Source organism: Cryobacterium sp. Sr3 (assembly GCF_004402835.1).
GTDB lineage: Bacteria > Actinomycetota > Actinomycetes > Actinomycetales > Microbacteriaceae > Cryobacterium > Cryobacterium sandaracinum.
In genome coordinates, this window is record NZ_SOFA01000027.1 from 55,296 (window position 1) to 110,477 (window position 55,182).

Annotated in this window: 60 protein-coding genes, 4 tRNA genes and 1 pseudogene (2 of these 65 running past the window's edge); 39 read left to right on the top strand and 26 right to left on the bottom strand. The window is 67.1% G+C overall.

What is annotated here, in order from left to right:
- From E3N94_RS07760 to E3N94_RS07780, 5 genes are all read left to right on the top strand, one after another.
- Window positions 1-659: the 3' portion of an ABC transporter permease subunit gene (locus tag E3N94_RS07760; RefSeq protein WP_134372042.1), read on the top strand. It extends 979 nt beyond the left edge of the window; the window shows 659 of its 1,638 coding nt (coding positions 980-1,638); its start codon lies off the left edge, out of view; it ends in the stop codon at window positions 657-659.
- 1 nt (window position 660) lies between these two features.
- Window positions 661-1,569, top strand: coding sequence for a sugar ABC transporter permease (locus tag E3N94_RS07765; RefSeq protein WP_104100721.1), 909 nt, complete (start codon window positions 661-663; stop codon window positions 1,567-1,569).
- A 7-nt stretch (window positions 1,570-1,576) separates the two neighbouring features.
- Window positions 1,577-3,442, top strand: a complete 1,866-nt coding sequence (locus E3N94_RS07770; RefSeq protein ID WP_134570034.1) for a glycoside hydrolase family 13 protein — start codon at window positions 1,577-1,579, stop codon at window positions 3,440-3,442.
- A gap of 54 nt (window positions 3,443-3,496) precedes the next feature.
- Window positions 3,497-3,568 (top strand) — tRNA-Thr (locus tag E3N94_RS07775).
- Between the two features lie 33 nt (window positions 3,569-3,601).
- Window positions 3,602-3,675: transfer RNA gene (locus tag E3N94_RS07780), tRNA-Met, on the top strand.
- A gap of 282 nt (window positions 3,676-3,957) precedes the next feature.
- On the opposite strand, the gene E3N94_RS07785 is transcribed toward E3N94_RS07780, so the two are convergent.
- Window positions 3,958-4,302: a hypothetical protein gene (locus E3N94_RS07785; RefSeq protein WP_134570035.1), complete on the bottom strand. Its 345-nt coding sequence runs from the start codon at window positions 4,300-4,302 to the stop codon at window positions 3,958-3,960.
- 179 nt (window positions 4,303-4,481) lie between these two features.
- On the bottom strand, window positions 4,482-4,718 hold the full coding sequence (locus E3N94_RS07790; protein WP_104100724.1) for a hypothetical protein: 237 nt from the start codon (window positions 4,716-4,718) through the stop codon (window positions 4,482-4,484).
- Window positions 4,719-5,265: 547 nt separating this feature from the next.
- On the opposite strand from E3N94_RS07790, the gene E3N94_RS07795 reads away from it, so the two are divergent.
- Together E3N94_RS07795 and murQ are read left to right on the top strand one after the other, a co-directional pair.
- A complete protein-coding gene (locus E3N94_RS07795) occupies window positions 5,266-6,219 on the top strand; it encodes a MurR/RpiR family transcriptional regulator (protein WP_134342506.1) in 954 nt (317 codons plus the stop codon).
- Entirely contained in the window at window positions 6,216-7,151 is a 936-nt protein-coding gene (murQ, locus tag E3N94_RS07800; RefSeq protein ID WP_198411428.1) for an N-acetylmuramic acid 6-phosphate etherase, read from the top strand. Before E3N94_RS07795 ends, murQ begins: the two co-directional genes overlap by 4 nt.
- A gap of 976 nt (window positions 7,152-8,127) precedes the next feature.
- Here murQ and E3N94_RS16870 read toward each other — a convergent pair.
- The 4 genes from E3N94_RS16870 to E3N94_RS07830 form a co-directional block, all read right to left on the bottom strand.
- Entirely contained in the window at window positions 8,128-8,346 is a 219-nt protein-coding gene (locus tag E3N94_RS16870; protein WP_198416267.1) for a hypothetical protein, read from the bottom strand.
- Window positions 8,347-8,541: 195 nt separating this feature from the next.
- Entirely contained in the window at window positions 8,542-8,871 is a 330-nt protein-coding gene (locus tag E3N94_RS07820) for a hypothetical protein (RefSeq protein WP_134570038.1), read from the bottom strand.
- The gene (locus E3N94_RS07825; protein ID WP_241987080.1) at window positions 8,868-9,392 is read right to left on the bottom strand and encodes a hypothetical protein; all 525 of its coding nucleotides are present in this window, start codon (window positions 9,390-9,392) and stop codon (window positions 8,868-8,870) included. The genes E3N94_RS07820 and E3N94_RS07825 overlap by 4 nt, the downstream gene beginning before the upstream one ends.
- 138 nt (window positions 9,393-9,530) lie before the next feature.
- The gene (locus tag E3N94_RS07830) at window positions 9,531-9,926 is read right to left on the bottom strand and encodes a sigma-70 family RNA polymerase sigma factor (protein ID WP_233191380.1); all 396 of its coding nucleotides are present in this window, start codon (window positions 9,924-9,926) and stop codon (window positions 9,531-9,533) included.
- 264 nt (window positions 9,927-10,190) lie between these two features.
- Between E3N94_RS07830 and E3N94_RS07835 the strand changes: the two genes are divergently transcribed.
- The 7 genes from E3N94_RS07835 to E3N94_RS07865 all read left to right on the top strand — a co-directional run bounded on the left by E3N94_RS07835 (window position 10,191) and on the right by E3N94_RS07865 (window position 15,546).
- Entirely contained in the window at window positions 10,191-10,628 is a 438-nt protein-coding gene (locus E3N94_RS07835) for an Asp23/Gls24 family envelope stress response protein (protein ID WP_134570040.1), read from the top strand.
- A gap of 23 nt (window positions 10,629-10,651) precedes the next feature.
- Entirely contained in the window at window positions 10,652-10,819 is a 168-nt protein-coding gene (locus tag E3N94_RS07840; protein ID WP_347232577.1) for a DUF2273 domain-containing protein, read from the top strand.
- Window positions 10,820-10,905: 86 nt separating this feature from the next.
- Window positions 10,906-11,217 carry a hypothetical protein gene (locus E3N94_RS07845; protein ID WP_241987081.1) on the top strand — a complete coding sequence of 104 codons (312 nt, stop codon included), beginning with the start codon at window positions 10,906-10,908 and terminating at the stop codon, window positions 11,215-11,217.
- Window positions 11,214-11,795: a DUF6286 domain-containing protein gene (locus E3N94_RS07850; protein WP_134570041.1), complete on the top strand. Its 582-nt coding sequence runs from the start codon at window positions 11,214-11,216 to the stop codon at window positions 11,793-11,795. The genes E3N94_RS07845 and E3N94_RS07850 overlap by 4 nt, the downstream gene beginning before the upstream one ends.
- Window positions 11,792-12,412: a hypothetical protein gene (locus E3N94_RS07855; protein WP_134570042.1), complete on the top strand. Its 621-nt coding sequence runs from the start codon at window positions 11,792-11,794 to the stop codon at window positions 12,410-12,412. The genes E3N94_RS07850 and E3N94_RS07855 overlap by 4 nt, the downstream gene beginning before the upstream one ends.
- A gap of 91 nt (window positions 12,413-12,503) precedes the next feature.
- A complete protein-coding gene (locus tag E3N94_RS07860) occupies window positions 12,504-13,385 on the top strand; it encodes an SDR family oxidoreductase (protein ID WP_241987082.1) in 882 nt (293 codons plus the stop codon).
- Window positions 13,386-14,013: 628 nt separating this feature from the next.
- On the top strand, window positions 14,014-15,546 hold the full coding sequence (locus E3N94_RS07865) for a PTS transporter subunit EIIC (RefSeq protein ID WP_104100734.1): 1,533 nt from the start codon (window positions 14,014-14,016) through the stop codon (window positions 15,544-15,546).
- A gap of 536 nt (window positions 15,547-16,082) precedes the next feature.
- On the opposite strand, the gene E3N94_RS07870 is transcribed toward E3N94_RS07865, so the two are convergent.
- A complete protein-coding gene (locus E3N94_RS07870; RefSeq protein WP_104100736.1) occupies window positions 16,083-16,538 on the bottom strand; it encodes a hypothetical protein in 456 nt (151 codons plus the stop codon).
- A 95-nt stretch (window positions 16,539-16,633) separates the two neighbouring features.
- Here E3N94_RS07870 and E3N94_RS07875 point away from each other — a divergent pair, with 95 nt between their 5' ends.
- From E3N94_RS07875 to E3N94_RS07890, 5 genes and pseudogenes are all read left to right on the top strand, one after another.
- Window positions 16,634-17,209, top strand: a complete 576-nt coding sequence (locus tag E3N94_RS07875) for a TetR family transcriptional regulator (RefSeq protein ID WP_134342501.1) — start codon at window positions 16,634-16,636, stop codon at window positions 17,207-17,209.
- Window positions 17,210-17,710: 501 nt separating this feature from the next.
- Window positions 17,711-17,920 (top strand): hypothetical protein, encoded by a 210-nt coding sequence (locus tag E3N94_RS07880; RefSeq protein ID WP_134401017.1) that lies wholly within the window; start codon window positions 17,711-17,713, stop codon window positions 17,918-17,920.
- A 312-nt stretch (window positions 17,921-18,232) separates the two neighbouring features.
- Window positions 18,233-18,322: pseudogene (locus E3N94_RS17150) on the top strand (IS5/IS1182 family transposase); the annotation flags it as partial.
- 34 nt (window positions 18,323-18,356) lie between these two features.
- Window positions 18,357-18,551: a hypothetical protein gene (locus tag E3N94_RS16535; RefSeq protein ID WP_166784756.1), complete on the top strand. Its 195-nt coding sequence runs from the start codon at window positions 18,357-18,359 to the stop codon at window positions 18,549-18,551.
- A tRNA-Thr gene (locus tag E3N94_RS07890) sits at window positions 18,533-18,605 on the top strand. The genes E3N94_RS16535 and E3N94_RS07890 overlap by 19 nt, the downstream gene beginning before the upstream one ends.
- Window positions 18,606-18,702: 97 nt before the next feature.
- On the opposite strand, the gene E3N94_RS07895 is transcribed toward E3N94_RS07890, so the two are convergent.
- Complete coding sequence (locus E3N94_RS07895) at window positions 18,703-20,421, bottom strand: AarF/UbiB family protein (protein ID WP_134342498.1); 1,719 nt, start codon at window positions 20,419-20,421, stop codon at window positions 18,703-18,705.
- 183 nt (window positions 20,422-20,604) lie between these two features.
- Between E3N94_RS07895 and E3N94_RS07900 the strand changes: the two genes are divergently transcribed.
- Together E3N94_RS07900 and E3N94_RS07905 are read left to right on the top strand one after the other, a co-directional pair.
- Window positions 20,605-21,303: an NAD(P)H-hydrate epimerase gene (locus tag E3N94_RS07900; RefSeq protein ID WP_241987083.1), complete on the top strand. Its 699-nt coding sequence runs from the start codon at window positions 20,605-20,607 to the stop codon at window positions 21,301-21,303.
- 110 nt (window positions 21,304-21,413) lie between these two features.
- On the top strand, window positions 21,414-21,593 hold the full coding sequence (locus E3N94_RS07905) for a hypothetical protein (protein ID WP_134570043.1): 180 nt from the start codon (window positions 21,414-21,416) through the stop codon (window positions 21,591-21,593).
- A 108-nt stretch (window positions 21,594-21,701) separates the two neighbouring features.
- Here the strand turns inward: E3N94_RS07905 and E3N94_RS07910 are convergent, their stop codons facing one another.
- Window positions 21,702-22,613, bottom strand: coding sequence for a LysR family transcriptional regulator (locus E3N94_RS07910; protein WP_134570044.1), 912 nt, complete (start codon window positions 22,611-22,613; stop codon window positions 21,702-21,704).
- 72 nt (window positions 22,614-22,685) lie between these two features.
- Here E3N94_RS07910 and E3N94_RS07915 point away from each other — a divergent pair, with 72 nt between their 5' ends.
- On the top strand, window positions 22,686-23,654 hold the full coding sequence (locus E3N94_RS07915) for a DMT family transporter (RefSeq protein WP_134570045.1): 969 nt from the start codon (window positions 22,686-22,688) through the stop codon (window positions 23,652-23,654).
- A gap of 194 nt (window positions 23,655-23,848) precedes the next feature.
- Here the strand turns inward: E3N94_RS07915 and E3N94_RS07920 are convergent, their stop codons facing one another.
- Window positions 23,849-24,775: an ornithine cyclodeaminase family protein gene (locus tag E3N94_RS07920; protein ID WP_104100744.1), complete on the bottom strand. Its 927-nt coding sequence runs from the start codon at window positions 24,773-24,775 to the stop codon at window positions 23,849-23,851.
- Window positions 24,776-25,195: 420 nt separating this feature from the next.
- On the opposite strand from E3N94_RS07920, the gene E3N94_RS07930 reads away from it, so the two are divergent.
- The gene (locus E3N94_RS07930; protein WP_241987084.1) at window positions 25,196-26,227 is read left to right on the top strand and encodes a PfkB family carbohydrate kinase; all 1,032 of its coding nucleotides are present in this window, start codon (window positions 25,196-25,198) and stop codon (window positions 26,225-26,227) included.
- Window positions 26,228-26,242: 15 nt separating this feature from the next.
- On the opposite strand, the gene arsM is transcribed toward E3N94_RS07930, so the two are convergent.
- From arsM to E3N94_RS07950, 4 genes are all read right to left on the bottom strand, one after another.
- A complete protein-coding gene (gene arsM, locus E3N94_RS07935) occupies window positions 26,243-27,031 on the bottom strand; it encodes an arsenite methyltransferase (protein WP_134570048.1) in 789 nt (262 codons plus the stop codon).
- 174 nt (window positions 27,032-27,205) lie between these two features.
- Window positions 27,206-27,958, bottom strand: coding sequence for an SGNH/GDSL hydrolase family protein (locus E3N94_RS07940; protein ID WP_134342995.1), 753 nt, complete (start codon window positions 27,956-27,958; stop codon window positions 27,206-27,208).
- A 49-nt stretch (window positions 27,959-28,007) separates the two neighbouring features.
- The gene (locus tag E3N94_RS07945) at window positions 28,008-28,616 is read right to left on the bottom strand and encodes a HEAT repeat domain-containing protein (protein WP_134342996.1); all 609 of its coding nucleotides are present in this window, start codon (window positions 28,614-28,616) and stop codon (window positions 28,008-28,010) included.
- 49 nt (window positions 28,617-28,665) lie between these two features.
- Window positions 28,666-29,130 (bottom strand): GNAT family N-acetyltransferase, encoded by a 465-nt coding sequence (locus tag E3N94_RS07950; RefSeq protein WP_158250258.1) that lies wholly within the window; start codon window positions 29,128-29,130, stop codon window positions 28,666-28,668.
- Between the two features lie 55 nt (window positions 29,131-29,185).
- Here E3N94_RS07950 and E3N94_RS07955 point away from each other — a divergent pair, with 55 nt between their 5' ends.
- The 3 genes from E3N94_RS07955 to E3N94_RS07965 are packed head-to-tail and all read left to right on the top strand — an operon-like array spanning window position 29,186 to window position 31,255.
- The gene (locus E3N94_RS07955; protein ID WP_104100749.1) at window positions 29,186-29,632 is read left to right on the top strand and encodes a MaoC family dehydratase N-terminal domain-containing protein; all 447 of its coding nucleotides are present in this window, start codon (window positions 29,186-29,188) and stop codon (window positions 29,630-29,632) included.
- On the top strand, window positions 29,629-30,063 hold the full coding sequence (locus E3N94_RS07960; RefSeq protein ID WP_104100750.1) for a MaoC/PaaZ C-terminal domain-containing protein: 435 nt from the start codon (window positions 29,629-29,631) through the stop codon (window positions 30,061-30,063). The genes E3N94_RS07955 and E3N94_RS07960 overlap by 4 nt, the downstream gene beginning before the upstream one ends.
- A 13-nt stretch (window positions 30,064-30,076) precedes the next feature.
- Window positions 30,077-31,255 carry a UDP-N-acetylmuramate dehydrogenase gene (locus E3N94_RS07965; protein WP_104100751.1) on the top strand — a complete coding sequence of 393 codons (1,179 nt, stop codon included), beginning with the start codon at window positions 30,077-30,079 and terminating at the stop codon, window positions 31,253-31,255.
- Window positions 31,256-31,320: 65 nt separating this feature from the next.
- Here E3N94_RS07965 and E3N94_RS07970 read toward each other — a convergent pair whose 3' ends face one another.
- The 4 genes from E3N94_RS07970 to E3N94_RS07985 all read right to left on the bottom strand — a co-directional run bounded on the left by E3N94_RS07970 (window position 31,321) and on the right by E3N94_RS07985 (window position 35,343).
- Window positions 31,321-31,896, bottom strand: coding sequence for a hypothetical protein (locus E3N94_RS07970; RefSeq protein ID WP_134570050.1), 576 nt, complete (start codon window positions 31,894-31,896; stop codon window positions 31,321-31,323).
- Window positions 31,896-33,245: a PspC domain-containing protein gene (locus tag E3N94_RS07975; RefSeq protein ID WP_134570051.1), complete on the bottom strand. Its 1,350-nt coding sequence runs from the start codon at window positions 33,243-33,245 to the stop codon at window positions 31,896-31,898. The genes E3N94_RS07970 and E3N94_RS07975 overlap by 1 nt, the downstream gene beginning before the upstream one ends.
- A 395-nt stretch (window positions 33,246-33,640) precedes the next feature.
- Complete coding sequence (locus E3N94_RS07980) at window positions 33,641-33,913, bottom strand: hypothetical protein (protein ID WP_134570052.1); 273 nt, start codon at window positions 33,911-33,913, stop codon at window positions 33,641-33,643.
- A gap of 227 nt (window positions 33,914-34,140) precedes the next feature.
- A complete protein-coding gene (locus E3N94_RS07985) occupies window positions 34,141-35,343 on the bottom strand; it encodes a pyridoxal phosphate-dependent aminotransferase (RefSeq protein WP_134570053.1) in 1,203 nt (400 codons plus the stop codon).
- Window positions 35,344-35,514: 171 nt separating this feature from the next.
- On the opposite strand from E3N94_RS07985, the gene E3N94_RS07990 reads away from it, so the two are divergent.
- The 5 genes from E3N94_RS07990 (at window position 35,515) to rplA (ending at window position 38,341) form a co-directional block, all read left to right on the top strand.
- Window positions 35,515-35,587: transfer RNA gene (locus tag E3N94_RS07990), tRNA-Trp, on the top strand.
- Between the two features lie 42 nt (window positions 35,588-35,629).
- A complete protein-coding gene (secE, locus tag E3N94_RS07995; RefSeq protein WP_104100756.1) occupies window positions 35,630-35,905 on the top strand; it encodes a preprotein translocase subunit SecE in 276 nt (91 codons plus the stop codon).
- A gap of 134 nt (window positions 35,906-36,039) precedes the next feature.
- The gene (gene nusG, locus E3N94_RS08000; protein ID WP_134570054.1) at window positions 36,040-37,023 is read left to right on the top strand and encodes a transcription termination/antitermination protein NusG; all 984 of its coding nucleotides are present in this window, start codon (window positions 36,040-36,042) and stop codon (window positions 37,021-37,023) included.
- A gap of 103 nt (window positions 37,024-37,126) precedes the next feature.
- A complete protein-coding gene (gene rplK / locus E3N94_RS08005; RefSeq protein ID WP_104100758.1) occupies window positions 37,127-37,558 on the top strand; it encodes a 50S ribosomal protein L11 in 432 nt (143 codons plus the stop codon).
- Between the two features lie 93 nt (window positions 37,559-37,651).
- Entirely contained in the window at window positions 37,652-38,341 is a 690-nt protein-coding gene (rplA, locus tag E3N94_RS08010; RefSeq protein ID WP_104100759.1) for a 50S ribosomal protein L1, read from the top strand.
- 74 nt (window positions 38,342-38,415) lie between these two features.
- Here the strand turns inward: rplA and E3N94_RS08015 are convergent, their stop codons facing one another.
- A complete protein-coding gene (locus E3N94_RS08015; protein ID WP_134570055.1) occupies window positions 38,416-39,975 on the bottom strand; it encodes an amino acid permease in 1,560 nt (519 codons plus the stop codon).
- Window positions 39,976-40,184: 209 nt separating this feature from the next.
- Here E3N94_RS08015 and E3N94_RS08020 point away from each other — a divergent pair, with 209 nt between their 5' ends.
- From E3N94_RS08020 to E3N94_RS08030, 3 genes are all read left to right on the top strand, one after another.
- A complete protein-coding gene (locus E3N94_RS08020; RefSeq protein WP_174776126.1) occupies window positions 40,185-41,426 on the top strand; it encodes a CoA transferase in 1,242 nt (413 codons plus the stop codon).
- A complete protein-coding gene (locus tag E3N94_RS08025; RefSeq protein WP_241977397.1) occupies window positions 41,423-42,619 on the top strand; it encodes an acyl-CoA dehydrogenase family protein in 1,197 nt (398 codons plus the stop codon). Before E3N94_RS08020 ends, E3N94_RS08025 begins: the two co-directional genes overlap by 4 nt.
- Window positions 42,620-42,689: 70 nt before the next feature.
- Entirely contained in the window at window positions 42,690-43,349 is a 660-nt protein-coding gene (locus E3N94_RS08030; RefSeq protein WP_134419471.1) for a GntR family transcriptional regulator, read from the top strand.
- 10 nt (window positions 43,350-43,359) lie between these two features.
- Here the strand turns inward: E3N94_RS08030 and E3N94_RS08035 are convergent, their stop codons facing one another.
- Together E3N94_RS08035 and E3N94_RS08040 are read right to left on the bottom strand one after the other, a co-directional pair.
- Window positions 43,360-44,133, bottom strand: coding sequence for an ATP-binding cassette domain-containing protein (locus tag E3N94_RS08035; protein ID WP_134419472.1), 774 nt, complete (start codon window positions 44,131-44,133; stop codon window positions 43,360-43,362).
- Window positions 44,134-44,217: 84 nt separating this feature from the next.
- On the bottom strand, window positions 44,218-44,403 hold the full coding sequence (locus tag E3N94_RS08040) for a hypothetical protein (protein WP_134401025.1): 186 nt from the start codon (window positions 44,401-44,403) through the stop codon (window positions 44,218-44,220).
- A gap of 135 nt (window positions 44,404-44,538) precedes the next feature.
- Here E3N94_RS08040 and E3N94_RS16540 point away from each other — a divergent pair, with 135 nt between their 5' ends.
- Window positions 44,539-44,694 carry a hypothetical protein gene (locus tag E3N94_RS16540; RefSeq protein ID WP_166784755.1) on the top strand — a complete coding sequence of 52 codons (156 nt, stop codon included), beginning with the start codon at window positions 44,539-44,541 and terminating at the stop codon, window positions 44,692-44,694.
- Between the two features lie 223 nt (window positions 44,695-44,917).
- On the opposite strand, the gene E3N94_RS08045 is transcribed toward E3N94_RS16540, so the two are convergent.
- Window positions 44,918-46,348 carry an FAD-dependent oxidoreductase gene (locus tag E3N94_RS08045; RefSeq protein WP_134419473.1) on the bottom strand — a complete coding sequence of 477 codons (1,431 nt, stop codon included), beginning with the start codon at window positions 46,346-46,348 and terminating at the stop codon, window positions 44,918-44,920.
- An 83-nt stretch (window positions 46,349-46,431) separates the two neighbouring features.
- Complete coding sequence (locus tag E3N94_RS08050) at window positions 46,432-47,922, bottom strand: helix-turn-helix transcriptional regulator (protein ID WP_104170391.1); 1,491 nt, start codon at window positions 47,920-47,922, stop codon at window positions 46,432-46,434.
- Between the two features lie 186 nt (window positions 47,923-48,108).
- On the opposite strand from E3N94_RS08050, the gene aceB reads away from it, so the two are divergent.
- The gene (gene aceB / locus E3N94_RS08055) at window positions 48,109-49,791 is read left to right on the top strand and encodes a malate synthase A (RefSeq protein ID WP_104100766.1); all 1,683 of its coding nucleotides are present in this window, start codon (window positions 48,109-48,111) and stop codon (window positions 49,789-49,791) included.
- 109 nt (window positions 49,792-49,900) lie between these two features.
- On the top strand, window positions 49,901-50,446 hold the full coding sequence (locus tag E3N94_RS08060; protein ID WP_134394866.1) for a GNAT family N-acetyltransferase: 546 nt from the start codon (window positions 49,901-49,903) through the stop codon (window positions 50,444-50,446).
- Here the strand turns inward: E3N94_RS08060 and E3N94_RS08065 are convergent.
- The 3 genes from E3N94_RS08065 to E3N94_RS08075 form a co-directional block, all read right to left on the bottom strand.
- Entirely contained in the window at window positions 50,443-51,870 is a 1,428-nt protein-coding gene (locus E3N94_RS08065; RefSeq protein WP_134570056.1) for a deoxyribodipyrimidine photo-lyase, read from the bottom strand. The genes E3N94_RS08060 and E3N94_RS08065 overlap by 4 nt on opposite strands.
- Window positions 51,867-52,904, bottom strand: a complete 1,038-nt coding sequence (locus tag E3N94_RS08070) for an NADP-dependent oxidoreductase (RefSeq protein WP_241976743.1) — start codon at window positions 52,902-52,904, stop codon at window positions 51,867-51,869. The genes E3N94_RS08065 and E3N94_RS08070 overlap by 4 nt, the downstream gene beginning before the upstream one ends.
- Window positions 52,905-53,321: 417 nt before the next feature.
- Entirely contained in the window at window positions 53,322-53,939 is a 618-nt protein-coding gene (locus tag E3N94_RS08075) for a YqaJ viral recombinase family protein (RefSeq protein ID WP_233191382.1), read from the bottom strand.
- Window positions 53,940-54,174: 235 nt separating this feature from the next.
- Here E3N94_RS08075 and E3N94_RS08080 point away from each other — a divergent pair, with 235 nt between their 5' ends.
- Both E3N94_RS08080 and E3N94_RS08085 read left to right on the top strand, forming a co-directional pair.
- A complete protein-coding gene (locus E3N94_RS08080) occupies window positions 54,175-54,924 on the top strand; it encodes a response regulator transcription factor (RefSeq protein ID WP_134570057.1) in 750 nt (249 codons plus the stop codon).
- A protein-coding gene (locus tag E3N94_RS08085) for a HAMP domain-containing sensor histidine kinase (RefSeq protein ID WP_241987085.1) crosses the window boundary here: on the top strand, window positions 54,921-55,182 show its beginning. 1,247 nt of this gene lie beyond the right edge of the window; only the first 262 of its 1,509 coding nucleotides appear in the window; the start codon lies at window positions 54,921-54,923; its stop codon lies off the right edge, out of view. Before E3N94_RS08080 ends, E3N94_RS08085 begins: the two co-directional genes overlap by 4 nt.

Sequence of the window (55,182 nt, forward strand, 5' to 3'; positions counted from 1 at the left end):
CGTTCGCGCTCGGGCTCTTTCTGGCGCTGGTCTTCAATGACCTGCGGATGCGCGGACGCAACGTCTACCGCGTCGTCTTGATTCTTCCCTACGCGTTCCCGGCATTCCTGTCCGCGCTGGTCTGGGCTGGGCTGCTCAACCCGCAGTTCGGCTTCGTCAACCAGGTGCTGTTCGGCGGAGCGGAAATACCCTGGCTCACAAACGAGTGGCTGGCCAAATTCAGCATCATCTTCGTGAACCTGTGGCTCGGCTTTCCCTACATGTTCCTGGTCTGCACGGGTGCTCTTCAGTCGATTCCCGGCGAGTTGCAGGAGGCAGCAACGGTCGACGGGGCGCGGCCCTGGCAGGTGTTCCGGCTGATCAAGCTTCCGCTGCTGCTCGTGTCGGTGGCCCCGCTGCTCATCTCGTCGTTCGCGTTCAACTTCAACAACTTCAACCTCATCTACATGCTCACCAATGGCGGGCCGAGAGACGTTACCGCGGGAGTGAATGTCGGTGCGACCGACATCCTCATCTCGATGGTCTACAAGGTCGCCTTCGTCGGTGCGAACCGCGACTACGGATTGGCGAGTGCGTTCTCCATCATCATTTTCCTGCTGGTCGCGATCGTGTCGATCATCAGCTTTAGGCAGACCAAGGCACTAGAGGAGCTGAACTGACATGCAGGTCAACAATCGGGAGACTAGCGACCGCATCGTCGTGAGAAATTCGTCATTCCAGTTCAAGCGCTGGTTCAAAGCAACGGGATGGCGCCACCTGATCGGCGTGTTCATGGCCGTGTTCTCGGCGTTCCCCCTTGTCTACGTGCTCTCGGCAGCGCTGCAACCCGGTGGCACCCTGATCACCGCAAATGGGCTATTCAGCGAGGTGAGCCTCGGCAGCTTTGTGACGCTCTTCAACCTGCCCCAACAGCCATACGCCGCCTGGTACGGCAATACCCTGATCATCGGAGTAATCACCTCGATCGGCACGGTTTTTTTGGGGGCCCTTGCGGCATATTCCTTCTCCCGGATGCGTTTTTTCGGTCGCCGGGGGGGACTGCTCACGCTCGTACTGTTGCAGATGTTTCCCCAACTGTTGGCTGTCGTCGCGATATTCCTCCTGCTCAACGGCATCTCTGATATCTTCCCGGCGATCGGACTGGACTCGCAGGTCGGCCTGATCATGGTCTACCTCGGCGGGGCTCTTGGGGTGAACACCTACCTGATGTACGGATTTTTCAACACGATTCCCGCTTCGATCGACGAGGCCGCCAAGTTGGACGGTGCTGGTCACGCTCGCATCTTCTTCACGATCATCCTGCGACTGGTCGCACCCATTTTGGCGGTCGTCGGCCTCCTCTCTTTCATCGGCACGACGAACGAGTTCGTCATCGCGAGCATCGTGCTGATCAGCCCCGAGAATCAGACCCTCGCGGTGGGCCTCTACCAGTTCGTGTCTCAGAAATTCTCCACCAACTACTCGGTCTTCGCGGCCGGCGCCGTGCTCGCGGCCTTGCCCGTGATGGCCCTGTTCCTCTGGCTGCAGAAGTACATCGTCGGTGGCCTGACCGCCGGATCGGTGAAGTAGGGCGCGCATGCTCCCGCACCACGACGGGTCGGCCCTGTACGTCTCGGACCAGGCGCCGCGGCCGGGCGACACGGTCGGCGTGCGGGTGCGGGTGCCGGAGGCGTGGGGCGCCGTCGCATCCGTGCACGTGCGTTCGACGCCCGACCGGGAACCGCGCTTCCACGACGCCCGCCTACTCGGCGCGGCGGAGGGCTGGCGGTGGTGGGAGGCCGAGGTCGAGATCCTGAACCCGGTCAACGGCTACCGGTTCCTGATCAACCGGGCCGACGGCGGGCACTGGTGGCTGAACGCCGCCGGGGTGCATTCCTTCGAGACCGTCGACGCGGAGGACTTCAAGCTGCTCAGCCATCCGGCACCGCCGGACTGGGTCGCGTCGACCGTGATGTACCAGATCTTCCCGGATCGTTTCGGGCGTTCCACGGCCGCCGCGCTGCGCGAGAAGCCGACCTGGGCCGTGCCCGCGGCGTGGGGTGACCCGGTAGCGGCGGAGCAACCGGCCCGTTCGCACCAGTTCTACGGTGGGGACCTCGACGGCATCGTCCTGCACCTGGACCACCTCGAACGGCTCGGCGTCACCCTGCTCTACCTGACACCCGTGTTCCCGGCCGGCTCGAGCCACCGCTACGACGCGCGGAGCTTCGACGTGGTCGACCCGGCACTGGGCGGCGACGCTGCCCTCGTGCGGCTGGTCGAGGCTGCCCACGAGCGGGGCTTCAAGGTGATCGGCGACCTCACCTCGAACCACTCCGGCAACCGGCACGAGTGGTTCCGGGCGGCGCACCGTGCCCCGGATGCCGTCGAGAGCGCCTTCTACTACTGGCTCGACGACCGGCACGAGGACTACGCGTCCTGGCTCGGCGTACCCAGCCTGCCGAAGTTCAACTGGACCTCGATCGAGCTGCGCCGCCGGTTCATCGAGGGCCCGCAGTCGGTGGTGGCGAAGTGGCTGCGGGCCCCCTACCACCTCGACGGCTGGCGCATCGATGTGGCGAACATGACCGGCCGCCTGCAGGGGGAGGACCTGAACGCCCTGGTGCGGCAGACCATCCGCCGCACCATGATCGCGGAGAACCCCGACACCATCCTGCTCGGCGAATCGACCAATGATGCCTCGGACGACTTCCAGGGCGACGGCTGGCACGGCGCGATGACCTATACGACCTTCACCCGACCGGTGTGGAGCTGGCTCTCGAAGCCGCACAGCCCATCGACATTCTTCGGGCTGCCCTACGGCACCATCCCGCTGACCGACGGGCGGGCGTTCGTGGACGCCCACCTACGGTTCACGGCCGGCTACCCCTGGCGCACTCGCCTGGCTACAATGAACGCCCTCGACACGCACGACACTCCAAGGTTCCGCACCCATGCGATCGACGGGGGAGTGGCCGTCGCCTTCGGGCTGAGCGCGACCCTGCCGGGCATCCCGGTGGTCTTCGCCGGCGACGAATTCGGCCTGGCCGGCGACGACGGCGAGGGCTCGCGCACGCCCATACCGTGGGATACGGCGGGTGACTCCGAGGTGGCGGCCACAATCGACCTGTACGCGGCGCTGATCCGCTTGCGCACCGCCCACCCGGCCCTGAACGGCGGCGGGATGCGCTGGGTGCACGTGGGCGCGGATGTGCTCGTCTACGTGCGCGAGTGTGCGGAGGAGTCGGTGCTGTTGGTCGCGGCCCGCGCCGCGTGCGCGGTGACACTGCCGCTCGGGTCCGTGGCAGGGGAGCCGACCCGGCTCCTGGGCGACGCCGCCGTCAGCGTGGCGGGCGGGCGCATCCGTCTGGAAACGGACGGGCCGAGCTTCACCGCGTGGGCGCTGCCGGGGGTTTCGGTGCCCGATTCCACCCCACGGTCATCGAGCCGGCCGACTTGGTGATAATATTTACCGGTTGCCGAAATTTGGCTTGGTTTTCGTTCACACGGATGCTTCGCCCCCTTAGCTCATTGGTAGAGCACTTCCTTGGTAAGGAAGAGGTAGTGGGTCCGATTCCCACAGGGGGCTCTGGCTTGGAAGCTCTTGCAGCCGACAGGTCGTGGCGGGGTAGCTCAGTTGGTTAGAGCACACGGCTCATAATCGTGGTGTCGCGGGTTCAATTCCCGCTCCCGCTACACATAAAGGCCCTTTGACCAGGAATCCTGTCGGTCACTGGGCCTTTCTTTTTGATCCGATGCCACCCAGCTCTGCTCTAGACTGAGTTTCGGGCAATGCTTCGTTGCGCGTCCAATCGGTCCCGCTTCTCGCAACATTTCGGTGAGGGACGGCCAGGAACTTGCCGAGCGACCACTGAAACGCATGTGAGCGGGATTTCCTTACGGATGGGCCAAATGCGACTCCTGCCAGAGTAGGCCGCGCAGTCCGGTTCCGAGGGGGAGGTGCCGTCGGAGTTTCCCCTAGGACGCTCCCGCCGGGGTGCCGGCACCCCAACATATTGACCCCTGAAATCTACATCGCCAGGGGCCGGTGAGAGGGCGGTCGAGAGCAGGGTGTATGGGAACGCCGACGGGGGCCTCTTCGTAGATTTCGACCTGACCGGCGAATTCCAGCTCGACCTGAGCGACGCCCTCGCACAGCGTGATTTCACCCATCGTGCACGAAGTCGTTCCGTGCGGGATGGGCTCCACGCCGCCGATGTCCCAGAGCACGATTTGGAATCGCCCGGTATCCGGGTAGTCGTGCCCAAGATTCAGGAAGGCATCGTCGTTCGAGTTGCCGCTACCGGCTAGCGGTCCGCACACATGCATGAGTCATGCCGGCATAGTTGCCAGCCTCGTTCCTCGCGAAACCGCTCCCGGGCTGGTTCTCCACGGTGGAGGCGTCGACCAGTGACCCGGCAGTGCCGTCCGAGCAAAGGCCGTCCTCGCTCAGAAGAGCGATGGCCTCTCGTCCGATGTACTGCGTCCAAGAGTCGCAGGTCTCAGGGCACGAAGCTGGCGCCCTTCGCGAACCGGGCGACCGCGCGGTCGGCGGTGGCGCGGTAGGCGACGAGGTCGTGGAAGCTCGGCTCGAGCATGGTGAAGTCGCCGCTTTCTTCGCGGCGGAAGTGCGGCTGTCGGATTCGCACGTAGAAGCGGGTGTCGCCGCTCTCGGTGACGGATTGCTGTGGCTCCGAGGCGATGAAACCTGACAGGGAGTGTTGGGTGAGAAGTGCCATGGGACTTGACCTCCTGTGATCGGGCGGATCCTCGTGATTTGCGCTCACTACGAGGTGCGCCGCACACACCTGTTGCGCGATTGGACCCTGCAAGGCGTTCCTGCGCCGTATCCGCATAAATCGTTTGACAAAGCAAAGAGAAATCAAGTCACTCCGCTTGGCTGACCGGGTGATCCGCGGGCTTGTCGTGAGTCGGCGCGCGCATCAGCGGTCCGCTGTCTGCTCGGTTCGCGGGTAGCCCCTGAGCACTGGGGCGTGCGTTCCACCTTCAGCGCCTTGCGACGAAAAACTGGAGGGGCTGCGCGGAGCATGATCGCGACGCGGCGGCTCGAGCGCTGCGATGAGCGCATTCTTGGCGCGTGCTTCTCTCATCGCGCGCTGGGACTGGCTTTCAGAGGCTGCTGAGGCGGTACGCGGATCTGCTTTGCCGCCAATCCGTCATGGGAGAAACCATAGAAACTCTTGACATTATCGGTTCAAAAAAGTGTAACTTTGTTACAGGCTCGGGATGGCCCCGAGACTGCAACCCGAGGGGAGGAGGGCGCCCATGACACCCAAGAAGGACTACAGGCATGCTCCTGATCGTGGCGTCTCGACCGATGCTAGGCGTGAGCTCATCGGACCAACCACTCCGGCTCCGTCAGATGTGGTCGCGAGGCTCCGGGCGATGTTGCCTGGCCTGACCCCGGCGGAGGGCCGGATCGGGCGGGTCCTGCTGTCTGACACCACGGCGGCGTCGGCTCTGACAGTCAACGAGCTCGCCGAATGCGCGTCGACGAGCACCGCGAGCGTGGTCCGCACCGCTCGGCGTCTCGGTTTTGACGGATACCCGCAGCTCCGGCTCGCGCTGGCTGCGCAGGGTGGTGCGAACCACGACGGTGGTGTCCCGGTGGGCGCCGACATCGCCGACGGCGACCGGATCGGCGTGGTGTTGACCAAGCTGGCCGCGTTCGAGTCTGAACAGCTCCGCGCCACCGCCGAACTCGTCGATCCCGTCGCCCTGGAGAAAGTGATCAATTTGATCCGGGCCGCTCGCCGGATCGACGTGTATGGCATCGGCGCGTCTGGCCTGGTCGCGGAGGATCTAACTGCGAAATTGAACCGGGTCGGACTGGTCGCCCGGGCGTACACCGAACACGACGCGGCGATGGTCAGCGCTTCGCTGCTCGGCCCCGCCGACCTGGCCATCGGCGTTTCCCACTCGGGAGAGAACCCCGGCACCGTCGCGCCACTGCAATCGGCCCGGTCGACCGGCGCCGGCACGGTGGCCATCACTGGCGCCGCCCGCTCCCGATTGGCGGCCCACGGCGAACACGTCTTGGTCACCGCGGGTCGAGAGTTTGGCTTCCGTTCCGCAGCGATGGCCAGCCGCACTGGGCAGCTCCTGCTCGTCGACGCCATCTTTGTCGGCGTCGCACAAACGCTACCCGGTGCCCGAGCCGCGCTGGAACGCACCTACGCCGCCGTCACCTCTCATCCGGGACGAAACAAACAACCATGAATAGCTTCAACAACACCAGGAACAGGGACAACACCATGGCACTCGCCACATTGGGCACCGAGACCGCAAATGACCACACCACTGACTTGGACACGATGTCCGTCGCGGACCTGCTCACCGTGATGAACCAAGAGGACCGCACAGTCCCGGTTGCGGTGGCGGCGGCACTACCGGCGATCGAGAACGCAGTAAATGCGATTGTGGGCGCCCGCCGCCGCGGCGGACGGCTGATCTACCTAGGTGCCGGCACCAGCGGCCGACTCGGGGTGCTGGACGCCGTCGAATGCCCACCGACGTTCGGTACCGACCCCGGGGAAGTCCTCGGGCTTATCGCCGGCGGGGAGCGTGCGTTCCTCCAGGCCGTCGAAGGTGCCGAAGATGATCCCGACCTCGCGGTGAACGACCTGCGGGCAGTCGGACTCACCGTCGCTGACGTGGTCGTCGGCATCGCCGCCAGCGGCCGAACCCCCTATGTCATCGGCGGTCTGGACCATGCCCGAAGCGTTGGGGCGGCCACCGTCTCCGTCGCCTGCAATCTCGGCGCGGAGATCAGCAGACACGCCGATGTCGCCATCGAGGTCGACACCGGACCCGAGGTCCTGACCGGCTCTACCCGGCTGAAGGCAGGCTCGGCGCAAAAGCTGGTGTGCAACATGCTCTCCACCGCCAGCATGATCCGCACCGGAAAAGTCTTCCACAACCTGATGGTCGACGTCCAACCCACGAACGCCAAATTGGTCGACCGGGCCCGCCGCATCGTCAGCGACGCCACCGGGGCGGATCCGGATACCGCCGCCGCTGCAATCGATCAGGCCGGCGGACATGCCAAGACCGCCGTGGTCATGCTGCTCACCGACAGTGATTTCCCCACGGCCACCGCTCGCCTCGAACAGGCTCTCGGCGACGTCCGCACCGCCATCACGTCACCCTGAGCGAACCGTAACCCACTGCCGCGGGTCGCATCGTGTGTCACGGGCGTGCATCGCTGACGACCATAACAACTCTCGATTCGTCTGCAGTTCCCCGCACGTCATACTCCAGGAGACACCGCCATGCCCGAAAACATCCTCAGCCCCCTGCGCGGCACCGTGGTTTCGCTCGGCGATGTTCCCGACCCCGTGTTCGCCCAGGAAATCGTCGGCGGGGGAGTGGCTTCAACCCTCCCCGGAAATCGGCCCCGTGACGGCTCGTGCGCCGGTAAGTGGCACCCTCGTCCGGGTCCAGCCGCACGCCTTCGTCATCCAGTCCACGTCGGGGACCGGGATCCTGGTCCACCATGGCATCGACACGGTTCACATGAATGGCGAGGGCTTCGAGGTGTTGGCCACCGAAGGGTCCACCGTTCGCGGGCGGTGTGGCGTTGGACCTGCTTCTGCTTATAGCGCTGTGGCCGCAGTGGGGCAGGGATCCACCAGTGCGATGGATGGAGCGAGGATAGGCCATCTTTCCAATGGCTGAGGATGTGCTCGGCAACCCGGGTGACCAGTTCAGAATCAAGCGCCGCCAATTCCAAACCGGACACCCATCGAGTAATACTCACGCGGGGCCGGTCTGCTAGCGCACGATGTTCGTGCGGCGGGTGCTGCCGGTCCGGCGGAATTCATGCTGTTCTGCATCTTGTTCTTCGCCTGCTCGGCCTGTTCTTTCACGCTGGGAGCGTTCTTGGCCTGTTCTTTCATCTTCGGGGCTTCTTCCTCGGCTTGACGAGGTAGGACTCCCAGCGGGCCTGTATGGGCTTGATCAGGCCGCCGAGGGCGCCCTGGATGAGGGTCTTCATGCCCGCGGCAACGGCCGCGGCGATGACGATGATCTTCGGCAGAAAGCGATGATCCCGGCGAGCAGATCACTAACCGGGTTGGGTCCGAATACTCCGAATGCAAACTGTAAAGCGAACAACACCAGCATGTACTACAGAATCTTTGCGATGATGTCCGACGCGTCCATGGACGAGCTGGTCAAGGCCTTTTTCACACCGCCGCGCTCCATAACGCGGTCAAAGTCCACCTTTCCGGGCAGCTTCGCCAGTGCCTTGGAGATCAGCTTCGCCACGATCAAGCCGACGATCACAATGACCAGGAACAACAGAAGCTTCGGGACAAAAGTCGAGAGTAGCCAGCCCAACTGCAAGGGCGCTGGTGAATTCGTTTTGCATGTCAACCTCCAGAGTTGGGTCGCGCCGATTGGTCGGCAGGGTCACTTCGTGTGTCGCGCCTGTCCTAAGTGAAGGGGCGCGTTACGATGCGAACCGAGCGCAAGAGTGCCACACCTCAAAGACGCAGCTACCGGCCGTTTCGTCACCCTCGGCGGAAAATGGCCGTACTTCTAGCCGATGCTGGCAACCGTCACAGAGATGGTGTTGATGGGGGCAAGCGCCAAAATGGCGGGATTCGCGGCGATCGTGTCACGCACACGTCGGCACACTCCGGTGGATGACGCTGCGTCGGCGACGCCGATTCTCGCGGTCACGCTCAGGCTGGCCTTTCCCGTCGTCACGGCAACTAGTTTCGGTGCCTTTTCCCGCTGCGTAAGGGCATCGACAACAGACCCGACAATCGTGACGACGATCGGCGTGGTCGGGTACAAGGCTGTCACCCCCGCGACAGACCTTACGATAACTTCGAGATTCCCTGCGAGCTCGGCGGCATCCGTCATGGTGTTGCTTCTTCTTCGCCGTGCTCTGGCTTAGTGAGGTAGATGTCGCGAATGATCATGTCGATGCCCGCGATGGCGAGCTCGGTGTGGGTGCGTAGCGCGCCGACGAGCGTGTCTCGCAACTTGTCGGCAAGGGGGGGAATGTTCTCACCCTTGCAGGCCCTGGCATCGACCGTGACCGTGATCGGAGCTCCCAGCACAGTGAGCTCCCCGTCGAGCCGGCATCGACCCACGATGAGGTTGTCGACGGTATCGCCTGCCGCGCGAACGAGTCCGCGGACAGCTCCCTCGGTGACGAAGAGTTGCGCGTTCGGCGACGGGTGCGAGATGGGGATGTCGCGCCCGGACCGGACGTCGAGCACGATCCTGTCCGGGATGGCGGTGACCCAGTTGTCGTCTCGGGCCGGTTGCTCTTCTGCCTCATCCCGGAGCAGCGTGCTCATTGCGCCGCGCAGGCGCTCAAGGGAGGCCATCGCCATCTGGCACGCAGCCGATGTGTCGATCGACGGGTCGGTGGGCATCTTGCCTCGGTCGAGGTAGTCGCTGAGTTCGTCAATGGTGTGGCCATCAAGGAGGTCAGGTTCGTCATTTGACTCGTACCAGGCCGGGGGTGAGGCGGGCGTTTCCGAGTCGTCACCGCCAGGCCTCCATCTCGCGAATCAAAGTTTCGCGGGCGCTAGCAAGCAGCCCGCGAACGGTAGAAAGGGGTAAGTCGAGTTCCTCAGCGATCTCCGAATAACGGTAGTCCCCAAACTCTCTAGGTCCCAGCGTTGTCGTTGATCCTCCGGAAGGGCGGACAAGACTTGGGAGAGTGCCTCGTTACACGAACGCGCCTCCACTATCTGCGTCGGTGAATGGTCCTCCGATGCGGGCACGCCGACGTCGTCGAGGTTGGAGTTCTGCCGCCGCGCGCGGATTCGATCAATGCTCTTGTGGCTGGCGATGCGCATCAGCCAACTTCTTACCAGCGCAGAATCTTTCAAGGTCGATAGCTTCGCCCATGCCGTGATGAACGTGTCCTGTACGACATCGCCTTCATCGTGGCTGCAGCCCAGGTTGCGGGTCGCGTGCGCGCGTACCTACGGGCCGTGCCGTCGCACAATCACTTCGAATGCTCGAACGTCTCCGTCAACAGCGCGGTCCACCAAGGTGCGGTCGTCGGCGTGGGCCAGCAGTGCCCTGCTCTTGCTATCTGAAATGTTTGCCCCTCGATTCGCTGGGAACTGTAGCACCGGGTGTGACGAACGCGTCGTGGCATGCGTCTACATATTAAGCATTGCAATACGTCCCTTTCAGGGGACACGAACAAGGAGCCTCCCATGGCAGATCTCACCAGACCTACTCTTTCCACCGCACCGAACTCCGCCTCGGCGGCCCCCGGCCGCGGCAAGACCGTGATCAACGACGCTGTGGTGGCAAAGATCGCCGGCATTGCAGCCCGTGAGGTCAGTGGTGTGCACGCTCTTGGCGGCGGAGCCGCCCGGGCGCTCGGTGCCATCCGCGATGCCCTGAACACCTCGGACGTGAGCCAGGGCATCAACGTGGAGGTCGGAGAAACTCAGGTCGCGGCCGACGTCACCATTGTCGCGGAGTACCCCATGGCCCTGCAGGATGTGGCCGAGCGGGTGCGGTCTGCCGTGATCCGTGTGATCGAAGATCTGGTTGGAATGGAGGTCACCGAGGTGAACGTGAACATCAACGACGTGTACCTGCCGACCGACGACAAGGACGAGAAGTCCGAGGCTCGGGTTCAGTGAGCACCTTGGCGAAAACGGGGGCTGTGTTCGGAGCCGTGCTTGCTCTGACGTGGCTGGTCCTTGGCTTTTGGCCATGCGTGTTCGTGGCCGCGGCCATGGCGGTCGGCGCGATCGTCGGGCGGATTATGGACGGAAAGCTGAGCGTTGCGAACCTGGTTGACGCATTCCGGGGCAAGCGGTCGTCGTCATGACAACCCTCAGTTCCGAAACAGCGGCCCGTCATACGCTATCGCCGACGGTGCTCAAAAACGGCCGGACCACCGTCTCGACTCGTGCTTTGAATCGGTTAGTGTGTGCGGTCGCGGCGGACGCTCTGGGCGTTGACCCCTCGGCGGTCGGTGCCGAGATCACCGATGATCAGGGCAACCTCGCCCTCACAGTCAGCGCCCCCATCCGGGTCGTTGCGCTCACCCGTGTGCACCGGGATCCCTCCGTCGTGACTCGCATCGGGGGCACGATTCTGGAGCGGGCCGAGCACGCCAGGCAGCACATTCATTACCGGGTGGGCGAGTTGACCGGTTCTACCCTGTCCCGGGTGACCGTGCGGCTCACCGGTGCCGACATTCGACCAGAGGGCCGCGTGCGATGACTAAGTATCGTTCCACCTACCAACGGATCAGCCGTCGCGAGCTTTACTCGCCGCGTTCGGTTGCAGCGATCACTCTCGCGATCCTGGCCATCGCCGCCTGCCTCTGGCTCATGATCGAGATCGTGTTGAACCTGCTCGGCCGGCCGGGGCTCCTCGCGACCCCCGCGGGTATGGCGGGCGCGGTCGCAGGCGTTTCCTCTGCACCGCCCGTGTTCGTGGGCGGGCTCGGCCTCACCGGCGCCCTCATCGGGCTGCTTCTCCTTGTCGTGGCTGTCACTCCTGGCCGGCGATCTCGCCATCTGCTCGAGACCGAACGGGCCGCGACCATCGTCGACAACGAGGTGATCGCATCCGCGTTGGCTCGTGAAGCGGCCCGCGTCGCTGGGTTGGCCCCAGACAACGCGCGGGTCACCGTGACCCCCCGTAGCGCCACCGTGCACCTCACTCCTACCTCTGGAACGGCGATCGATCAGCAGGCGGTGCTCACGGCCGTGCGCGAACAGATTGAGGCTTTTGGATTGCTGCGTTCCCTACACGCGAAGGTCGTTGTTGTCTCCATGGGGAGGGTGGGCGGATGAACTCCACCAATCGCATCCTCAACCGCATCTTTGTTTTCCTGGTCGGACTCCTCGTCTTGACCGGTGGCGCGACCCTGGCCCTGGTGGCACTTGTTCCGCTCGTCCGCGACAGCTGGACGAACGCAACTCGTGTTGGCATCGATAGGGCAACCCGGTGGCTTCAGGCCACCCCCTTTCCCGAATCCTTGATCCCGGTCAGCGGCAGCTGGTTATGGCTCATCGTCCTCGCCGCTGGAGTGCTGCTCATCGCGGTGCTGGTCACCTTCAGCCTGCGTCAAGGCCACGGGCACACCGGCCGGATCGTCTCACTAAACGGAAAAACCAGCAGTGGCGCGGTTGTCATCGAGTCGAGAGTGGCCGAGCACGCCATCCAAGATGCTCTCACAAACCGACCGGAACTTGTTGCCTCCCACGTCTCCACCTACCGCGTCAAGAACCAGTCAGCACTGAAGGTGGCCATCACCTGCCGCCGAGGAATCTCACCTCGGGAAGCCAGCCGGATTGTCAACGAGGTGCTCTTTTCCTTCGATAATCTCCTCGGCCTACAGCTCCCCGCCCTCGTGCAGATTAGCGGTGGCTTCCGCGCGCGAACGACCAATGCCGCCCGCATCCGCTGATGACTCACCGGCTCACAGAAGTCATCTGACGGCGGTCAGCCGTGCTCCCTCAACCGGCAACATCCACCGATTTTCGATAGGGAGTCACGCCTTGACGAACCAAAACGACAGCCCAAGGACGAAATACATCACCGGCGGCAACCCCAAGCAGGAACAGAGTCAACCCGGCCTGACCGAGGCGACTAAGCCCCGCCCGGATCGTGGCGAAGACACCTACCATGGCGCCGGAAAACTTGTCGGGAGGCGGGCACTCATCACAGGCGGCGACTCAGGCATCGGCCGGGCCGTGGCCATCGCCTACGCCAAAGATGGTGCCGATATTGCGATCTCCTACCTGCCTGACGAACAGACGGATGCCGAATTCACGGCAGAGCAGATCCGGGCCGCCGGCCGCACGGTCCTGCTCATCCCGGGCGACATCCGCGAGGAAACCCACTGCGTCAACCTCGTAAAGGATACCGTGGCAACCCTCGGCGGCTTGGATATCCTGGTGCTCAACGCCGCCTACCAAAAAAACCGGAACGGTCCAGAAAACCTGTCAACGGCAGAATTCGACCGGGTCTTCAAAACCAATCTTTATGCGACTCTGTGGATCGCGCGCACCGCCATCCCGCACCTCTGGCCGGGAGCATCGATCATCTCCACGTCATCAATCCCGGCATCGAGCCCCGCACAGGTGTTGATCGACTATGCCATGACCAAAGCCGCACTCGTAGCGTTCACACGGGCGCTCGCCCAAGAATTAGGCCCAGCCGGGGTTCGGGTCAACGCAGTCGCGCCCGGGCCAGTCTGGACGCCGCTTATCCCCGTAACTTCATGGCCAGACAAGCTGTCCACTCTCGGTCGGGAAACCCCACTGGGCCAGGCAGGACAAACAGCCGAACTCGCCGCCGCCTACGTTTTCCTAGCCTCACCCGAAGCGTCCTACATTTCAGGCTCCGTAGTGCCCATAACGCGCAGCCGCAGTTTCTAAGAGTCGAGCGAAAACTCGGACCCTGTGGCGCACGCGCTACACGCAAGTCTACGAAAGAGCCCAGCCGTATTCCTGCTTCTAACGAGGATCGCGGCAATTGTGCGGATAGCCAAGTCAGCGAGATTGATTCAGCGGACACGGGATTACGCGGTTTTTTTTGAGGCTCCTGACTCTTCCGTGGGTCGGCTCCGGCCGGCTATTGTCGCTCCGAACACTTCGGCCACCGCCGTCCTCGCGACAGTTACGGTCGCACAGGCGTTACCCGCCACATACGGCGCACCCGTGTGGTTTCGACAGGGTCGTGGCCTGCCTGACTCCGTTACTGAGGGACTACAACTTACGGTTTCAAAATAACTACATCAACTGCAAAATGATCCACTCGTTTAAGTGCATCAGAGCCACACCTGATCTCCCCGGTGACCAGTGCGCAGCAGCGCAGCAGAGATTTCAGCCTGGGGATTGTCGAAACCTGCCGTCAACAACGCAGACGAGTGGTGAAAATAATTACCTCTTGACTCCTAAGTCTGTGAAAGCTATTTTCATATTACGACATAATTTTGTAGCCCGGGTTCTCCATCCCGCTAGGAGCCCCGTGCAACCCCGCACTTTGCTCGAAAGGACATCAGTCATGGCCGACTCACGAGTCATCGCAGACCAGTTGCTCATTGGTCTGGGCGGCGCCGAGAACATCATCGACGTCGAGAAATGTATGACCCGATTGCGTGTCGGCGTCCGTGACCAGGATCGAGTCGATGTCGCCGCACTGCGTGCGATCGCCGGGGTGCTCGCCGCGCTGCCCGGCGATAACTGCCAGATCGTGCTAGGCCCGGGTCTGGTCGACCGGGTGGCCATCGACGTGGAGTCGGCCCTCAGCGCCGCCCGCGCGGAAGGGTCGGCTGCCTCCTCGGCCGCTCAGCTGGCCGACAAAGGTGCGGCCATCCGGCAACAGAACAAGCAGCGCAACAATACCCCGGTCAAAAACGCTCTGAGGCGCATCTCCAACATCTTCGTCCCACTGATCCCCGCGCTGATCGCCTGCGGACTCATCGCCGGCATCAACGGAATCCTGACCAACCTGGCCACAAGCGGCCAGGTTCCGTGGTTGGCCACCCTGTCTCCGATCTTCAGCGTCATGTCCAGCGGGTTCTTCGCCCTACTCGCCGTGTTCGTTGCGATGAACGCTGCCAAAGAGTTTGGCGGCACACCCATCATCGGCGGCGTTATCGGGGGAATCATTGTGGCTCCTGGAGTCGCAAACATCGTCGTCTGGGGTCAGCAACTGGCCCCCGGCCAGGGAGGGGTTCTCGGCGCCATGGCCGCCGCCATCCTGGGCGCCTACGTCGAGCGGTGGGCCCGCAGATGGGCGCCCGACGTGCTCGCCTTGTTCATCGTGCCCACGTCGACCGTGCTGATCGCCGGCCTCGCCGCCCTGTTCCTCCTGATGCCGGCCGCCGGCTGGGTGTCTATCCAGATCGGTATCGGCGCCACCTGGCTGCTGAGCACTGCGGGTGTCTTCGCTGGCTTCGTCCTCGGCGGGCTGTTCCTGCCGTTGGTGATGACCGGGTTGCACCAAACACTCACCCCAATCCACACCACCCTGATCGAACAGGTCGGTTACACCACCCTGCTGCCGGTCCTGGCCATGGGCGGCGCCGGCCAAATCGGTGCCGCCATCGCCGTGTTCTTCAGGCTCCGCCGCAACACCAGCATCGGACGTACCATCAAGAGTGCACTGCCCGCAGGATTCCTCGGCGTTGGCGAGCCACTCATCTACGGCGTCACCCTGCCGCTGGGCCGCCCCTTCATCACCGCTTGCATCGGCGGCGCATTCGGCGGCGCAGTAATCGGCCTATTCGATCAGCTCGGCTACACCGTCGGCGCGATCGCCATCGGCGCCAGTGACGTCTCGCTGTTCCCACTGCTCCAGGGCAGCCAGGGCTGGGGCGCCGCCGCACTCGGCTACGCTTGCGGCCTGATCGTCGCCTACACCGTGGGATTCTTCGCCACCTGGTTCTTCGGGTTCACCCGCGACCAGCTGGTACGCCTGAACACCGACGACACTATCGACGCAGGATTGGTGCCCGCCGACGACGTCCCAGAGGGGACGGACGACCCCGCCGATCAGATCCCCACCCTGGCCGGCTCCCACCACCGCTCCTGAAATCTCAGCTCTCGCGTACTTCGAACACCGCCCCCGACGTACTCTCAGGGGCAGGCGTTGTGTTGCCGCCCACCGCTATCTCCCAGGGTGGTACGAGAACCGAGTGAGATTGCGGGTGTCGCAGGCGCGAAAGCGAATTCCGCGGCCGAGCGATTCATAGGCGGTCTGACTTGTCGCGACCAGGCTCACCAGGTATCCGCACTCGGCGATGTGCCGCGAGTCGGGTGCACAGTTAGCTCTCGCTCCCATCACCTCGAGCACCTGCCGGCGGATCTGCCCTGCGGAATAGGCCACGGCGCCGTGTGCGTCGGGGACCGCACAGCCCGTGATGATCACCAGCCTCACAGCACCAGTCTGGGCGGGCGCTATAAACAGCCCAAGGCGCCCACCAGACCTAGCACCACCCAAACACGCCACTGGTGGACCCGGCGGCGTAGCTTTGGCCGTGGTTAGTGGACACAGGGTTATCCGGCTTGAACGAAGACCTCATTCTGGTGAGGAGACTTACCCCAGGCGCGTGGACGAAGTGGGGATGCTCATTCCGTTATCCGATCAGTGGTGGGAAGCCAGGCGATCATTGTGGTGATCGCGCCGACCGCGGCCACGGCGATGCTCACTATGCGCCACGGCAGCGGCAGGATGGGGGAGCCGTGTTCGGAGACAACCGCCGCAAAAATTAGCAGCGCACTACCCACGCAGAAGGTGGCCGCGCACCACCACCGAGACCACCATGCTTTGCGCCATGCGCCAACGGACGCGATCGCCCACCCGACCACCCCGACCGCGAAGATGCTGTACAAGAAAATCCAGGGAACAATCGGGTCAGGGATCTTGCCAAACGGTTCGTAGAGCTCCTGGACGTGGGCGGCAATACTGTCACTACTCACTTGGTCGACAGCCATCAAGATGAGGGCCACTACCGTCCCAGCCAATCCCATACCAACACAGATCGACAACGCGACCTGCCGCGATGCCGTGCGTTCCGTCTTCATAACACCCCATTCGACAGTGACTATCAGTTGATTGTGACTATATAAAATTATGGCACTGCAAGTCAAATGCAAGTCACTAGTAGTATCATGGGGAGATGGCATTAGGATTGCGGGATCGCAAGCGACGCGCGGCGATGCGTCACATTCAACAGATAGCGTTGGACTTGTTCGACGAGCGTGGCTTCCAGCACGTAATAGTCGAGAACATTGCAGAAGCTGCCGAGGTTTCTCCTTCTACGGTCTACCGATACTTCGGCACCAAGGAAGGGATCGTCCTTGCCGATGACTTCGACACCCTGAGCGAAGCCGAACTTGCTGCTGTCATCGACAACACTGACCTACTCGGCACGGTGCGCGCCATCGTGGCTCGGTTTGAGCCATCACCTGATCAGCACATCCCGGAGGGGAGCCTTGCGCGTCGACGCATCCGTTACTTCTTCGACGAACCATCCGTCCGCAGGTCTTCCTACGAGATGCTGGCCAACGCAGTCGATCGGATCGCTCCAATCCTCGCCGCATCCGGTGGACTCACCACCTCGGAAGCCCATATCAAGTCGTCTGCCTTAGTCTTCGGCTACTTCTCCGCACTTGAACAATGGCACCGCAACCCGGCAGGCCGCTCAATCTCGAGTGCACTCGGTGACGCACTCGGAGTCCTAAGCCGCCTATAACGACGCGAGACGCGGTGCCCGCGAACGCGGGTCCCTACGGTTGTGCTGGCGTAGCCGCCATCATTTAGAGCGATATCACTTTACAATCTCTGTGCCGCGAAGCAGCTCCACCGGGAAATGGCTCCGACGGCTGCGCCGCTATTTCGTCGCGTTCCGAAAGGGCATGAGCTTGGTTGTGCAAGGTGCTGTCTCCGTGCCGGGGCCGGGGACAGGGAAGCTCAGCGTGGAAGCGGGGCCACTGTCACGCCGGAGCTTGGACTGAGACTATTCCTAGGTGACCTCATCCCAACGGGGGCTTGAATACCCAGCGGGGTGGGGGAAAAGTGAGCTCATGAGGCGAATCTCCTCCAGCGGGGCATCTTTCCTCACCGCTGATGCCCTCTCCGGCGCACTTTTCCACCTCGTCACCGCCCTCGGCATTAGTCAGACAACCGAATCACTCAACCTGCCCACGGTCAATATCACCGGGAAACGATCTTCGTGAAACTAATCGTGGGGCCCATGAGCGAGCTGATCAGCGTCCCCGAGATCTCCCTCTGGGACGAACCGGACATCAGCGAAGTTCTCGCATTCTTCCAAGGCCGCATTCCTGAAGACCTGACCAAGACTGTCTCCGCGAATGGAATCACCTACGCGACCTCGCCCAGGTGCTGCCACCGGTTCTCCGGGCTCAGCAGTCCCGCGCCCACCAGATCGAGCGCGGAACGGTGATCGGCCCGGTTCGTGCTGGCTCGCGGATACCGCGGCCACAACCGCTCACCCGGCGTGCTCGCCCCAAACAACGGCCGGCTCGATACATGCGGGCGCCGCGGCCGAGATCTGGGCGTTGACATCATGTTGGTCAGTGCGGCTTGCCACCACGCCCACACCTCCCGCTCGATCCGATACCGCTCCGCCCGAGCCAACAGGGTTCCCAGCACGTTGAGCTGCAGGGCCGCCTGGTTCCGAAGATATCGGGTGCATCAACATGCGACGAACCTTCCGCGCATCACGGGGGCCCTGTCGAAGTACACGAATCTGTTGGAAGAGCCTCCTGATCATGCCAGTGGCCGCTCTCGCGGCGGTTTGGCCACCAAGATTCATCAGCTTTGCGACGGAAAAATGCGCCCGCTTGTGGTTCTTCTGGGCACCGGGCAGGGATTCGCCAATGCTCACGGAGATTATGGCTTCGCTCAGCGTCGACCGGATCGGCCCGGGACGGGCCCGCACTCGACCCGACCGGGTGCTGGCAGACAAGGCCTACTCGGCCAAAGCGCACCGGGCCATGCTGCGAAAACGCAATATCCAGGTCGTCATTTCGGAACGCTACGACCAGATTCGTAGCGCGGGGTCGATTGATTGAATCGGAACGATTGTGATGATTGTGTCGCGGGTTCAATTCCCGCTCCCGCTCCCAGAACGTATGACGAAGGCCCTGCCTCAGGCGGGGCCTTCGTCGTTTCCCGACGCGCGTAGCAGTCGCACGTGGCAGTCGCTCGATTCAGTCGCACGGGTCACGCGCGGCTGCGGGTCACGAGCGAATCCGCGAACGCCGAAACCAGCAGCACCACGGAGCCGGCACCCAGGCTGAACCCGGCCGTCACCGTGCTGATGACCCCCGGGTCCGCCGGTGCGGGTGTCGTGAGGTAGACCAGGGACATCACCCCGGCGGCCCCGCCGACCAGGGCCAGCAGGCTCTGCCGCACCAGCCCGGTGAGCAGCCGCCGGTCGTTCTGGTCCGCGAGCAGCCGCACATTGACGTTGAGGTTGCCCATCTCGAGGGCCTGCCCGATCTGGTCGAAACGCCGGGGGAGCCGGCGCACGCTGGGCAGCAGAGCCAGAAGCTCGGTGGTCAGGAGTTCGCGCACGTTGGCCGGCGCCATCTGGTCGCGGATCTGTACGCTCGCCAGCCTGCGGGACTCCTCGAGCAGGTCGAACTCCGGCATGCTGGAGCGCAGGGTGCCCTCGAGCACCGCGAACGCCCGCGCCGCCGCTACGAACTCGGCGGGGATTCCCACGCCGTACCGGGTGAGGATAGCCACCAGGACATCCACGGTCAGCACGCTGACCCGCGCGCCGGGCCCCAACTCGAACGTGATGAACGCGCTCAGCTCGCGGCGGAACGCCTTCTCGTCCGCACCGTCCCGCAGCGGGGCGACTTTGAGGAGCCCGTCGGCGATGAGCTGGGTGTCGGACTGGAGGAAAGCGATCAGCAGCTCCTGGATCGTCTCCCGCAGCTGCAGGTCGAGCCGGCCCACCGATCCGAAGTCGACTAGCGCGGGGGTGCCGTCGGCAAGCAGCATGATGTTGCCGGGGTGCAGGTCGGCGTGGAAGACGCCGTCGAAGACGATCTGGCGCACGAAGGCGCTGAGCACGGTGCGCATGGCGGCGCCGAGCTCGGCCCGAGGCGCGTCGGACGTCTCGTTCAGGTCGCTGAACGTGTCGCCGACCAGGTACTCCATCACCAGCACGCGATCGCTGGACAGAGACTCGAACAGCTCGGGGAAACGCAGGTCGCCGGCCCGCGGGCCGCGCAGCTGGAGGGCGCGCATGGCCGAGAGGTTCAGCGCCTCCAGCCGGAAGTCCAGTTGGCGCACGAGGTCGGCCGCATAGTCCTCGGCGACCGCCTTGATGCCCAGAGTTCTGGCCTGCGGAGACGTCAGGCTCATCAGGTTCGTCACCCGCACGGCGATGGCGACGTCGCGCCGCAGCTCCGGCACGATCCCGGGCCGCTGCACCTTGACGGCCACCACAGTGCCGTTCATCAGGGTCGCCCGGTGCACCTGGCCGATGGAGGCCGCGGCGATGGGGTCGGGATCGAAGCTGGCGAAGACGCCGGCGAGGGGTCCGCCGAACTCCTCCTCCAGCATCCGTTCGACCTCGCCCCAGGGGGCAGGCTTCACGCTCTGCTGAAGCGTCGCGAGGGCCCGGGCGAATTCCGGGGGGAGGAAGTCGGATCGGGTGGAGAGCAGCTGGCCCATCTTGACGAAGGCTCCACCGGCCTCCTCCAGCGCGGCCCGCAGACCCTCGGCCTGCACGGCGCGAACGGCTGCCCCGCTCGGGTTGGTCGTGAAGTCGAGCCGCCGCACCGGCAGCAGTCCATTCTTCCGGGCGATACGCACGAGTTCGGCGAAGCGGCGGCCGCGCTGCAGGAAGGGCCGCGGGGGAGCCGGGCGGCTCCGCTCGGTGGCCAGAGTCAGTTTCGGAAGGGTGATGCCGCGTGCGCCGGCCACTGTTTCAGCTCTCTTGTCGCGCGCCGGCCGGAGTGGCGGGCGATCAGGACTTCAGCATGCCCGGTCAGGATGGGAGACGGGTGCGAACCGGGTGGCACGAGGGGGCACGGACAGATCTCGGCAGGGCTCGTCCGGTCGCCCTCGGTGCCGTGAGCCGCACCGCCGCGGGAGTACTCTGGCGACGTGAAAACCTACACCGCCGCCCAGATGCGCGAGGCCGAGACTCCCTTCCTGGCCGAGGGCGTGCCGCTGATGGAGCGGGCATCGGCCGCGCTCGCCGCGGAGACGGCGGCCCTGCTCGAGGAGCTGCTCACGGAAAGCGGGGGAGTGCCGGACGCGCGGGTGCTGGTGCTGGCCGGTGCGGGGAACAACGGCGGCGACGCCCTGCACGCGGCCGCGCTGCTGGCCGCGCAGGGTGCCTTGGTGACCATCGTGCCCACGTCGGCACAGCTCCACGACGGCGGCCTCAGCGCTGCCCTGGCGGCCGGGGCGGCGCTGCTGCCCCTGGCTGAAACGGATGCCGCTCTCGCCCGGGTGGCGCGGGCATCCGCCGTGATCCTCGACGGCATCCTCGGCACCGGCACGAGCACCAGCCCGGCGCTCCGCGGGCGGGCTCGTGAGGTGGTGGCGGCCATCCTTCCCGCGCTGCACGACCCCGGTGCGCCCCTCGTGGTGGCGGTGGACCTGCCCAGCGGGATCGGCGTCGACGACGGCGCCGTGCCGGACCCCACCGTGCTGCCCGCGCACCTGACGGTGACGTTCGGAGGCTGCAAACCAGGTCTGCTGCGGGAACCCGCGGCGAGCCTGGCCGGACGAATCGTCGTGGCCGACATCGGCATCGGCGACGAGCTCGAACGGATCGCGGCCCGGGATCGCGGGTAAGTTCTTTCTCTGCTGTTTCCACGGTCGGCGCCGTTGCGTATCCGCACCCGGAGCATCAATGGACGGTAGTCATTTCCTCCCGCCCAAAGGCACTGAGGGGGGCCGATACCGTGATCACAGTTCCGCCCGCAGGGTTCGTCGCCGTCTTCGGTATGCTCCAGACCCCTGCCGGGCCGTGGCTGTTCCTGCTGGTCCCCATCTGGTTGGTGTGGGAGATCCCCGCGATGGTCAGGCATCAGCAGTTCACGTTCGATGTGCAGCGAGACAGGGAGCAGCTCGTCGACTGGTGAGGCGACGCATCCGTCGCCCGTCCCCGCTCTCGCGGGGTCGGGTGTCCGCTGGAAGACCTCGGCGACATTGACCATGCCGGTGAGTCGGACATCCTCTCAACGCGGCGGTCATTCCGTGCGGGAGCCGGCCACCGCTCGCAGCTCGCCCAGCACCCGGCGCACCGACGCCCGCAGCAGCGTCTCGGGGCGGCTGAGAACGTCGATCTGGCGGCCGACCCGCAGGTCCTCGATCGGCAGCAGCACCAGGCCGGACCCTGGCGCCGGGGCCATCGTGTACCGGGGCAGCAGTGCGATCGCGGACCCCGAAGCGACCACGGAGGCCGCCACGAAGAACTCGTTGATGCGGTGCTCGATCCGTAGGGGGTGCCCGGCGCTCGCCGCGACGACATTCACCGCCTCCGCGAGCGGGAAGCCCGGGTGCCCGGCGATCCAGGGCTCGTCGGCGATGTCGGCGACCGACACCGACGACCGACCGGCCAGAGGATGTCCGACATGCAGCGCCACATCCAGCGGTTCGTAGAGCAGCGGGGTGACCGTGACCCGTTGCGGCCAGAGGGGATCGTGCGGCAGCCGGTGGGCGATGACGAGGTCATAGTCGGCGACCAGTGCCGGGAAATCCTGCCGTGCGACATCCTCGTCGCCGCACCGGATTGGCGTCCCGGTGGGTCCGGCCGGACTGGCCAATCGCGAGATCAGAGGCCCGAACCAGGCCAGCCCAGCGCTGTGGAACGCCGACAGGCTCACCGGCGCGGCCGGCTCTTCGTGGAAATGTGCCACCGACTGCTCGGCGGCGGCCATCGCGGTGGACACGCTGGCGGCGGCGGTAGCGAGAGCCGTGCCGGCGGGTGTCAGCACAAGCCTGCGCCCGCGTCGTTCGGTCAGCGCCACGCCCGTGCTGCGCTGCAGCGCGGACAGCTGCTGCGACACCGCCGACGACGAGACGAACAGCGCGCGGGCCACCGCGGCGACGCTGCCGCGCTCGCCGAGTTCCCGCAGGGTGAAGAGCTGATGCAAATCCATAAGCAAACACTAAAGTGTTGGTTCAGAATTGGTGATCTGGACTTAACGGATACCGCCCGGCAGCATTGGCCCATGACCTTCCTCCCGCGGCTCGGACGTTACCGCATCGACGCCGTCCTGCTGCTTGTCGCGCTGGTCTGGGGTGGCAGCTACCTCGCCGCCAAGGTGCTGACCGAGCAGGCGAGCGTGGGCGCCGTGCTCGCGCTGCGCTTTCTGGTGGCTGCGCTGGCGCTGCTGCTGATCTGGGCGTTGAGCCGGCCTCGGCGGCCGACCCGCGCCGAGCTGGCCGGGGGCGCGCTGCTCGGGCTCACCCAGGCGGCGATTCTCTGGTTGGAGACGGCCGGCGTGGCCGTGACCTCGGCCACCAACGCGGGCCTGATCATCAGCTTGACGATCATCCTCACCCCGATCCTCGAGTCGGTCGCGGCGCGCAACTGGCTACCGCGTTCGTTCTTCGTGGCTGCGGTGCTCGCGGTCGTCGGGGTAGCGCTGCTCGTTTCCGGCAACGGTTTTCGCGCCCCGAACCCTGGCGACCTGCTCATGCTCGCCGCAGCGCTTGTGCGCGCCCTGCACGTCACCATGGTCGGCCGGGTGACCCGCGCCGACGGCGCCGGCCGCCGGCCCGGGACGCTCACGATCACGCTGGTGCAGGCCGCCGTGGGTGCCCTGGTGTTCACCGCAGCGGATGCGCCGGGAACACTTCGGGCGATCGGCGCCTTCGGTCCGGCCGCCTGGCTCGGGGTGCTCTACCTCGGTCTGGCCTGCAGCGTGTTCGCGTTCCTGGCCCAGACCTGGGCGATCCGGCACACCTCGGCGGCGCGGGCCAGCCTGCTGATGGGCACCGAACCGGTCTGGGCGGTGGTCGTGGGGGTGAGCCTCGGCAGTGAGAACCTCGGCCTGGTGGCGGTGCTCGGGGCAGGCCTGATCATCGCGGGCACCTCGTGGGGACAGCGGGTGGAGCAGGGGCACCGACTACGGGCGGCGGCCGACGTGCTCGCGGTGCCGGCCCGGTCACATTCGTCGCCCGCGGCCATCGGCTGAAGCCGGGTTCGGCTGCAGCTCAGCGAGCGCGCGCGCTCGCCTGCACTAAATCCAGCCCGAACGAATTCGACGGAGATTTTGCCTGAGACGGTCTCAAACCCTCTGAAACAGCGCCTTGATGAGAAAATCTCCGTCGAATCGGTTCGACGCTACACACGGCGCTCCGTGATGAACGGCGTACACGCGCGGTGGGATTACGGGCGGAAGACGGCCTGGGCGACCACCAGGTCCTGCCAGGACATGCCGGAGCTCGTGAAGACGCGGGGACGCGACTGGTCGACGGCGACCGTGCCGGTCAGGATGTCCCGCATCGGCACCAGGGAATCGGCCTGGATCACGCCCTCCCGGAGCGGGATCAGCACGTCGCCGCCCTCCCGCAGCGCGACCTGGCTGTCTTCGACGACGACCTGCGCGCGTCCGATCAGCTCGCTGGAAAGCTCGCGGGCGTCGGGCTCGTGCGACCCGACCGCCACCGTGCAGGAGTTCCGCGGCACCAGGGACCCGTCGAACAGCGGGGTGCGGGCGGTGGTGGCGCAGACGATGAGCTGAGCGTCGGCCACGGCGCCGGGGGTGCCGGTCTGCGCGGGCAGCCCGCCCGCCCGCACCTGCTCGGCCAGTGCCTCGGCGCGGCCCGGGTGCCGGCCGACCACAGTGACCCGACCGACCCGGCGGATGGCGCGCATCGCCTCGACATGCCCGCGCGCCTGGGGTCCCGCGCCGAACACCACGAGGTGCTCCACCTCGGCGGGCGCGAGCAGGTCGGCGACGGCCGCCGACACCGCCGGGGTGCGCAGGGTCGTCAGTGCGATGCCGTCGAGCAGGGCGACCGGGCTGAGCGTGACAGCATCCATCAGCAGGTAGACGCCCTGGATGCGTGACCGGCCGAGCTGCGGGTTGCCCGGCGCGACGGTGGCGATCTTGACGCCCACGAACTCCGCGGACTGCGACGGCATGAGCAGCAGCTGGCCCCGGTCGAGGGGCAGGATGCTGCGGCTGAAATCAAGCGCCGGGTCGAGCCCAGCCCGCACGGCGACCTGCAGGGCGCGCGCCGCGGCGCCGACGCCGACGCGGGCGAAGATCTCGTCGGCGGAGATCCACGGGGTGGGTGCATCGGAAGCCATGCTCCGACTTTACGTGTCGGAGTGTGGGGGCAGGTCACCCCGATGATGTCCTGCCCCCGACGAGGGGTGCTTCGCTCCGGTCTCATACGGACCCTGCAATCAGGGACTAAGGACCGGTGTTCGGGGAGCCACCCTGCCTGTGTTCGAGCGTACGACGATGCCGCGCCCGGCGGAAGGGTCTGGACAAACGCGGCCGCATTTGGTTTCGCGGGCTGACTCGGGGTGACGCGGGGTGACACAGGCCGGCTCGGGCTAGCGCCCCGAACGAATTCGACGGAGATTTTGCCAGAGTTGCTCCTCAACGCGCCTAAAAAGCAGTTCTGCACGAGAATCTCCGTCGAATTGGTTCAATATCGATGAGGACTCACTCACCTAGGCTTGGTGCGACAGGGTTGTTGGCAGGGGCAAGGGAGAGTGCGAATGACTGAGCAGAGCCTGACTGAGCAGAACCTGACTGAGCAGAACCTGACTGAGCAGAGCCTGACTGAGCAGAGCCTGACTGAGCAGAGCCTGACTGAGCAGAGCCTGACTGAGCAGAGCCTGACTGAGCAGAGCCTGACTGAGCAGAACCGGGTGGTCGTGGTCGGCGACGCACTCATCGACGAGATGCTGAGCCCGGGGTCCCGCCTGGAGTTCCCCGGCGGCGCCGCCCTCAACGTGGCCGTCGGCCTGGCCGTGCTCGGTGTGCCGACCACCCTGATCGCCATGGTCGGCGATGACGCCGACGGTGCCCGGCTGCGCGAGTTCCTCGCCGCGCACGACGTGACGTTGGTCGCCACACCCGGGCCGTTTGGCAGCTCCCGCGCCACCTCCGACCGCACCGACGGCGAGCCCACCTACGCCTTCAATGAGGCCGCGCGGAAGCGCCGCATCGAGTTCGGCCCGGCCGAGCGCGCGGCCCTGGACAACGCCCGCCTCGTGGTCGTGAGCTGCTTCCCTTTCGATGACACGGCCCAGACGGATGCCTTCATCGCCGCGGTCGCGGAGCCGGAACGCCGCCTCGTGATCGACCCGAATCCGCGTTCGGGCATGCTCGCCGACGGCGACCTGTTCGTGGCGAACTTCGAACGAATCGCTGCCCGGAGCCTCCTCACGAAGGTGGGGGACGAGGACGCCGAGCTGCTCTACCGCAGCACCCTCGAAGAGTTGCGGGAGCGGCTGCTGGCCGCCGGCACGCAGACGGTGCTGGCCACGGCCGGGCGCGCGGGGGCATCCGTTGCCTGCGGCGCCGATCTGCGGGTCAGCGAGCCGATCGCCGTGCTTCCCGGCGCCGTCGTCGACACCATGGGCGCGGGCGACGCCACCCTCGCCGGGGCCGTGCAGACCATGCTGACAAGGGGGGTGCCCACGGATGCCGCGGGCTGGCAGGCCCTGCTGGCCGACGCCATGCTGATCGCGGCCGCCACCTGCCGCCGGGAGGGTGCCCTGCTGCGCGTACCCACCGCGGGTTAGGCGTCGCCGGCCGGTCTAGGCGGCGCCGGCCGGCTTGACCGCCCGCACAATGGCGCCGTGTATCCCGTCGGTCACCTCGTGGGTCAGGGTGACGCCCACCTGCTCGAAGCCCGCGGCGGCGAGCAGGGACTCGTACTCAGTGATCGAGAGCGCGCCGGCGATGCAGCCCACGTGGGAGCCGCGCTCGGCCCGCTGGGCGGGCGCAAGGTGGTTCTCGGCCACGACGTCGGACACTCCGACGCGGCCGCCGGGCCGTAGCACGCGAAACATCTCGCCGATCACGGCGGGTTTGTCCGTCGACAGGTTGATCACGCAGTTGGAGATGACGACGTCGACGCTGCCGGAGCCCAGTGGGATCTCCTCGATCGTGCCTTTCAGGAACTGGACGTTCTGCGCCTGGGCTGCGGCCGCATTGTGCCGGGCAAGGTCGAGCATCTCGTCGGTCATGTCGAGGCCGTAGGCGAACCCGGTGGGCCCGACCCGGCGGGCGGAGAGGAGCACGTCGATGCCTCCGCCCGAGCCGAGGTCGAGCACGGTTTCGCCGGCCTGCAGGTCTGCGACCGCCATGGGGTTGCCGCAGCCGAGACTCGCCAGCAGGGCCGCGCCCGGGAGGTCAGCGGTCGACGCGTCGTCGTAGAGCGCGGAGCCGAAAACCAGGCTCTCGTCGATGGCGGCCGGTTCGCAGCAGCCGGCGGCAGGCGTCTCGGTGAGCAGCGACCGACGCCCCTCATTCGTAACCGAGACGGCCACGCTCGCGTAGCGGGCCCGCACCTCTTCGCGCACCGGGTTACTATTCTCGCTCATGGTGTTCTCCCTCGACTGAGACCTACATACATTGATGACTATCGATGCAATCTACCGCCGAAAATCGATCGCCGTCAATCCGCGCGCGTGAGGGGACGCAAATCGACTCTCCCGGGCCGGATGCGGGCCCGACGCGGCAGCCTGGTCGCGGCGCGGGCGCCCCTTCCGGAAAGATCAGCCGACATCGACCGGCTCCAGGGTGGGCCGCTTGGGCGGGCGGCCGTCTCCGGAGGAGCGTCCGGTGAGCCGGCGTCCGATCCACGGCAGCACGAACTCGCGGTAATACGCCGTCGTGCTCTGCACCTGCTCGTCGGCCGCGGCGGGCGCATCCAGCCACTCCACCGGAACCGGCACCCCCAGCTCGGCCAGCACGTTTGTGGCCACCCGGGTGTGCCCGAGCGCGTTGAGGTGCAGTTTGTCGACCGACCAGAACCGCTTGTGCTCCAGCTCGGAGTCGGCCCAATTGTCGACGAGCGTGACGCCCGGCCGGTCGAAGGCGGCGCGCGCGGCATCCGCCAGCTGATCGCCACGCCGGCGCATCAGGTTGCCGAGCGGCAGGTGGTGCGAGGGATTGCCGCCACTGAGCACCAGCACGTGCACGCCCTGCGCCTCGGCCCGGTCGACGACCTTCCGCATCAGGTCGACCACATAGGGGATCTCGACCCGCGGCCGCATCACGTCGTTGCCGCCGCCGCAGATGCTGAGCAGGTCGGGGCCGAGCGCGAGCGCGGACTCCAGCTGCTCCGCCACGATCGGGCCGAGCAGCCGACCGCGCACGGCGAGGTTGGCGTAGGAGACGGGGTGGGCGGATGCCGCGGCGAGCCCGAGCGCGACCAGGTCGGCCCAGCCGCGCACCTGGCCGCCCGGCAGGTCGTCACCGACGCCTTCGGTGAAACTGTCGCCCATGGCCACAAAGCGATGGAACATCCGGACCCCCCGTCTCGGTACTGCGTGTGTGTCCCGGTTCCGGGCTCGGCTACGCGCTCGGGTGGGTGTGCCGGGTTCCGTGGGTCTGCTCGGTGCCCTGGCCCTGCTCGACCGTAAGGTTCCACCGTGCGTTGAGCACGTCGCGGGCCTGCTGGGCCGCGCGGCGCACCTCTTTGTCGGGGTCGCGCAGACGCTGCACGATGGTGGCGAGGTGGTCGGCGGTGCCCTGGGCGGCCAGCGCGTGCAGGGCCGCGGCGCGCACGCGCGGAACCTCGTCGGTGGTCAGGCGCACCAGCTTGGGCGCCACCTCGAGGCCGCGCAGCAGGACGACCTTGGCGCACATCTCGCGCACCCGCCAAGCCTGGTTGTTCATGCCGACGACGATGTACGGTGCCGCCGAATCGCCCCAGACGTAGAGCAGCGCACGGGCACCCCACAGCTCGGGCCAGTAGAGGGCGGGGGCACCTTCGAGGATGCCCAGGGCGTGGCGTCCGCCGGCGTAGAGCAGGAAGTCCTTGCCGGCGTTCTTGGCGCGGAGTAGCGCGACGGAATTGTCGATGACGGCCTGTTCGCCATAATGCGCGACGGCCGCATGGATGCGTTCGGCCGTGGGCAGGTCGATGGGAAGGTCGGGGTGTGGCTCTAATTTGTTAGGCATGACGTGACTACGCTAGCAAGCGGGCGTGTCGCAGGCCAATGCCGGACAGTCAGGCGGGGCGTTCCGGGGAGGCAAACGTGCGCTCGAACCCGGTCGCGTTCTCGTAGATCCCGTAATTGCCGATCTCCCGGTAGCCGAGGCGCCGGTACAGCGCGAGCGCCTCCGGCTGCGCGTGGCCCGTCTCCAGGCGCAGGTGCCGATAGCCGAATTGCTGCGCCACCTCCTCGAGGGCGGCGAGCAGGGCCACGGCGTGGCCCTGCCGGCGGTAGGCCGGGTTGGTCCACATCCGTTTCACCTCGCCGGTCGTCTCGCTCAGGCGACGGATGCCGCCACCCGCCACCGTCACGCCCCCATCGAGCAGCACGAGGAAGGTGCCGCTCGGCGGGGCGAAGGCATCTGCCGGCACGTCGTGCACCGAGTCGCCGTCGCCGTAGCGCTCGTCATACTCCCGCGCCAGGTCGGCCAGGAGCGGGACCACCTCAGGGTCACCCAGACGCACGCGCTTGATCTTCACACCAGCCAGTCTGCCCGATGGCGCCTTCCCCGGCCGAGGCCGGTAAACTCGGCCTGTGTCTGTCAACCCCGAACTGCAGGGCCGGGTCTTCCCGCCCGTCGCCCCCTATCTCGTCGGCCGGGAGAAGGTGCGCGAGTTCTCCCGCGCGGTCTTTGCCACGAGTCCGATCAACCTCGACCCGGAGGCCGCGCGCGCCGCGGGCTACGCCGACGTCGTCGCCCCGCCCACATTCGCCGTGGTCGTTCAGGAGGCCACCCTGGCGCAGCTTCTGGCCGTCCCGGATGCCGGCATCGACTTCACCCGCGTCGTGCACGGAGACCAGCGGTTCACGTTCAGCCGCCCGATCGTGGCCGGTGACGAACTCACCGCCACGCTCCACGTGGCCGGCGTAAAGAGCCTCGGCGGCCACTCCATGGTGACGGCCGTGTCAACCATCGTCGACGCCGCCGGCGCGCACGTCGTGACCGCGACCTCCACCCTTGTCGTCAGGGGAGACGAATGACCATCATCGCTACGCCCCGCCTCGCTGACCTGACCGTCGGAGACGTCGTCGCCGAGGGCACGTTCCCGCTCACGCGCGACTCCCTCGTGCACTACGCCGGGGCATCCGGAGACTTCAACCCCATCCACTACCGCGACGACGTGGCCGTGTCCGTGGGACTGCCCGGCGTGCTCGCGCACGGCATGCTCACCATGGGCTTCGCCGTTCAGCCGGTCGTCGCCTGGGTCGGCGACCCCGGCCGCATCGTGGACTATCAGGTGCGGTTCACCCGCCCCGTGCTCGTGCCGGCCGACGGCGCGGCGGTCGTGACCGTGGTCGCCAAGGTCGGCGCCATCGACACGGATGCCGGCGTCGCCCGCATCGACCTCATCGTGTCGTCGGGCGAGGTGACTGTGCTGGGCAAGGCGCAGGCACGCGTGCGCCTGGTCTGAGTGGTCGTTCCCGATGACGAGCCCCGCTGCCTCCGCGCCGACCTTTGCCGACCTGACCACCATGGGCGTCGGCGGCCCTGCCGCCCGGATGGTGTCGCCCGCCACCGAGCAGGACCTTGTCGACCAGACCCTGATCGTGTGGGCCTCGGGCGATGAGTGGCTGCTGCTCGGCGGCGGATCGAACACGATCGTGGCCGACGAGGGCTTCGACGGTACGGTGATCCGGGTGCTGACCCGCGGGGTGGACGTTGTCTCGGCTTCCTCTCCCGCGTCCCCTTCGCCGTCTGATCACCCGGACCGGCTGGTGCTGCGAGTGCAGGCCGGCGAGCCCTGGGACGAGCTGGTGGCCTACACCGTGGCGCAGGGCTGGTCCGGTATCGAGGCACTCTCCGGCATCCCCGGTTCGACCGGGGCCTCCCCGGTGCAGAACATCGGCGCCTACGGCCAGGAACTCGGCAACAGCCTGGCTGCCATCGACTTCCTCGACTACGACAGTGGCGAACGGCGACGGATGGAGGCTGGCGAGCTCGAACTGGGCTACCGCACCTCGGCTCTGAAACAGGGGCTCCGCGGTCTGGTGATCGCGGTCGAATTGAACCTGCACGACACGCAGAGCGAGGCATCCGTTCTCGGCGGCGCGCTCAGCCGGCCGGTGTCCTACCCGCAGCTTGCGACCGCACTCGGCGTGCAGCTGGGCGATCGGGTGCCGCTCGCGCAGCTGCGGGGCGCCGTCCTGGCCCTGCGCGCCGGGAAGGGCATGGTGCTCGACCCGAATGACGCCGATACCCGCAGCGCCGGCTCCTTCTTCACCAATCCGATCGTGTCGCTGGCGTTTTCGCGCACATTGCCGGACGCCGTGCCCCGCTGGCCGCTCGGCGAGCAGGAACTGCCCGACCGGGTGATCCCGCTCGACGAGTATGCCGGCGTCGGACCGATCCCCGGGGAGCGGTCCGTGCCGCTCGTGAAGCTGAGCGCCGCCTGGCTGATCGAGCACTCCGGGATCTCGCGCGGCTTCCGGCTGCCGGGCTCCCGCGCCGCGATCTCCAGCAAGCACACCCTTGCGCTGACCAACACTGGCGGGGCCACCGCCGACGAGATCGCGCAGCTCGCCCGGCTGGTGGAGGCTCGCGTGCAGTCCGAGTTCGGCGTGATCCTGCAGCCCGAGCCCGTGCTCGTCGGCCTCGACGCCTAGCGCGGCCCGCGCCGCTCTCGCGGGCCTGAAGCCGTCAAACCGGGGTGTGAGCGCGGGCGGGGGCGTCAGCCAGCGCGGCGGAGCGCTGCGATGATGCCGACCACGATTAGCAGGAGTCCGATCACAATCACGCCGCCGAGCAGCCAGAGCGTGGGATCGGCGGGAGCAGGCGCCAGCACCCCGAGCAGCACGTAGCCGGCCAGGGCGAGCAGGATCACTCCCCAGACGATCGTGCTGAACAGCGGGCGGCGGAGGGGTCGCATGGATGCCTCGGGGTACGCCGGTTCGGCGGCGGCGGCGGCGGTCGGGGCCGCGGCGCGGGCCGTCGGCACCGGCGCGACCGGAAGCGGCGGGTCCGAGGCGAGAAACGCCGGTGCCGCCGCTGGCGGCTCGACGGAGGGCTCCATCGCGTAGTCAGGGATGGGGCTCGGACAGGCGACCGTGTGAGCCGGGGCTGCACGGGTGGTCTCAACCTCCACCTCGTGACCGCTCTCCCCATGGCCCTCGGGCTCGGCGGGCGCGGGGTCAGGTGATGCCGTCACGGACGTGACGGCATCCGTGGGCTGATCGTCGAGCGGCCGGGCGAACGGCGGGTTCGGCGGCTCGTTCGGCGGCTGGTTCGGGTCGGGGGTCGTGGTCATCAGGGTTCCAGACGCGAGGGGCCGACGACAGTGACCTGGCCGAGCGCCGTCCAGACGCGGACGCGGGCCACGGTGCCGGTGCCGTCGTCGTTGAAGGTACGCGAGTCAGAGTAGAAGGCGCCGCCCTGCTGCACGGCGACCGAGCCGCCGACGTAGTCGATCCTGCCGGCCAGCGCATTCGTCTCCACCAGCACGGCCCGGCCGCGGGGCAGGATCAGCTCGGTGACGCCCACGCCCATCCAGATATCGATCGTGCGGTCCTCCACGCTCGCCGCGTTGAGGGCCGTGAGATCGATGGTGACCCGGCCGGAGAGCACGGCATACCCCGGGGGAGCAGCGTCGGCATCGGCGCTGACCGTCCAGACCGGGATGCCGACCAGGAAGAACGCGGTGCCGCTCGGGAATAGGCCCAGCAGCACGAGGGCCACCGCCGCAAGGAAGGCGAACCCACCCAGGGCGCCGCTCTGCTTTCCGCGAATGCCCGACACGATGATGCCAACGGCCAGCACCCCCAGCGTGACGGCCAGGCCCAGCACCAGTGCGGCATCCGACCAGTTGCCGCCCGACCACACACCGGCGGCGACCGCGCCGCAGAGCAATGCCGACCCGAGCACGATCGCGCTGAAGCCGGCCCCGGGGCGAAGGTCGCGCCAGGAGCCGCGTCCGGGTGGTGGCGCGGCAGGGCCGCCGACGGTGACGGCGCCGCCGGCTGTGCCGGCTGTGCCGGCTGTGCCGGCTGTCCCGGAGCTGCCCGCTGCTTCGGCGGGCTGCATGGCCCCGAAAGTGACACCGGCCCCGATGCCTTCCGCGGCGGTGCTGTGCGGGTATCCGCCGGCCGGCGCCGTGGTGCGTCGGGCCAGGAAGAACACCAGCCAGATGAGCCCGATCGTCACCCCGACGCTCCAGCCCACCGCGAGTGTGGTCGCCAGCCAGTCGGGCAGCACGGCCGCCGGGCTCTGCCACCACAGGCTGCGCGTGTAGGAGGCGAAGCTGATGCCCACCAGCGCGATGATCCCGATCATGACGGGCGGGAAGACGCCGCGAACGGCCTGTTCGGCATGGATGCGACCGGTCGGGCCGGGCAGGAGAGCCCAGCCGACCGCGTACGTGAACAGAACCGGACCGCCGAGGACGCCCAGCGCGATGGTCACAACTCGCACCAGCGTGGGGTTCAGCCCAGCTCGCAGTGCGACTCCGCCGCAGACGCCGGCCAGCCAGCGGTCGCTCCCGCGCACGATCCCCGTGGAACGGATTGCGGCGAAGAAGTCGTTGCTCCCGTCGGAGGGGGTGGGGGGAGTGCCGGGCTCCGCGGCCGACGGCGTCGTCTGGCTCTCGGGTGCGTCGGTCATGCTGCCAGTGTGCTCGCGGTGGCCCGAGCCGACAATGCCGGGTGTCGTTCGGTGAGTGAGCCCTGATGGCTGCGGGCGATGGGGGTTCGCGGCTCGGGGTTCCGAGGTCGTTGTTCTGGAGGCCGACGCAGGCGCGCAGTGGACCGCGACGCGGGATGGACGTGCGCTGCAAACGCCATGTCGGTCGAGTCTGGGCCCTGCCGCAACTCGTCCCGAACGAATTCGACGGAGATTTCGCTCTGAACAGCGCGTTTGAGCTCAAAATGGGTGTTTGGCCCAAAATCTCCGTCGAATTGGTTCGACGCCGGGCCCGGTGCTCAACCTGTGATGAAGAGTGTCCACGCGGTGCGGTCAGCTCTGACCTTCCGTGAGCGACACAATAAGCCGTTCAGGAGTCACGCTCCTAGGTGTCCTTGCGGATCCAGCGAAACAAACGTGACCCGGCTGAGCACGAGCCCCACCACCAGCCAGATGAGCAGGCTCAGCGCGATCAGCGGAAAGTCCCGGGAACCGCTCTGCTCAAGGTTCGCGAAGCTGTCGGGCAGGAACACTCCGCGCATGCCCTGCGCCATCCACTTCAGTGGGAATACGCTGGCCGCGTTCTGCATCCAGTCGGGCAGCAGGTAGAACTGCAGGTAGACGCCGGAGATGAACTGCAGGATCGGCACGATGGGGATGACCAGCGGCAGCGGAATGCCGACGATCAGGGCGGCGGTGTGATGACTGAGGAAGGCGCCGGGTGGTATCCGTTGCAGGATGGCGGTGCGGCGCTCGAGCGTGGACAGGGTGCCGGAGATTGTCCACAGCCCCGGCCGAACCGACAGGAAGGGGGGAGCAGAAGTGCCCCTGACCCCCCAAGCTGTCGGTTCACCGGCGAGCCGTTTGGCGCGCTGCGCTAGGCGAACAGCCGCTGGAGGCGCTGCACGCCCTCGAGCAGGGCCGCGTCGCCGAGCGCGTAGGAGAAGCGCAGGTAGCCGCTGGGGCCGAACGCCTCGCCGGGCACGACGGCCACCTCGGCCTGGTCCAGGATAAGATCGGCCAGCTCCAGGGAGGTGGTCGGGGTGACGCCGCCCCAGGTGCGTCCGAGCAGGCCGGTGACGTCGGGGTAGACGTAGAACGCCCCCTGCGGCGTCGGCGTGACGAGGCCGGGGATCGTGTTCAGCTCGGCGACGATGACCTGTCGGCGACGGTCGAAGGCATCCCGCATGGCGATCGCGGCATCCTGAGGGCCGTTGAGTGCGGCGATCCCGGCGCGCTGGGAGATGTTCGACACGTTCGACGACAGGTGCGACTGCAGGTTGGCGGCGGCCTTAATCGCGTCCTGCGGGCCGACCATCCAGCCGAGCCGCCAGCCGGTCATCGCGTAGGTCTTGGCGACGCCGTTGACCAGGATGGTGCGGTCGGCCAGCGCGGGGACGGCCTCGACGATCGAGATCGCACGCACGCCGTCATACGTGAGGTTCTGGTAGATCTCGTCGCTGACGATCCAGAGGCCGTGTTCCTCGGCCCACTCGCCGATGGCCTTCGTCTGCTCGGGGGAGTAGACGGCTCCGGTGGGGTTGGACGGCGACACGAACAGCAGCACCTTGGTGCGCGGCGTGCGCGCCGCCTCGAGCTGCTCGACGGTGACGAGGTAGCTCTGGTCACTGCCGGCGAAGACGTCGACCTGCACGCCGCCGGCCAGCCGGATCGACTCCGGGTAGGTGGTCCAGTACGGCGTGGGCACGAGCACCTCATCGCCCGGGTCGAGCAGCGTGGCGAAAGCCTGGTAGACGGCCTGCTTGCCGCCGTTGGTGACGACCACCTGGCTGGGCGAGATCGCCAGGCCGCTGTCACGGAGCGTTTTGGCCGCAATGGCCTCGCGCAGGTCGGGCAGCCCGGCCGCCGGAGTGTACCGGTGGTTCTTCGGGTCGCGGACCGCCAGTAGGGCGGCTTCGACGATGTGCTCCGGGGTGGGGAAATCAGGCTCGCCCGCGGCGAAACTGATGACCGGCCGGCCGGCGGCCTGCAGGGCCTTCGCCTTGCCGTCCACCTTGAGGGTCGCGGACTCCGCAATGGAGCCGATTCGGGTAGAGATGCGCTTGGATTCGTGGGCCACGCTTCGAGCATACGGGGCTGCCTCGTTCTGCTGGGGCTGTCTCGGCTTTACAGTGGCCCCCGGGTGACCTAGACTCGACGAGGTAATTCAATTCTGCCAAGCTTTTTTGCGCCCGCTTTTCGGTTCGTTCCGGGGTCCGAGTGTTACGAGGTAGTTTGAATTTCGTTCCATAGGGTGGTGGCTCAATTGGTAGAGCAGCGGTCTCCAAAACCGCAGGTTGCAGGTTCGAGTCCTGTCCGCCCTGCAAGTCGGTGGCATTCCGTCGGCACATGAAAGGTGTAATCAGGTGGCCCGAAAAGTTGTCGACGAACCCAGTGAGGAAATCGTCGCAAACGCGAAACTTGCGCTCGATTCCAAGCGCGGTCCTTTCGCTCGGATGTCCCTGTTCATCAAGCAGGTCATGGCGGAGCTCCGCAAGGTCGTCACCCCCACCCGCAAAGAACTCCTCAGCTACACGGGTGTGGTGCTGGTATTCGTTGTCATCATGATGGCCATCGTTTCCGCCTTCGACTGGATGTTCGCGCTCGCCGTCACGTACGTGTTCGGAACGCCGGGCGGGTAGGCAGCTTCCGGTGCCGCATCCGCTCCCAGCGGTCGCAGCCACGCATCAACGAAGAAGAGTCACTGCAGAACTTAGGGCAAACGCTGTTTGGGTCACGGTTTCGTACCCACGCAATAGAAAAGGATTGAAATTTAGTGACTGACACGAATCACGACGATGCCGACTGGGCCACCGCCGCCGAGCAGTCCTCCACCGAGGACGAGGCGCAGGAGGGCAACACCCTCGCCGCTGAAGAAGACTCCGTAGAGGCTGCCGAGCAGGTCGCCGTGCACGTGTTCGACCCGAGCATGGGCGTCGAAGTCAACCTCGACGCCGCGCTTGACGCGTTGGCCGAGCCCGCTGACCCCGACGCCGACGCTCTCGTCGACGAGGCCCTCGACATCGATTCCGACGACGAGGCCGAGGCCGCCGTCGAGGCCGTGGAAGACGAAGACGAAGTGGCAGTCGAGGCTGAAGAGGCAACGGATGTCGGTGCCGAGCCCGCCGAGGACGAGACCCCCGAAGACCCCTACGAAGAATTCCGCAAGGAACTGCGCTTCCAGCCCGGCAAGTGGTTCGTCATTCATTCCTATGCCGGCTTCGAACGCCGCGTGAAGTCGAACATCGAGAACCGCAAGCAGTCGATGGCCATGGAAGATTTCATCTACCAGGTCGAGGTTCCGATGGAAGACGTCGTCGAGATCAAGAACGGCCAGCGCAAGATGGTCACCCGGGTGCGCATCCCCGGCTACGTGCTCGTTCGCATGGACCTCAACGAAGACAGCTGGTCCGTGGTGCGTCACACGCCCGGCGTCACCGGATTCGTCGGCAACGCGCACAACCCCACGCCGCTTCGCTTCGAGGAAGCCTTCGGCATGCTGAAGAGCCTCGTCGAGATCCAAGACGTCCCCACCGCCAAGACCGGCGGACACGGCGGCAAGGTCCCTACCCGCGCCCTCCCGGCCGAGATCGACTACGAGATCGGCGAGACGATCACGATCAAGGAAGGCTCGTTCGCGGGCCTGCCCGGATCGATCAGCGAGATCAAGGCGGAAAGCGGCAAGCTCATCGTGCTGGTTTCCCTCTTCGAGCGCGAAACCCCGGTCGAGCTCAGCTTCGACCAGGTCACCAAGCTCTAAGGGGACTGAACACCCTCCCCACGGATTCAAGTTCACCGGGGCCCGTCCGGGCCACCGGGAGAGCGGCCCCTGGCTGCTCGTCATTACAAAGTAAGGAAGAACAATGGCACCGAAGAAGAAGGTAACCGGTCTGATCAAGCTTCAGATCAAGGCCGGCGCCGCCAACCCCGCACCGCCCATCGGGCCGGCGCTGGGTCAGCACGGCGTCAACATCATGGAATTCTGCAAGGCGTACAACGCTCAGACGGAATCCCAGCGCGGCAACGTCATCCCGGTAGAAATCACCGTCTACGACGACCGTTCATTCACTTTCATCCTGAAGACTCCGCCGGCGGCGGAGCTCATCAAGAAGGCGGCCGGCGTCGCCAAGGGCAGTGGAACCCCGCACACCGTCAAGGTTGCGAAGCTCACCCAGGCCCAGGTCCGCGAGATCGCCGAGGCCAAGATGGTCGACCTCAACGCGAACGACCTCGACGCAGCGTCGAAGATCATCGCCGGCACCGCCCGCTCCATGGGCATCACGGTCGAGGCCTAACCACCTCCCCCAGGCATTCCGCCACCAGCAGTACGTGGAAGAGCCAGCCAGGCTCGCACCACACTCTCAATTTCGTTTTACAGGAGATTCAACATGGCACAGAAGTCAAAGGCCTACCGGGCCGCGGCCGAGAAGATCGACGCAGACAAGCTCTACACCCCGACCGAGGCCGTCACCCTGGCCCGGGAGACCGGCTCCGCGAACTTCAACTCGACCGTCGAGGTCGCCCTCAAGCTCGGCGTCGACCCTCGCAAGGCTGACCAGATGGTTCGCGGTACCGTGATTCTTCCTCACGGCACCGGTCGCACCGCCCGCGTCATCGTCTTCGCAACGGGCCCCGCGGCCGAAGCGGCAATCGCTGCCGGTGCCGACGAGGTCGGTGGCGACGAGCTCATCGAGAAGGTGGCCGCCGGCTACACGTCGTTCGACTCCGCCGTCTCGACCCCGGAGCTCATGGGCAAGGTCGGTCGTCTCGGTAAGGTTCTCGGCCCGCGCGGACTCATGCCGAACCCGAAGACCGGAACCGTGACGCCTGACGTCGCGCGCGCCGTGTCCGACATCAAGGGCGGAAAGATCGCGTTCCGCGTCGACAAGCACGCCAACGTGCAGTTCGTCGTCGGCAAGGTGTCCTTCACCGCCGAGCAGCTGAATGAGAACATCAGCGCCGCTCTCGAGGAGATCGTTCGCCTCAAGCCCAGCTCCTCCAAGGGCCGTTACATCATGAAGGGTGCCGTTTCGACCACGTTCGGCCCCGGCATCGCTCTCGATGTGAACAGCATCTAGTCAGTTCCACCGCAGCCCGGCTGCACCAGGAAGGGCCCGTCAAAAGACTGGGCCCTTCCCTCGTTAACGGATGCTCACTCGCTGGCCATCGTGGGGCGTGCGTCTCTGCGTGCGGGGTCGTCCCGATCGGTGTTCTGCGGGTGCGCGCGAAGCATCGCGGCGACCGCGATCGCGTCGCCCTCCGGCTGGTGCGAGGTGGTGTGCGGCTTCGCGATGAAGAGGTAGAGCAGGCCGCTGCCCATCACTACAGCCAAACCGATCAGCACGATCCAGTCGTCGAGGAACACCCCGGTCGTGCCCGGGCGCGCCAGCAGGATCATGGCGGAGATCCCGTAGGCCAGGGCGATGATGTTCACGATGAACCCGAGAGGTCCCAGGCTGAACGGCCCGGCCGGACGCCACCCCTTGAACCGCTGGCGGAGCGCGGCCAGAACCACGGCCTGGAACGCGACATAGATGCCGAGCACCGCGAAGGCCGTGATCTGGGTCAGGATCGTGCTGCCGCCCAGGTAGATCACAACGCAGAGCAACAGCGGGATCGTGGACGCGACGATCAGTGCGTTGACCGGCACTGCCGTGCGCGGGGACACCTGGCCCAGCCAGGTCTTGCCGGGGACCATCCCGTCTCGTGCGAAAGAGAAGATCAGGCGGCTGGCCGCGGCCTGCAGGCTGAGCACGCAGGACAGGAAGGCCGTGATCGCCACTATGAGGAACAGCGTGGCACCGACCGTGCCGAGGGTCGCGTCCAGGATCGCGGGGATCGGGTCGATGTCTGTCCCGTCGACCACGGCCTGCAGGTCCGGCGCGGCCAGGACGTACCCGCCGAACGAGAACAGGGCGGAGACGCCGCCGACCAGGATGGTGAGGATCATGGCCCGGGGGATACCTCTGGCCGGGTCGGGCACCTCCTCGGCCACGTCGCCGCAGGCTTCGAAGCCGTAGAACAGGAACAGTCCGGCAAGCGCGGCCCCGAGGAACGCGGTGGTGTAACTGCCGTCACCCTCGACGCCCAGGGTGTCGAAGAAGACGCTGAACTCCTGCTTGCGCTGGAAAAGGAGTAGGTAGAGGCCGAGACCGATCACGCCGATCAATTCGGCAGCGAGCCCGATCCGGGCCGCGCGGGCCAGCATCTTCGTGCCGGAGAAGTTGAACGCGAAGGCCACGACGAGAAAGAGCACCGAGAGCCCGAGCGTGACCTCTTTGGTGACGGGCGCGTTGATCAGGCTGGCGAGGAACCCGCTGCCGAATTCCGCGACGGCGGTGATTGTGACGAGCATCGCCCAGACGTAGACCCAGGCGGTCATCCATGCGTACCTCTTGCCCCAGAGACGACGTGTCCACGGGTAGATACCGCCCGCGATCGGGTATTGGGACACCACCTCGCCGAAGACCAGTGCCACCAGCAGCTGGCCGGTGCCCACGATCACCAGCCAGAAGATCGAGGGTGGCCCGCCCGTGCTCAGGGCCAGGGCGAACAGCGAGTAGACGCCGACGAGCGGCGAGAGGTAGGTGAAGCCAAGGGCGAAATTGCCCCAGAGCGACATCGAACGATGGAAGGTGTCTTCGTAGCCGAGGGCCTCGAGGTGCTCGGCGTCGCCGAGCCCTTTCCTCTGGGATGACGCGTGTGATGACATGGGAACCTTTCCGATCGAGCCGGAGAGCGAGAATGTGCTCACCATAGTGCTGTGCGCGAGCAAACGCACGGAACCGATGGATCCAACTTTCACCGAGAGTTCCCGTTCGCAGTTCCTGTCTCCGGGTCACGACCCGCCCGGTAGGATCGGAGTCAGAGCGGCCACTGGCGGAGTCCTGTGGTCCGAGTCGACGGGGACAGAGGTGGGTCGTGCCGCAGGACGCAACCGGGCAGCCGTTGGCGGGCCTTCGGGTCGCGGATTTCTCCCGGGTACTGGCCGGCCCCTACGCCACCATGATGCTGGCCGACTTCGGCGCTGATGTGATCAAGATCGAGAGCCCGGTCGGCGACGACACCCGGCAGTGGCTGCCGCCGGTCGACGCGCAGGGGGACTCCACCTACTTCGGGTCGGTGAACCGCAACAAGCGCAGCGTCGTCTGCGACCTCGGCACCGATGCGGGACTGGCCGTGGCCCGGCGACTCGCCGAGACCGCCGACGTCGTGGTGGAGAACTTCCGGCCCGGCGTGATGGACCGGTTTGCTCTGGGCTTCGAGCAGCTGCGGGCCGTCAATCCGAGCTTGGTCTACTGCTCGATCACGGGCTTCGGCGCGGGGGCCGGCGCCCGCCTGCCCGGCTACGACCTGCTCGTACAGGCTGTCGGCGGGCTGATGAGCGTCACCGGTCGCCCAGACGAAGAGCCGAGCAAAGTGGGGGTGGCCCTCGTGGACGTGCTCTCCGGGCTCAACGCGGTCAGCGGCGTCCTACTCGCCCTGCGTGCGCGTGATGCGACCGACGCGGGCGGGACCGCCGGCCACCGGGTGGAGGTGGACCTGCTGACCACCCTGCTCTCCGCACTGACCAACCAGGCCGCGGGCACCCTCGCGACCGGGCAGTCACCGACCCGGATGGGCAATGCGCACCCGAGCATCGCGCCGTACGAGCTGTTCGACGCCGCCGACCGGCCGCTGGTGATCGCGGTGGGCAACGATCGCCAGTTCCGCACCCTCGTGCGACTGCTCGGGGCTCCCGCCCTGGCCGACGACGACCGGTTCCGCGGTAACGCCGACCGGGTGCGGCACCGCACGGTGCTGAAAAAGTTGATTGAGGACCGGCTCCGGCCCGAGCCCGCGGCGCACTGGGTGGGCGTTCTGACCGATGCCGGTGTGCCGGCCGGCCAGGTCAACACCCTCGACGAGGCGTTCGCCTTCGCCGCCGCGCTGGGGCTCGACCCGGTGGTGGAACTGGGTGCGGCCGGCCGCACCAGCCGCCAGGTTGCCAACCCCATCCACCTCGCCGGCCGCCCGGCCGCCTACCGCCTGTGCCCGCCGCGGCTGGGCGAGCACGAGGGCGCCGACTGGCTCGCCCCGTCCCCGACCGCTGCCCCAGGGCGAGCCCCCGTACCAGCCACAGATCTCGCTCGTGTTCCGCCGACCCCCAAAGGACTCTCGTGACCGCCGCAGGCCGCCCCACCCCGCTTGTGCCCAGCCCGCTGGTCGACACCGTCTTCGACCTCGATGCCCTGCTCGAGCCGGAGGAGATCGTCTGGGCGCGCGCGGCGCGCGCTTTCGCGACCAACCGCATCCTGCCGACCATCGAGGACGACTTCGAGGAGAAGCGCTTCCGGGCCGAGCTGATCCCTGAACTCGGGGCGGCCGGGTTCCTCGGCATGCACCTCACCGGGTACGGCTGCGCCGGCGCGGGGGCGGTGAGCTACGGGCTGGTCTGCCTCGAGCTGGAGGCCGCTGACAGCGGCTGGCGCACTTTCGTCTCGGTGCAGGGCTCGCTGGCGATGTCGGCCATCCACAAGTACGGGTCTGCGGAGCAGAAGCAGCACTGGCTGCCGGGCATGGCCGCCGGCCAGCTCGTGGGCTGCTTCGCGTTGACCGAACCGACCGGCGGCAGCGACCCGGCCGCGATGGCGACCACCGCCACCCGGGGCGCCGACGGCTGGGTGATCGAGGGTGCCAAACGCTGGATCGGCCTGGCCAGCATCGCCGACGTCGCGATCGTCTGGGCCCAAACGGATGCCGGTGTGCGCGGCTTCCTGGTTCCGACCGACAGTATCGGTTTCACCGCCATCCCCATCGGCAAGAAGCTTTCGATGCGTGCGTCGATCCAGTGCGATGTGCACCTGGACGCCGTGCAGGTGCCATTCGATGCGATCCTGCCCGGTGCCGCTGGGCTGTCCGGGCCGTTCGGCTGCCTCAACGAGGCGCGCTTCGGCATCGTTTGGGGGGCCATGGGCGCCGCCCGCAGCTGCCTCGACGCCGCCATCCTGCGCGCGAAGACCCGTGAGGTGTTCGGCAAACCGATTGGGGCTACCCAGTTGATCCAGGCCAAGCTCGCCGACATGCTCGTGGAATACGAGAAGGGGGTGCTGCTGGCCCTGCACCTCGGTCGGCTCAAGGAGCGCGGCACGCTGACCCCCACCCAGATCAGCATCGGCAAGCTCAACAGCGTGCGCGAGGCGATCCAGATCGCCCGCGAGGCCCGCGTCATCCTCGGCGGCGACGGCATTACCAGCGAATTCCCGGTGATGCGCCACCTGGCGAACCTGGAATCGGTGCGCACCTATGAGGGCACCGACGAAATCCACCAGCTCGTGCTCGGGCGGGCCCTGACCGGCCTGAACGCGTTCTCCTGAGGCCGCGATGTGACATAGTGGCAAGCAGATTGGCTGTCGGGCCGATCGACGGGGGAGGAGCACAGTGGGGGTGACGGGGGGACAGACCGTGTTCGCGAACCTGCGTGCGCGCATCCTCTCGGGGGAATTGCCCGCCAGGGCCACGCTGCGGGAGACGGTGCTGGCCCAGGAACTCGGCGTCAGCCGCACCCCCGTGCGCGAGGCGCTGCGCCGGCTCGACGAGGCCGGCCTGGTGGAGTTCGTGCCGAACCGGGGTGCCACGGTCGTGGAATGGACCACCGAGCAGATCTGCGAGACGTATTTTCTTCGCGCGGCTCTCGAGAGCAGGGCGGCGGGCCTCGCGGCGGCGCGGATCGAGCCGGCCGACCTCGACCGGCTGGCCATCCTGATTGACGCCATGGAGGAGTTCGTGCGCGCAACCGACGCCGAGGGCATCGGCCGGCTGGGCGTGCTCAACGCCGAATTCCACCGCATCATCGTGGCCGCGTCGGGCGTCACCCAGCTGATGGCCCTGGCCGCGTCCGTCGGCCGCGCCCCGATGATGGCCTCGCTCTTCCGCCGCGACGCCGCCGTCTTCCGGGCCGGCAGCAACCACCACCACCGCGACATCCTCACGGCGCTATGGTCGGGAGACGCACTCTGGGCCGAGGTCGCCATGCGCTCGCACATTCTCGCAGCGCGCAACGCGGTGTCGTCGGGTCGGTCCGGATCGCGAACGGAACCGGCCTAACCGGAACCGGTCAGCCGCGCGCGGAGCGGGCCGCCTCGAGCAGGCTGTGGGTGTGCGGATGCCGCGGGGAAGCGAGGATCTCAGCCGCCGAAGCCTGCTCGACGACCCGTCCCGCCTCCACGACCGCCACTCGGTCGCAGGTGGCGTCCGCCAGGCCGAGGTTCCGGGAGACCACGATGATCGACAGTCCGAACTCCTGGACGAACCCGCGGCAGAGCTCCAGTGCGGAGGGCTCGCCCGCAGCCTCGACGGCGCGCGTCGGCTCGTCCAGGATCAGGATGTCCGGGGGCTGTGAGAGCGCGGCCGCGATCGTCACCTGGAGCAGCGCGGTCGGTTCGAGCTGGGTCGGAACCACCAGCGACGTCGCCTGCGGATCCGGCAGCCCGACCTTCTCGAGGAGTTCCAACGCATGCCGGGCGGCATCCGTTCGGGACAGACCCCCTGTCCGGCGCAGGGTTCGGGCGAGCTGGCGGCCGATGACCTGGTCCGGGGCCAGGCCCGTGGGCGCGGCAGGGGAAATGAGAGAGATTCTCGTGTCGCGCAGCCGGTTGAGGGCGCGCCGCGATGCCCCGACGAGCTCGATACCGTCGATCAGGATGGAGCCGGCCGCGATCACCGCCGGTTCGGGCAGCCGGCCCAGGATGGCCAGAGCGATCTCGCGTGCCCCGGAACCGGTGACACCGACCAGGCCGATGACCTCACCCCGCGCCACCGAGAGGGAGATGCCCGTGGCCAGCACCGGGGCACCCGTCTGGGTGCTCTCGGTAATCTGCAGACCGCGCACGTCGTCTTGCGGGCTGAGTGGCTGGACGCGCTGGACGGGGCGCGCCCCGGGCCGGGGATGAGATGTTCCCCGAGCTCACCTCGCTCACGGCCCGTCCCGCTGGCCGCGGTGCCCCGCGTGATCGAGCAGGAGGAGCGGCCCACGGTCGAGTCCGGCGTCAGCCGCGGCGAGGCGCGGCACTTCTGCAGCCTGGAGCAGGGAGACATGACCGCACGGTTGCTGGCCAACCCGGTCGTTGACCGAGGCCAGCGGGCCTTCGGGGACGACCATCCGGCGCTCCGTCGGGGGCCTACGAGGCCGGCTGTTTCCGCGGTCGGTGGCCTTGTTCATCTCGCGGGCGGAACAATGCCTGCGCGAGATGGAACCGCACACCGACCGCGTCGGTGTGACCGAGGGTCGCAACGGGTGCTGGGTCAGATCCGCAGCCAGCTGGAATACCGGCCGATCATGGACCTCCTGAACGACCTGTCGAATCAGATGGACATCGTGCAGGAGGCCACCAGCACGGCCTTTGAGGTCATCGGCGACCGCTATCTCCTGATCAGCGCCGTCCCGACCTGAACCGGGGAGGCCTGAGCCGCGCCGCGGCATCCGTTGCCTCGGACCCACGGATGCCGTGGCTCACCCACCCCGCCCGTCGAACCAATTCGACGGAGATTTTGAGGATGGAGCGCTCTCCCAACGTGGTTTAAACCGTTTTGAGCCAAATCTCCGTCGAATTCGTTCGGGCCGCGGACGCTGCCAGGGTTCCGAGCGCGCTGAGCGCCCCGAGCGCTATCGAGCCCTACGAGTCGAAGCCGAGGCCCAGCGCGTCGAGCGTCTTCAGGATGATGTTGCGGCGGCCTCGGTTGTGGTCGGCGCGGTCGAGTGACCAGCGCGTGGTCTGGATGCCCATCGAAGCGAGGGGCTCCGGTGGGAACGGGAGTGGCCGCCCGCGCACCATCTCCAGCTGCGTGCGCTCGGTCCTGCGCTCCGCCAGTTGGTCGAGCATGACCTTCGCCGCGAAGTGCGTCGCGGCCACGCCTAGACCGGTGAACCCGGCGGCGTAGCTGATCCGTCCGCCGCGGGCCGTGCCATAGAACGCGCAGAACTGGGTCGACGTGTCGATGGCGCCGGCCCACTGGTGGCTGAAACGCAGCCCGGCCAGCTGCGGAAATGTGGTGAAGAAGTGGCCGGCCAATCGTTGGAAGCTTTCCGGCCGGTTCTCATAGCCGCTCCGCACCCGGGCTCCGTAGTGGTAGATCGCGTCGTAGCCGCCGAAGAGTACGCGGTTGTCTGCGCTCAACCGGTAGTAGTGGAACTGGTTGGCCAGGTCGCTCAGCCCCTGCCGCTTCTGCCAGCCGATGGCGGTGAGCTGATCGGGCGACAGCGGCTCGGTCATCAGCACGTAATCGTAGACCGGCACCGTGGACAGGCGGTTGCGGGCCAGCAGCGAAGGGAACACGTTGGTCGCCAGCGCGGTCTTCGTCGCCCGCACCACACCCGACTCGGTGCGGAGCCGGGTGCCCTGCGCCGGAGTGAGTCCCTGCGTGTCCAGGTTCTTCACCGGGGTGTGTTCGAAGATCTCGACCCCAAGTTCGGTGGCGACCCGGGCGAGCTCGGTAGCCAGCTTACCCGGGTGCACGAGCGCGTTGCTTCGCTTGTGCCAGATGCCGGCCAGGTACGTGGGGGAGCCGACCTCGGCGCGCAGGGCCGCGGCATCCAGGAACACGCTGTCGGTTCCGGTCGGTTCCTCGCGCAGCCATTCGACCTGGTGCTCCTCGACGGCCAGGTCGATGGCGCCGGTGCGCTCGAAGTCGCACTTCAGCCCGAGCTCGGTGACGGCCCGCTCGATCTCGTCGAGGTTCTTGAGGCCGAGTTCGGTGAGCCGGTGGATCTCCGTCGGCCAGCGGCGTCGGCCGTTCTCCTCGCCGTGGGTCAGGCTGGCCTCGCAGAAACCGCCGTTGCGGCCCGACGCAGCCCAGCCGATCGTGCGCGCTTCGAGCAGCACCACGCGAGCGCCCGGGTTCTCCTGCTGAGCGAGCACGGCGGTCCAGAGTCCGAGGTAGCCGCCGCCGACGATGGCGAGATCACAGTCGAGGTCGGCCGTGAGGGTCGGGTAGCCGGTCTGCGGAGACACGTCGTCCAGCCAGAACGGCGCGGAGCGGGTGTCGGCGAGGGCGCCCGCGATGACGGATGCGGCGGGCCTGGCCCGCTCGAAAATGGTCGTGCCCACGGATCGTCCTTTGTTCGGCGCGGCTCTGCTACTCGTTCATCATCTCAGGCGCGGTCCCCGTCGGCCATGTGCCCGCCCCGCTCTCATCTCACCGGCGCGTGCGACTCCAGAAACTGGAACACCTCGGTCTGGTCGACGCCGGGAAAGGTGCCCGTGGGCAGGGCCGCGAGCAGGCTGGTGGGCGTGCGCGCGGCCGGCCAGGACTGCCCGGACCAGCGCTCCGAGAGCTCCTCGGGCGCGCGGCGGCAGCACGACTCGTCGGGACAGGTGGACACGGCCCGGTTGTTGGTTTCGCGGCCACGGAACCACTTCACGTGCGTGAACGGCACGCCCACACTGACGGAGTAGTCGCCCTCTTTGGCCTTCTCGATGCGCGAGGTGCACCAGAAGGTACCGCTCGGGGTGTCGGTGTACTGGTACCAGGGGCTGAACCGGTCGGCGACGTGGAAGACGGTGCGCGCGGTCCAGTTGCGGCAGACCGTCGAGCCCTCGACCGCGCCGAGCGCGTCGCTCGGGAAGCGCACCGAATCGTTTTCGTACGCCTTGATCATGGTGCCGGACTCGTGCACCTTCATGAAGTGCACCGGGATGTCGAGCCGCGCGGTGGCGAGGTTCGTGAACCGGTGCGCCGCCGTCTCATAGGACACCGCGAAGGCGTCCCGCAGATCCTCCATCGAGATACGTCGAAGGTTCTTCGCCTCGGTGAGGAGTTTCACGGTGTCTTTTTCGGGCAGCAGGATGGCCGCGGTCAGATAGTTGGTCTCCACCCGCTGAGACAGAAATTCCGCATAGTTTCCGGGCTCCTCGTGTTCGCAGAGCAGGGTGGCGAACGCTTGCAGAATGGGGGAGCGGGAGTCGCGGGACGCCGACTGCTCGGTGGGCAGGTAGATGCGCCGGTTGCGCTTGTCCGTCACCGAGCGGGTCGAGTTCGGAAGGTCGCCCACGTAGTGCAGCGAGTAGCCGAGATGGGTCGCCATGTCGGCCACCACCTGGTGGGAAACCGGCCCGCCGGTGTGGCCGACCGCGGCGAGCAGGCGCTGCGCCTGTGCCTCGAGCTCGGGAAAGTAATTGTCCCGGGCCCGCATGGTGGCTCGCAGCTCCACGTTCGCTCGCCGGGCCTCCTCCGGGGTCGCCGCCCGCTCCCGGTGCAGGCGCAGGATCTCGTTGTGCAGGCTGAGCAGTGTCTGCAATGTTTCGTCGCTCGTTCCCCGGCCAACACGGATATGCGGCAGTCCGAGGGCGGTAAACACGGGGCCCCGCTGAGCGCGCTCGACGGCGATTTCCAGCGCCGCCCGCTCGGACGGGGCATCCGTTTTCAATAGGTCGTCGACCGTGGTGCCGAGCGCGGTCGCGATGGTGCGCAGCATCGACAGGCGCGGCTCGCGCTTGCCGTTCTCGATCATCGACACCTGAGAGGGTGCCCGGTCGATGGCGGCCGCAAGGGCGTCCAGAGTCATGCGCCGGTTCGTGCGCAGTTCACGGATGCGCCGCCCCAGGGTGAGCGCATCGAGCCCTGCCTCCTCGGGAGGAGCCGCGGACAGGGAGGAGCGGAAGGCGGGATCGACGGTGACCATGCCCCATGCTCACATACTCCGGGGATAACTTCTCGTAGCCAGAAGAAATGCTGTTCTTCTGTTATGCCGGCGACGGCGTGACCGGGTCTCCTAGTCCACAGTGGGAATCAGGCAAGCAATGGCGCTTTCCCCAGGCGGCGCCAGTCACGCAGCCCTCCCCGTTCAACTTCCGAAGGAGCTCAGCCCATGAACACCCCGCCCCTGGCGACATCCGACCAGGTCCAGGCCGCCAGTCTGACCACGAACACCGGCAGTTTTGCCACCATCGAACCGCACCTCGAGATCACCGGCGATCTCGGTCCGCGCTATGAGGAGATCCTCACGCCGGAGGCGCTGGTATTCCTGGCCGAGCTGCACGACCGGTTCGCCGGTACGCGGCAGGACTTGCTGGCGACTCGACTGCGCAAGCGCGTGGATGCCTCCAATGGGCGCGACCCGGGATTCCTCACCGAGACCGCGCACATCCGTCGTGACCTCACCTGGACGGCTGCCGGTGCGGGTCCCGGGCTGGTCGACCGCCGGGTGGAGATCACCGGGCCGACCGACCGCAAGATGGCCATCAACGCGCTGAACTCGGGCGCGAAGGTCTGGCTGGCCGACCAGGAAGACGCCACCAGCCCCACCTGGGCGAACGTCGTCGAGGGCCAGCTGACCCTGTTCGACCAGGTGCGCGGTCAGCTGAGCTTCACCAGCCCGGAGGGCAAGCAATACGCCGTCACCGGCGACGCCACCGGCGCCACGCCCACCATCGTGATGCGCCCGCGCGGCTGGCAGCTGGTGGAGAAGAACCTGACGTTCGTCGACCGCGCGAACCGCCGGACGAACGCGTCCGGCAGCCTCGTCGACTTCGGGCTGTACTTCTTCCACAACGCGCAGCACCTGATCGAGGGCGGCAGCGGGCCGTACTTCTACCTGCCGAAGCTCGAGAGCCATGTCGAGGCCCGTCTCTGGGACGATATCTTCAGTCACTCGGAGGACCGCCTCGGCATCGAGTACGGCACCATCCGGGCCACCGTGTTGATCGAGACGATCCAGGCCGCCTTCGAGATGGAGGAGATCCTCTACGAGCTGCGTGACCATTGCGCAGGCCTGAACGCCGGACGTTGGGACTACATCTTCAGCATCATCAAGACGTTCCGCACCCGCGGGAGCCGGTTCGTCTTCCCCGACCGCAAGCAGATCACGATGACCGTGCCCTTCATGCGTGCCTACACCGAGCTGCTGGTGTCGACCTGCCACCGGCGTGGTGCGTATGCCGTCGGCGGAATGAGCGCGTTCATCCCGAACCGGCGCGACCCGGAGGTGACCCGGCGTGCCCTCGAGGCGGTGGCCGCCGATAAGAAGCGCGAGGCCACCGACGGCTTCGACGGCACCTGGGTGGCGCACCCGGACCTCATCCCGACGGCCCAAGCCGAGTTCGACCGCGTGCTCGGCGACCAGCCGAACCAGCTGCACCGCACCCGCGCCGAGGTGAGCGTCACGGCCGCCCAGCTGCTCGACGTGGAGTCCGTCGGCGGGCAGATCACCGAGGCCGGCGTTCACGACAACCTCACGATCGGGTTGCGCTACATCGAGTCCTGGCTGCGCGGCGTCGGCGCGGCGGCCATCGACAATCTGATGGAGGACGCCGCGACCGCGGAAATCTCCCGCTCACAGATCTGGCAGTGGATCCACCTGGGCTCGATCACCGCCGAGGGCATCCGGATCGACGGAACCTGGGTCGAGGAACAGCTCGTCGACGTGTACGAGGCACTCGAGCGCACGCCCGGAGACCGGTTCGACGACGCGCTCGAGGTGTTCCGGGCATGCGCGCTCGAGCCCGAGTTCCCGACGTTCCTCACCGTGGGAGCGTACGCCCGTTACCTGTAGCTCCTGGCCGCGTAAGCGCGCACTCAGCCCGTTCAGCACTACTGAGGGGGCATCGTGCGCGCTCTCGCATGCAGTGGTGGGCTGGTGGGGGCGTCGATAAGCTGGATCGGTGATCGAGATTCGCACGGCGACGGCGACGGATGCCGCGGCGCTGGCGGAGCTGGCCGTCGCCACCTTCGCGCTCGCCTGCCCGCCACACACCTCGGCCGAGGCCATCGCCGCGTTCCTGCGTGACGTGCTCGCGGAGGGCAACTTCGACGCCTACCTGGCCGACCCGGACCGGCTGATTCTCGTGGCCGAAGTGGCCGGGGAGGCCGGGGAGGCCGGGGTCATGCTCGGCTACACGATGCTCGTATTCGCCGAGCCGGCCGATGACGATGCGCGGGCGGCGGCCACGATCCGACCCACGGCGGAACTGAGCAAGTGCTACCTGCGCGCCGAGACGCACGGCCGCGGGGTGGCGGCGGCCCTGATGAACGCGACCCTGGACGCCGCCCGGGCGCGGGGCGCGGCCGGCAGCTGGCTGGGCGTGAACCAGGAGAACGCGCGGGCCATTCGCTTCTACGAGAAGAACGGGTTCGTCACGGTCGGCGAGAAGCGCTTCCTGGTGGGCGAACGGTACGAGGACGACTTCGTGCTGGAGCGGGCGCTCTAACGGGTGCCCTCCGCCCCGGCCGCGCGGGCCGCGATCGACTGCTCCTTCATCCCCTTGATCTGTTCGTAGGCGGCGAGGGCCGCCCGTCTCGTCTCGCCGAGGTCGACGATCGGGGCCGGGTAGGCATCCGTGCCGTATTCCGGCACGTTCTGACGGATATACTCTGCGTTTGGATCGAACTTCTTCGCCTGCAGCTCCGGGTTGAAGACCCGAAAGAAGGGGGCGGCGTCGGCGCCGGACCCGGCCACCCACTGCCAGCCGAACGGGTTGCTCGCGGCGTCGGCGTCGACGAGGGTGTCCCAGAACCACTGCTCTCCGAGCCGCCAGTCGATCAGCAGGTTCTTGATCAGGAACGATGCCGTCACCATGCGCACTCGATTGTGCATGCTGCCGGTGCGCCAGAGTTCTCGCATGCCGGCGTCGACGAGCGAGATCCCGGTGCGGCCGCGCTGCCAGGCTTCGAGCACGCGCTGGTCAAGTTTCGGCCAGGGGAAAGCGTCGAATTCGGGCCGCAGGTTGACGGTGGCGAGGGTGGGGTTGGTGAACAGCACGTGGTAGCTGAACTCCCGCCAGCCGATCTCGGTAAGGAATCGGGTCGCACTGGCCTGGGCGGGCCCGGTGAGGCCGATCCGGGCCCGCTCGGTTGCATGCCAGATCTGGAATGGACTGATCTCGCCCCAGCGCAGGTGCGGCGACAGACGCGAGGTGACCGCCTGGGCCGGCTCGTCGCGCTCGTCGCCGTACCGGGTGAGGGACTCGCTCAGGAAGGTCTCGAGCAGGCGGTGAGCGGAGTCCTCGCCGGGCTGCCAGGCGCCCCGCAGCCCGGCCGCCCAGTCGGGCCGGGTCGGCAGGAGGCCCCAGCCGTCGAGCGCGTCGGAGGGGATCTCTCCGGGGAAGCCGGGGATCGACTCGGGTGCGGGGTAGGGTGCGCGCGGCGGCGGGCCGGCTGTGCACGCCCGCCAGAAGGGGGTGAACACCGAGTAGGTGCCCCCCTGACCGGTCTGGATCGTCCACGGCTCGAACAGGAGCGCGCCGGCAAAGCTGCGGGCCTCCGTTCCGGCCGCGGTGAGGCCCGACTTGATCCGGGTGTCGACCTCGCGCTCGGCGGCGCCGTAGCGACGATTCCAGAATACGGCGTCGGCGCCGACGGATGCCGCGAGCGCCATGATCATGTCCTCGGCCGGCCCCCGGCGCAGCGTCAACCGGCCGCCCAGGCGTTCCAGCGAGTCGGCCAGCGCTGTCACGCTCCCGTGAAGCCACCACCGGGCCGCGCCACCGAGCGGCCGGACCGCAGGGGACTCCTCGTCCAGCACGTACACGGCCACGATCGGCTTGCCGCGTTCGAGCGCGGCCTGCAGGGCCGGGTTGTCCGCGAGGCGCAGGTCGTCGCGGAACCAGACGAGGGACGGGCCGTCGCCGCTCACGAGCGAGGCCCGGCAGAGTCGGAGCCGGAGTCCGCAGAGGAGCCGGTCGGGTCATCCGTCACCCGCAGCACGATCTTGCCGCGTGTGTGTCCCTCCTCGATCAGGCGGTGCGCCGCCGCGCCTTCTGCCAGGGGGAACACCCGGTCCACGTGCACCCGCACGGCGCCGTCGTCGATGAGTTCGGTGATGACGTCGAGGGTGTGCCCGGAGGGCGCCACTTTGAATCCGGTGGCACGGATGCCCGCGGCCGCGGCCTCCTCCGCCATGGTCGGCCAGCTTCCGGTCGGCGCGTTCACCAGGATTCCGCCGGGGCGCAGCACGCCGAGCGACCGAGTGCCGGTGTTGTCGTGAACATTGCCGACCAGGTCGATCACCGCGTCCAGCCCGGAGAGCACCTCGTCGAACCGGGTCTGGGTGTGGTCGATGACGACGTCGGCGCCGAGCTCTCGCAGGAAATCAAGGTTGCGGGTCGACCCGGTCGCGGTCACGTGGGCGCCGAAGGCCTTGGCAAACTGCACGGCGAAATGGCCGACCCCGCCGCTGCCGGCGTGAATGAGCATCCGTTGCCCGGGAGCCGCCGCGGCCAGGTCCACGACCATGCCCCACGCGGTGAGCGCCGCCACCGGTACGGCAGCCGCCTCGACGTGGCTGAGTCGCACGGGCTTGCGGGTGACGTTCAGGCTGGAGACGGTCACCAGCTCGGCGTAGCTGCCGGGGGTGCGGGGCACGCGGGCGATGCCGAAGACCGCGTCGCCGGGCTGCAGCGGGAACGCCTCGTAGGGCGCGCTGACCACGACGCCGCTGAAATCGAGTCCGAGCACGGCCGGGTAGCCGCGGATGGCCTTCGTGACGCCGCCGCCGGCCCTGGTTTTGGTATCGATCGGGTTGACTCCGGCGGCGACGACCCGCACGAGGAGTTCATCGAAAATCGCGATCGGGGCGTCCACCTCGGCCAGGTGCAGCTCGTCGGCCGGGCCGGGGCGGTCGATCACGAGGGCGCGCATGGTCGGTGAGTGATTCGTGGCGTTTCCCATCTGCCCATTCTCTCGTGGGTTGCGCGCCGCCGGGGCACAACCGGGACAAACCGGCACATCCCGGTGTCCCTCGAATTGGGGGTGCAAGAGGCCGAATCTGGTGGCGGCGAGGTCTGGCTGGAAGGGGGGCCAGGCGCATAGTCTGTCCACATAAAGGGGGACCGACCCCGGTGTGTGGAAGAGTCCCTGGTTTCCCGCATCCGGTCTCTCTTGGGTTCGGTTCATCCCCCACCGAGCCAGTACTCAGCACTCCGCCCGGCTCATCTGAAAAAGTCGTACCGCACCCGAAGCGGCGCGAACTTGCTCGATCAGTAGTGGCGTGACGCCGAGGGGAAAGCCGCCTGCGACACCCGGCAAGCGGCTTTCCCGCGGGCATCCGCGCGCTGCGAAACCGGTGGACGACCGGTGGACGACCGGTCAGGCCTGCGCGGGCGGTGGACCCGAGGTGGTCTGCTGGTTGAGCAGGGCGATCAGGTTGTTGGCGTACCCCACCAGGATCGCGATCTGGTCTTCGTCACGGTCGATCCACCGGCACTCGGGCTCGGCATTCACGGGGACGAAGTCCTGGTGCTGTTCCCAGACGAGCAGGGTGCGTTCGGCGCCGAGCACGTACTGCTGCCACCACACCTGACGCAAGTACGAGCGCGGGATGCTGCGCCAGGCCTTGCTCGTCGTCTTGATCTCGGCCAGTTCAAGGCCGCCGGCACCCTGGCCTGAACCGGTGCCGACGCCGTCGGGGGTGGCCAGGTGCCGCCGGTGGTGGGCCGCGTGGAACAGGGCCGTGCTGGGCTCGATGCCGTAGCGGCCGAGCACCCAGGCCGCGATCTCGGGCTCCCGGGCGCGCCCGTGGTCCGTGAAGCTGTTGCCGTTGAAGCTGCTGCCGTTGAGCTTGTCGTAGACGGCGGTCTGAAGCGATTTCGGGGTGGCGAGCTTGGCGACATCCGTGGCCGTGATCCCCTGGGCGCGGGCCCGCAGCCAGGTCACCCGGTCGGTGGAATCGGCAACGATGCGCCGGAGGTGCGCCGCGGCGACCAGGGGCGCCACCGGCCGGGCATCGACGGGCGACGGATGCACCTCCTCATCGAACAGGGAGAGCAGCTGGTTCGTCACTGTTCCATTGTGCCTGTTCGCCGGGCCTGCCCACGCCGGGCGGCATCAGCCGTCGCGCTATGGCTGCGGGGCGACAGCGGACGGATGACGGTTTCGCGTCACAGCAGAGACCAAGACTGCGCATAGCCGATTCATAGCCAACATTCGGATACTGGTAATCATGAGCACTAGCGAGAACGAGCGAGTGGTCCGCGCACCGCGCCTGACCAGGGCGGACGGCAGCGCCATCCGGGTGCTCGTGGTCGACGACGAACCGACGCTGACCGATCTGCTCCAGATGGCGCTGCGCTATGAGGGCTGGGAGGTGCGCACGGCCGGCGAGGGGCGTCAGGCGCTCACGATCGCCCGCGAATTCCGGCCGGATGCGATCGTGCTCGACATCATGCTGCCCGACCTCGACGGCCTGCAGGTGTTGCAACGCCTGCGGTCGGACGGCCACGAGACGCCCGTGCTCTTCCTCACGGCCAAGGACTCCCTCGACGACCGGCTCAAGGGGCTGACGGCCGGCGGCGACGACTACGTCACCAAACCGTTCAGCCTTGAAGAGGTCGTCGCCCGGCTCCGCGGGCTCATCCGCCGGTCCACCCTCACCGTGGCCGACTCCCTGGATCCCCGCATTTCGGTCGGCGACCTCACCCTCGACGAGGACAGCTACGAGGTGTTCCGCGGGGGAGACGCGATCGAGCTGACCGCCACCGAATTCGAACTGTTGCGCTTCCTGATGCGCAACCCCCGGCGGGTGCTCAGCAAGGCCCAGATCCTCGACCGGGTGTGGAGCTATGACTTCGGCGGCAAGTCCTCCGTCGTCGAGATCTACATCTCCTATCTGCGCAAGAAGGTCGACGCCGGCCGCGTGCCGATGATCCACACGGTGCGCGGCGCCGGCTATATGTTGAAGACCGCGTCGTGACCCCGAATTCTCCCCGCGAGCCGGGTGCTCGCCGGCGACGCGCGCCGTGGACCCTGCGCCGGCGGCTGGTGCTCGCCGTCGTCGGCCTCCTCGCCCTGGTCAGTATCGGTATCGGGATGGTCAGCGTCGCCATTCTCCGTGCCTCCCTGATCGACGGCCTCGACCAGCAGCTGCAAAGCGCGTCGGACCGGTCAGGCGCCGTGATCGACGTGCGCCGGGATGCGGACGACGAGGGCGGCAACGGGGCATTCTTCACAC

Excerpts from the sequence above, each read along its gene's own strand:
- E3N94_RS07765 (WP_104100721.1), top strand. The coding sequence starts at position 661 with ATGCAGGTCAACAATCGGGAGACTAGCGACCGCATCGTCGTGAGAAAT.
- E3N94_RS07770 (WP_134570034.1), top strand. The coding sequence starts at position 1,577 with ATGCTCCCGCACCACGACGGGTCGGCCCTGTACGTCTCGGACCAGGCG.
- E3N94_RS07790 (WP_104100724.1), bottom strand. The coding sequence starts at position 4,718 with ATGGCACTTCTCACCCAACACTCCCTGTCAGGTTTCATCGCCTCGGAG.
- E3N94_RS07795 (WP_134342506.1), top strand. The coding sequence starts at position 5,266 with ATGACACCCAAGAAGGACTACAGGCATGCTCCTGATCGTGGCGTCTCG.
- murQ (WP_198411428.1), top strand. The coding sequence starts at position 6,216 with ATGAATAGCTTCAACAACACCAGGAACAGGGACAACACCATGGCACTC.
- E3N94_RS07820 (WP_134570038.1), bottom strand. The coding sequence starts at position 8,871 with ATGACGGATGCCGCCGAGCTCGCAGGGAATCTCGAAGTTATCGTAAGG.
- E3N94_RS07825 (WP_241987080.1), bottom strand. The coding sequence starts at position 9,392 with ATGCCCACCGACCCGTCGATCGACACATCGGCTGCGTGCCAGATGGCG.
- E3N94_RS07835 (WP_134570040.1), top strand. The coding sequence starts at position 10,191 with ATGGCAGATCTCACCAGACCTACTCTTTCCACCGCACCGAACTCCGCC.
- E3N94_RS07850 (WP_134570041.1), top strand. The coding sequence starts at position 11,214 with ATGACTAAGTATCGTTCCACCTACCAACGGATCAGCCGTCGCGAGCTT.
- E3N94_RS07855 (WP_134570042.1), top strand. The coding sequence starts at position 11,792 with ATGAACTCCACCAATCGCATCCTCAACCGCATCTTTGTTTTCCTGGTC.
- E3N94_RS07865 (WP_104100734.1), top strand. The coding sequence starts at position 14,014 with ATGGCCGACTCACGAGTCATCGCAGACCAGTTGCTCATTGGTCTGGGC.
- E3N94_RS07870 (WP_104100736.1), bottom strand. The coding sequence starts at position 16,538 with ATGAAGACGGAACGCACGGCATCGCGGCAGGTCGCGTTGTCGATCTGT.
- E3N94_RS07875 (WP_134342501.1), top strand. The coding sequence starts at position 16,634 with ATGGCATTAGGATTGCGGGATCGCAAGCGACGCGCGGCGATGCGTCAC.
- E3N94_RS07880 (WP_134401017.1), top strand. The coding sequence starts at position 17,711 with ATGAGCGAGCTGATCAGCGTCCCCGAGATCTCCCTCTGGGACGAACCG.
- E3N94_RS16535 (WP_166784756.1), top strand. The coding sequence starts at position 18,357 with ATGCTCACGGAGATTATGGCTTCGCTCAGCGTCGACCGGATCGGCCCG.
- E3N94_RS07910 (WP_134570044.1), bottom strand. The coding sequence starts at position 22,613 with ATGGATTTGCATCAGCTCTTCACCCTGCGGGAACTCGGCGAGCGCGGC.
- E3N94_RS07915 (WP_134570045.1), top strand. The coding sequence starts at position 22,686 with ATGACCTTCCTCCCGCGGCTCGGACGTTACCGCATCGACGCCGTCCTG.
- E3N94_RS07920 (WP_104100744.1), bottom strand. The coding sequence starts at position 24,775 with ATGGCTTCCGATGCACCCACCCCGTGGATCTCCGCCGACGAGATCTTC.
- E3N94_RS07930 (WP_241987084.1), top strand. The coding sequence starts at position 25,196 with ATGACTGAGCAGAGCCTGACTGAGCAGAACCTGACTGAGCAGAACCTG.
- arsM (WP_134570048.1), bottom strand. The coding sequence starts at position 27,031 with ATGAGCGAGAATAGTAACCCGGTGCGCGAAGAGGTGCGGGCCCGCTAC.
- E3N94_RS07940 (WP_134342995.1), bottom strand. The coding sequence starts at position 27,958 with ATGTTCCATCGCTTTGTGGCCATGGGCGACAGTTTCACCGAAGGCGTC.
- E3N94_RS07945 (WP_134342996.1), bottom strand. The coding sequence starts at position 28,616 with ATGCCTAACAAATTAGAGCCACACCCCGACCTTCCCATCGACCTGCCC.
- E3N94_RS07960 (WP_104100750.1), top strand. The coding sequence starts at position 29,629 with ATGACCATCATCGCTACGCCCCGCCTCGCTGACCTGACCGTCGGAGAC.
- E3N94_RS07965 (WP_104100751.1), top strand. The coding sequence starts at position 30,077 with ATGACGAGCCCCGCTGCCTCCGCGCCGACCTTTGCCGACCTGACCACC.
- E3N94_RS07970 (WP_134570050.1), bottom strand. The coding sequence starts at position 31,896 with ATGACCACGACCCCCGACCCGAACCAGCCGCCGAACGAGCCGCCGAAC.
- E3N94_RS07975 (WP_134570051.1), bottom strand. The coding sequence starts at position 33,245 with ATGACCGACGCACCCGAGAGCCAGACGACGCCGTCGGCCGCGGAGCCC.
- rplK (WP_104100758.1), top strand. The coding sequence starts at position 37,127 with ATGGCACCGAAGAAGAAGGTAACCGGTCTGATCAAGCTTCAGATCAAG.
- rplA (WP_104100759.1), top strand. The coding sequence starts at position 37,652 with ATGGCACAGAAGTCAAAGGCCTACCGGGCCGCGGCCGAGAAGATCGAC.
- E3N94_RS08015 (WP_134570055.1), bottom strand. The coding sequence starts at position 39,975 with ATGTCATCACACGCGTCATCCCAGAGGAAAGGGCTCGGCGACGCCGAG.
- E3N94_RS08040 (WP_134401025.1), bottom strand. The coding sequence starts at position 44,403 with ATGGTCGTCCCCGAAGGCCCGCTGGCCTCGGTCAACGACCGGGTTGGC.
- E3N94_RS08050 (WP_104170391.1), bottom strand. The coding sequence starts at position 47,922 with ATGGTCACCGTCGATCCCGCCTTCCGCTCCTCCCTGTCCGCGGCTCCT.
- aceB (WP_104100766.1), top strand. The coding sequence starts at position 48,109 with ATGAACACCCCGCCCCTGGCGACATCCGACCAGGTCCAGGCCGCCAGT.
- E3N94_RS08070 (WP_241976743.1), bottom strand. The coding sequence starts at position 52,904 with ATGGGAAACGCCACGAATCACTCACCGACCATGCGCGCCCTCGTGATC.
- E3N94_RS08080 (WP_134570057.1), top strand. The coding sequence starts at position 54,175 with ATGAGCACTAGCGAGAACGAGCGAGTGGTCCGCGCACCGCGCCTGACC.